Raw genomic sequence first — 55,812 nt, 5'->3', positions numbered from 1 at the left:
GAACGCCTGCGCGAGCCGCATCGCCTCGCTGATGATGTCGCTCGACGGCCTCGAACGTGCCGAGCAGGGCGACGGCCTCGGCCGCATCAAGCGCGGCGAGACGCGCAACGAGGCGATGCTGGAGCTGCACGATCTCTCCGTCACGCTCGATGACGGCACCGCGGTGGTGGGCGAGACCGAGGTGGTGATCGAGCCCGGCGAGCGGCTGCTGGTCGCCGGCGAATCCGGCACCGGCAAGAGCACGCTGGTGCGCGCTATTGCGGGGCTATGGCCGTGGGGCGGCGGCAGCGTCAATTTCCATCCCGACCGGCGGCTGTTCATGCTGCCGCAGCGGCCTTATGTGCCCTCCGGATCGCTGCGCCGCGCCGTCGCCTATCCCGGCGCCGAAGAGGATTGGACCGTCGGGGAGATCGGGGAAGCCCTGCACAAGGTCGGCCTCGATCATCTCAAGGAGAAGATCGAGGAGGAGGGACCGTGGGACCAGACGCTGTCGGGCGGCGAGAAGCAGCGCCTCGCCTTCGCGCGGCTGCTGCTGCACATGCCCGACATTGTCGTGCTCGATGAAGCGACCTCGGCGCTCGACGAGAAAAGCCAGGACAAGATGATGAAGATGGTCACCGACGAGCTGCCGAAGGCGACCATCGTCAGCGTCGCGCATCGCGTCGAGCTGGAAGCCTTTCACAGCCGCAAGATCGTGCTGGAGCGCCGCAAGGGCGGCGCCAAGCTCGTCAGCGACGTCGACCTGATCCCGCGCAAGGGCCGGCGCAGGCTGCTCGGGCGATTCCTGAGGCAGCGGAAGGCGCCGAAGAAGGCGGCGTGAGGCACGCGGCCTGTAGCCCGGATGGAGCGCAGCGCAATCCGGGAAGGTTTATCCGTGCGGCGAGAATCCCGGATTTCGCTGCGCTCCTTCCGGGCTACGGACCTTTCGTGAAGATTGGAGTCCTCGCCAAAACCGGCTATGCATGCGCCGCTTGCAACGAGGATCTGCTGCTTGACGCCCGACAATGCCTCTTCGTCTGCGCCGTTTGGCGCGTTTGCGCCGAATGCGGCGCAGGCCGCGATCATCAGCCTCGCGACGCGATCGGGGCTGAAGCGCGGCGCGTTCCGTCCGTGGCTGTCGCGGCTGGTCAATCTGCTGCGCGACGGCCCGATCGATGTGCAGTATCAGGGCGCCTCGTTCCGCTTCTATCACCAGGGCAGCGCGACCGAGCGCGGCGCGCTGTTCAATCCCGACTACAATCTCGACGAGCTCGACTTCCTGCGCCAGCACACGCCTGCTGGCGGCGTGTTCGTCGACGTCGGCGCCAATGTCGGCACGTTTGCGCTGGTGATGGCGCGGCAGGTCGGCCCCACCGGCAAGGTGGTCGCGATCGAGCCGCATCCGCTGACCTTCGGACGGCTCTCCTTCAACCATGCCGCATCGAAGGCGACGCAGGTGCGCCTGGTGCAGGCCGCGGCAGGCGAGCGCGATGGCGAGCTGATGATCGAGAGCGGCGGCGGCAATCTCGGCGCCACGCATGTCGTGACCGGCGCGGCCAGCGCGGATGCCATCAAGGTGCCGTCTCTGCGCTTGATGCGCATTCTCGGTGAGGCCGGCGTCGGCCAAGTCGATTCGCTCAAGATCGACGTCGAGGGCTTTGAGGACCGCGTGCTGATCGGCTTCTTCCGCGACGCCCCGCAATCGCTGTGGCCGCGCGCGGTGGTGATCGAGCATCTGTCACAAAACGAGTGGCAGCAGGATTGTATTGCCGACATGGTCGCGCGCGGCTTTACGATCGCGCGCAAGACACGCAGCAATACGTTCCTGTCGCGCTGACGGGAACGAACAACGGAGGTTGTGATGATCGACCATCTGGGTTTCTCTGTCTCCGACTATGAGCGCGCGAAAGCGTTCTATGCGAAGGCGCTGGCCCCGCTCGGCTACGGCCTGATCATGGAGGTCACGGCGGAGCAGACCGGTCACGCTGCGGCGGCCGGATTCGGCGCCGACGGCAAGCCGGATTTATGGTTCGGCGGCGAAGGTGCCATGAACAAGCCGGTGCACATCGCGATCGCCGCCAAGGACCGCGCCACCGTGGATGCCTTCTACAAGGCGGCGATGGCAGCCGGAGGACGCGACAACGGGCCGCCCGGGCTCCGTCCGCATTATCACGCGAACTATTATGGCGCGTTCGTGCTCGATCCCGATGGCCACAACATCGAGGCCGTCTGCCATCTGCCCGAATAGGGGCGCACTTCGAAACGATGCGAGGCGGAACATCGGCACGGCATCGTCGTTATCATTCTCTGGACAACGATCTCGGTGATGCCGATGCCGATCGAACCGCCCGAGATTCCACCGTCGACACCGGGCACTCCGACCGAGCCGCCGCCGGGAATTCCGCCGGGCAATCCGCAACCCGATATCACGCCGCCGGTGCGCGAGCCCGGCGAATCACCGCGGCCCGACGAACTGCCGGGCCACGTGCCTGAGGAGATTCCATCGCGCGGGCCGAATGGTCCGCTCACGCCCAATCCTGCGACGGACGCAATGCCGCCGCGCAATCGCATATGAGGCGAAGCATCACATGTGAGGCGATTGCAAGGAGCGTCTGAATGCGCAATGAACGTCGCCATAGTGAGATGATTTGCGTGCAGAAATAAATCGGGCCGCGACCGCTTCGCCCGCCACAATGCGGCCTAACGCGTAGCTGTTCATCCCAACCACTTCGTCAAAGAACCTTCCGGGGAAGTTCACCACCATGACCAACCTTCGTTTCGTGCTGCTTGCGACGACGGCTCTCACCGCGATGCAATTGGCCAACACTGCATCGCATGCGCAAAGCGCTTCGCCGCTCGTGGTCGCGCAGGCGCAGCCGGCTCCGTCGCAAGAGACCGGCCCTGACGGAAAACCGAAGCAGCCGCCGAAGGGCCCGCCTGCGGCCACGCCGCCTGCCGCGCCCGCGCGCCCGGCCGCACCGCCGCCCGCCGCGGCTCCGCCCCACCCGCCCGCTGCGCCTCCGCCGGCTGCCGCGCCGCCGCGACCGGCAGCACCGCCTCCACCGCCGCCGCCTCCTGCGGCCCGTCCGGCTCCGCCGCCGCCACCCCCGCCGCCTGCCGCTCCGAAGCAGCCGTCGCCGCCTCCGGCCGCGGCGCCGCAACAGCACGCACCGACACCGCCGCCGCCAGCGCCGCCCGCGGCACGTCCGGCGCCAACACCGCCGGCACCGCCTCCGGCCCCACCTGCAGCACGACCGACGCCGCCGGCACCGCCTCCGGCTGCCGCGCACCCGACTCCAACTCCTCCGCCGCCTCCTGCAGCGGCACCCTCGGTGCGGCCCGCGCCTACGGCGACGCCCGCGGCCCCTTCAACCGGTGCACCTGCGGCCCGCCCGGGTTCGCCTGCGCCGGCAGCCACTCCTGCTCCGACTGCAACACCCGCACCGACCGCGACACCTGCGCCGACCGCAACGCCGGCTCCGGGCAGCACGCCCGGCGCACCGCCGGCTGGCCGCCCCGGCGCACCGCCGCCCGGCGCCCGTCCCGGCGCGCCTCCGGCGGCGGGAACGCCAGCCCCCGGTGCTACGCCCGCTCCAACGGCAACGCCGGCCCCCGGTGGCGCCGCTGCGCCACCGGCCGGACGTCCGGGATCGGCGACTCCGGCTCCCGGCGCGACCCCAGCTCCCGGCGCGACTCCAGCCCCGACGGCGACGCCAACTCCTGGCCAACAGGGTGCAACGCCTCCTGCCGGCGCACCCGCTGCCGGAACTCCAGCTGCGCCGCCCCAGGCCGGCGCCCTGCCGCCCCGGCCCGCGGCGCCTGCCGGCGCTGCAGCTCCGACGGTCGTCCCCGGCTCCGCCGCTGCTACGCCACCGCCCAACCGGGCCCAATACCGTCCGCCCACGGTTGCGCCGGCCTTCCAGGCCGCGCCAACGGTCGCAGCACCCTTGCCGCCGCCGCCGCGCCCGCCGCAGCGTGACCTGACGCCGCTCGCGATCGGTGCGGGCGTGGTGGCCGGTGCGGTGATCGGCGCGACCATCGCCGACCTCCACAACCAGCGGCGCGAGGTCGTCGAAGGCGGCCGCACCATCTACAACGAGCCGGACCGCATCATCATCCGCGATCCCGGCGGGCAGGCCTATGTCCGCGGCAACGATCTCTATCGCTTCCGCTACGGCGCCCGCGATATCCGCACCGACACTGTCGGCGGCGAAACCCGCACCGTCGTGATCCGTCCCGATGGCAGCGAGGTGATCACCGTGGTCGGCCCGGACGGTTCGCTGCTGCGACGAATCCGCAGGGATCCCGGCGGGCGCGAGATCGTCATCATCGACAACAGCTACCGCGATCCGCGGTCGGTCGGCGGCTTCTATGTCGACGTGCCGCCGCCGGTCGTGAACATCCCCTACGATCGCTACATCGTCGACGCGCAGGAGGCGTCGCCGGACGTGATCTACGCGACCATGCAGGCACCGCCTGTGCAGCGGATCGATCGCCGTTATTCGCTCGACGAGATCCGCTACAGCCCGAATGTTCGCATGCAGATGCCGAGCATCGACGTCAACACGATCAACTTCGAGACGGGATCGTGGACCATCCCGCCGGACCAGGCGGCCCGGCTGCAGGTGATCGCCGACGGCCTCAACCAGGCGATTCAGCGCAACCCGCGCGAGGTGTTCCTGATCGAGGGCCACACCGATGCGGTCGGCAACGAGGTCGACAATCTGTCGCTGTCGGATCGCCGGGCGCAATCCGCGGCCGAACTGCTGACGCAGCAGTTCAATGTGCCCGCGGAGAACCTGACGTCGCAGGGCTATGGCGAGCAGTACCTGAAGGAGCAGACGCAGGGACCGAGCCTGATCAACCGGCGCGTCACGGTCCGCCGCATCACGCCGCTGCTCAACGGCGGCCAGGCCTCGCTGCCGCCGCCCCCGCCCGGCACCGCGCCGCCGCGGTAACCGCACATACAAATGCAAATGGCCGGGAGCGATCCCGGCCATTTTTGTTTTCGCTGTTACACGCGACGTTGCGGCATATCGCGCAATCGTAGGGTGGGCAAAGGCGCGTGAGCGCCATGCCCACCAATCATCTCGGTCGTGGAAGGATGGTGGGCACGCTTCGCTTTGCCCACCCTACGGCACTAGCCCTTGTCGCTCTCTATCGCTCGTAGCCCGGATGAGCGAAGCGACATCCGGGGTCTGTCGGCTTGGCGAGAAAGTCCCGGATATCGCTTCGCTCATCCGGGCTACGAGAGCCTCAGCCCTTGTCGCTTTCGAGCTTGAAGATCTGCGAGCCTTCGCTGCCCGAGAGCAAACCGGTCTTCGAATAGAGACCGAGCTTCGTCCGCGTATCCGCGATGTCGAGATTGCGCATGGTGAGCTGGCCGATGCGGTCGGCCGGCGTGAAGGCGGCGTCCTCCACCTTCTCCATGCTGAGCCGTTCCGGCGCATAAGTGAGGTTCGGGCTCTCGGTGTTGAGGATCGAATAGTCGTTGCCGCGGCGCAGCTCGAGCGTGACCTCTCCGGTGACGGCGCGCGCGACCCAGCGCTGCGCGGTCTCGCGCAACATCAAGGCCTGCGAATCGAACCAGCGGCCCTGATAGAGCAGCCGGCCGAGACGCATGCCGCTGATGCGGTACTGCTCGATGGTGTCCTCGTTGTGAATGCCGGTGACAAGCCGCTCATAGGCGATGTGCAACAGCGCCATGCCCGGCGCCTCGTAGATGCCGCGGCTCTTGGCCTCGATGATACGGTTCTCGATCTGGTCGCTCATGCCGAGACCGTGACGGCCGCCGATCGCGTTGGCTTCGAGGAACAGCGCGACGGGATCGGAGAAGGTCTGGCCGTTCAGCGCGACCGGCTGGCCTTCCTCGAAACGCACCACGACCTTCTCGGCCTTGACGGCGCAATCGTCGCGCCAGAACGGCACGCCCATGATCGGGTTGACGATCTTGATGCCGCTGTCGAGGCTCTCGAGATCCTTCGCTTCGTGCGTGGCACCGAGCAGGTTGCTGTCGGTCGAGTACGCCTTCTCGGCGCTCATCTTGTAGGCGAAGCCCTGGGCGGTCATGAACGCCGACATCTCGGCGCGGCCGCCGAGCTCGTCGATGAACTGCTGGTCGAGCCAGGGCTTGTAGATCTTCAGGCCCGGATTGGTGAGCAGGCCGTAGCGGTAGAAGCGCTCGATGTCGTTGCCCTTGAAGGTCGAGCCGTCGCCCCAGATGTTGACGCCGTCCTCCTTCATCGCCGCGACCAGCATCGTGCCGGTGACGGCGCGCCCGAGCGGCGTGGTGTTGAAATAGGTGATGCCGCCGGTCGAGATGTGGAAGGCGCCGGACTGGATCGCGGCGATGCCTTCGTGGACCAGCTGCGTGCGGCAATCGACGAGACGTGCCTTCTCGGCGCCGAACTCCATCGCCTTGCGCGGGATCTCGTTGTAGTCGGCCTCGTCCGGCTGGCCGAGATTGGCGGTGTAGGCGTAGCAGCGCGCGCCCTTCTGCTTCATCCAGAGCAGCGCCGCGCTGGTGTCGAGACCGCCCGAAAAAGCGATGCCGACTTTCTCACCCTTGGGCAGGCTTTTCAGGATCGTGGTCATGGGGCTTCCAATCGGGTCTCAAGGGGCTGATGTCAGGGGCGAACCTGACCGCGCGAATATCAAATTTCGCGGGGCTGGGCACGCATTTAATGGCTCAAATCGGCCGGCGCGGGGCCGGACTTGCGGCCGAACAGGCGCTGGCGGAGCCGGTAGGCGGGCATGTTCAGCCGGGTCAGGGCGGCATCCACCGCGTCGTCCGAAAACCGGGTCCGCGGCCAGCGGTAGATCATCGCGTAGGCGAACCAGATCACGACGAAGGTGACGAGGCCGGCGATCGAGACATCGGTAAAGAAATGCCCGCCGAAGGCCATGCGCAGCCCTGACGTCACGGCGCCGAAGATGACGGCGCCGGCATAAGCGAGCGGCCGCCATGCCGGCGGGGCCAGCGCGGCAGGAGCCAGCGTCCAGAACGCGGTCGCGCCCTCGCCCGAGAAGAACGAGCAATTGCGCGCGCAGCCGCCGCGTGGATCCCACCACGGCACGAATTGCTGGTCGCCGGCGAACTCGGTCACCACCACCGGGCGCGGCCGGCCCCAATGGGTCTTGAAGGCGAGGTTGGAGAGAATGACGGCCGACAGGATGATCGTCGCCAGCAGGAACACGATCGCGCGCCCCGACACCAGCAAGGGACGGTCGGGCCGGATCATCTTGACCACGAGCGCCACCAGCGAGGGCAGCACGAACGCCCAGGCGATCCACATCGCAGCGTCGCGCGCGAAGCCGGCCCAGTCGTTCAGCTTGAGCGGAAACGTCTTCGTCTCGGGGTCGAAGAACAGCGAGGCCAGCTTGAGATCGAGCTCGGGATAAAGGCCGAAAACGACGCCGATCACGAGCCACAGTGCCAGGGCGATGAAGAGTCCAGTCCGGTTCATGGCGCGCGGTTTAGCGGAGTGGGGCGGGGATGGAAACCCTTGCCATGGTCATTCCGGGATGGTCCGAAGGACCAGACCCGGAATCTCGAGATTCCGGGTTTGATGCTTCGCATCGCCCCGGAATGACGGAGCCTACCTCGCATCCGGCCTTGAATTCGCCGGCAGCGGCGGAGGCGGCTTGCGCGGGGGCGGCGGGTTGCGCCAGGCGCCGGCGTTGCGGCCGGCGATCAGCCAGTAGACGACGCCGGCGACGATGCCCGCGCCGGTCATGATTTCCAGGTGACGCCGCACGATACCTTCGAACTGCAGCGTGTCGGAATGGAAGGGAACGAGGCCGAGATAGCAGGCGAGCCCGACAAGGCCGCCGCCGACGGCATAGGCGAGCGCGCTGCGGATGTAGAGCGCCTCGGTGATGGCGACGATCACCGCCGCCGGCACCAGCGCGAAGCCCGAGACGAAGATGAAGCCAAAGCCGAGCAGGATATCGATCGCGCCTTGATCGACGGGACCGGCGCCGAGATCGGCGAACTCCGGAAACAGCAGCGCCATGACCACGATCATGCCGCCGACGAAGCAGGCGGCGAGAAAGCCGATGAAGATGACGATGAGGCGGCCGATCAGGGACATGCCAAAAATGCCAACTCAGTCGTCATTGCGAGGAGCCACCCGGTCCCGCCTCCGGCGGGCCGGATGACAGGCTCCGCGACGAAGCAATCCAAACTACCGCCGCGGAGATATTCTGGATTGCTTCGCTGCGCTCGCAATGACGAGGATGCGAGAGCGCGGGCATAACAAGCTAATCCGTCATCGCCATGGCGCGGAGCGCCTGGCGCTCCCGAGCGCTGAGCTTTTCGGTCTCCGACTTGAGCTGACCGCAGGCGGCGAGGATGTCGCGGCCACGCGGCGTGCGCACCGGCGAGGAATAGCCGGCGTTGAAGATGTATTCGGAGAACTTCTCGATCTGGTCCCAGTCCGAGCATTCATAGGCGGTGCCGGGCCAGGGATTGAACGGGATCAGGTTGATCTTGGCGTGAATGCCCTTGAGCATCTTCACCAGCAGCTTGGCATCGTCGAGCGAATCGTTGACGTCCTTGAGCATCACATATTCGAAGGTGATGCGGCGCGCGTTCGAGGCGCCGGGATAGTCGCGGCAGGCCTGCAGGAGCTCCTTGATCGGATATTTGCGGTTGAGCGGCACCAGCTCGTTGCGCAGCTCGTCCCGCACCGCATGCAGCGAGATCGCGAGCATGACGCCGATCTCCTCGCCCGCGCGCACGATGTTCGGCACCACGCCCGACGTCGACAGCGTGATGCGGCGGCGGGAGATGCCGATGCCTTCATTGTCGCCAACGATGAGAAGCGCATCGCGCACCGCATCGAAATTGTAGAGCGGCTCGCCCATGCCCATCATCACGATGTTGGTGACGCGGCGCGTGCCGTCCTCGCGATCGGCCCAGTCGTTCAGGCGGTCGCGCGCGACCATCACTTGGCCTACGATCTCGCCGGCGGTGAGGTTGCGCACGAGGCGCTGCGTGCCGGTGTGGCAGAACGAGCAATTCAGTGTGCAGCCGACCTGGGACGACACACACAGCGTGCCGCGATCGGTCTCGGGGATATAGACGCACTCGACTTCATGCGCCTTCTCGACATTGTCGCCGCTCGGCAGCCGCAGCAGCCATTTGCGGGTGCCGTCGCTCGAGATCTGCTCGGCCACGACTTCGGGACGGTCGACGGTGAAGTGCTGGGCGAGGTCGGCGCGGATGCCCTTCGAGATCGAGGTCATGTCGTCGAAGCTCTGGGCGCCGCGGAAATACAGCCAGTGCCAGAGCTGCTGCACGCGCATCTTGCGCTGCGCCGGCGCGACCCCGATCTCGCCGAGGCGGTCGGCAAGCTCGCTGCGCGACAGGCCGATCAGCGACGGTTTGGCCGGCGGCACGTAGGTTTCGAGCGGAGTCTTCTCCACCAAGATTGCGTTGTGCGGCTCGGTCGTCGGTTGCATCTATCGGCCTAATTGCTGTGGTCGTTCCGGGGCAGCTCGAAGAGCTGAACCCGGAACCTCGAGATTCCCGGTTCGATGCTGTGCATCGCCCCCCGGAATGACGGAAGAAATCTGGAACCGCCCCTATATAGCAACCGGAACCGCCGATTGCGACCTTATCGCCCTCAGCCTTAACGACTAGGCGTTACCGCCTACAATCCTGGGCGATCTTGTCGAGCGCCTGGGCGAGGCCCTTCAGCGAGAAGGTGTCGGTCGTCTCCGTGCCCTTGGCCGAGACGCCCTTGACCACGAGATCGGCGGATTTGCGCATGGCCTCGACCATCCGCTCCTCCTCGGCCGCGTTCTTGATCCAGAGGCCATCGCCCTGCGTATACATCGCAAAGGCGGCGCCGCCGACCTCGACCGAGGATTCCGAGCCCGGCTTCAGCGCGTAGCCGATCATGACCGAGACTTCGTTGTTCACCTTCTCCGCCGGCCGGGTCGAGACGAAGGCATAGGCGGGATCGCGCGGCCGATTCGGCGGGTTGGTCTTCGACGACGAGGGCTTTGCCAGCGCGAAGCAGACCTTCTTGCCGTTGGGTGTCGCCGAATAGGCGCCCCAGGTGCCGAACTGGCCGATCAGGGTCGGCTCCGCGCCGCCGGCAACAGCCGCAGCCGGGCCCGCCGGTTTGCTCTCGGGCTTTGCAGCGGTCTTTGCGGCCGTATTGGCCGCCGGCGCAGCCGCCTTCGGTGCAGCCTCTTTCGGTGCAGCTTTGGGCGCCGGTTGCGCCGTCTGCGCCCGCGCGGAATCAGGGATTCCGCACGCCACCACGCCAGTCGTCAAAGCCAATAATAGCACCCGCCACATGCTGGAGTGGTTCCCTCAATATTGTGACTGGAAGATGGCCCGGCCGCGCTTTGTCCCCGGGTAGGGATAGCCGGGAAAGTTCAATTTGGGAAGGCAGTTAGCGGCAGCGGCGCGATCAGGCTTTGGATCGCGCGGCGCGCTGGGCGGCCCATTGCGCGTCGGTCCAGCCGAGCAGATCCTCGGCGCCGGAACTGCGCAAATGCGCGCCGCCGTCGATCACCACCATCTCGCCATTGATGTAGCCGGCACGGTCGGAGACGAGGAAGCTGGCGAGATCGGCGAGCTCGCCGTGTTCCCCGGTGCGGCCCAGCGGATTGCGCGCGGTCCAGCCCTCGTCGCGGCCCTCCGGGCGAAGCTGCCCCGATGCGCCGGCGGTCGGGAACGGCCCCGGCGCGATCGCGACGGTGCGGATGCCCTTCGGCCCCCATTCGACCGCGAGGCTTTTGGTCATCGCCAGCACCGCCGACTTCGCCATCGCCGACGGCACGGTGAAGGCGCGGCCGGTGATGGTCGAGGTCGAGAGGATCGAGAGCACGACACCCCCGTGGCTGCCCTCGATCCAGCGCCTGCCGGCGGCGAGCGTGCCATACATCGCGCCATGCAGCGTCGGCGCGAGGATTGCGTCCGCGGCACGGAAGGAGAGATGCTCGCTCTGCGCGATGAACGTGGCAGCGGCGTTGTTGACGAGGATGTCGAGCGGCGCCTCGCGCCAGATTTGATCCATCATACTGTCGACGGCGGCACCGTCGCGGATATCGCAGGCAATGGTGGTGACCTTGCCGCCGGTCTCTTCGCGCATCTCGGCTGCAGTCGCTTCAAGCCGATTGAGCTTGCGGCCGCAGATCACGAGCTCGGCGCCGAGCGCGAGGAAGCGACGTCCCATCGCAGCACCGAGGCCCGAACCGCCGCCGGTGACGAGGATGCGCTTGTCCTTGAGCAGACCTGTTTCAAACATCGTTTGAATCCTTTCTCCGCGGATTTCGTCATTGCGAGCGCAGCGAAGCAATCCAGAGTCCGTGCCGCGGAAATAGTCTGGATTGCTTCGCTGCGCTCGCAATGACGAGGATAGGCCGGAGCATCGCTTTGACAAAGAATCCGGATTGTCGCCCGTGCCTAAATCCGGCAAAACCGACCCAACCATAATTCCACTCGAAACGCCCCAAGGTGCTGCCATGAAAGCCATCCTCTGCTCGCAATATTGCCAGCCCGACGATCTCGTTCTGGCCGAGGTGCCGGATCCGGTGGCGGGTCCCGGCGAAGCCGTGATCGCGATCAAGGCGGCGGCGCTGAACTTCTTCGACATCCTGATGATTCAGGGCAAGTACCAGATCAAGCCGCCGTTCCCGTTCTCGCCGGCCGCGGAAGTCGCCGGCGTGATCGAGAGCATCGGCCCCGGCGTCACCGATCTGAAAGTCGGCGATCGCGTCGTTGCCTCCTGCGGCCACAACGGCGCGCGCGAGAAGATCGCGCTGCCGGCGGCCTCGATCGTCAAGATCCCCGACAATCTCGACTATGACCGCGCGGCCGGCATCATCATCATCTACGGCACCGCGCTGCATGCACTGGAAGATCGCGCCAGCCCGAAGCCGGGCGAGACGCTCGCGGTGCTCGGCGCCGCCGGCGGCACCGGCCTTGCTGCCTGCGAGCTCGGCAAGCTGATGGGCCTGAAGGTGATCGCATGCGCCTCCTCGGACGAGAAACTCGAATTCGCGAAAGCGCACGGCGCCGAGCTGACGCTGAACTACGGCAAGGAGGATCTGAAGGAAGGCCTGCGCAAGCTGACGGGCGGCAAGGGCGTCGACATCATCTTCGATCCCGTGGGTGGTGCTTACGCCGAGCAGGCGCTGCGCTCGATCGCCTGGGAAGGCCGCTTCCTCGTGATCGGTTTTGCCGCCGGCGACATTCCGAAAATGCCGCTGAACCTCGCGCTCCTGAAGGGCTGCGACATCCGCGGCGTATTCTGGGGCGCCTGGACCCGGCTCAATCCGGCGAAGAACCGCGCCAATCTCGAGAAGCTCGTGAAGTGGACTGCAGAAGGAAAGATTTCATCGCATGTCGACCGCACCTTCCCGCTGGCCCAGACCGCCGATGCGCTGAAGGTGCTCGCGGGCCGTCAGGCCATGGGCAAGGTGATCCTGCATCCGTGATCGCGATGTCATCGCGACGCTGTTTCAGCATACTCACTGTCATCGCCCGGCCTCGACCGGGCGATCCAGTATTCCAGAGACGCCAGTGATTTAGCTGAGAAGCCGGCGTACTGGATGCCCCGGTCGAGCCGGGGCATGACAGCGGCGGGCGTGGCTGACAGCGTCGATAGCCGTGACACCGCAAGGTTGTGCACACCGGCCGGCCGGAAAAAAATCCCTCAACCAACGCGGGCAAAATTGCGGTGCATTTCGCCGCTCCGCCGCAATCAAACCTAAATATCTCCAGATTCGCGCAAACCGCCGTCGTTTTTTGGGCTGAATCGGACGGCGATTTACCGGTTCCAGTTTGCGGGGCGCTTCTGGACAAAAACAAGAAGACTGAAGCCGGGACGGCCCCTGCGTTGCGTCAGTAATGGGGAGCATCACACCATGGAGACGACGGCCTACCGTCCGTCGAAGGAGTCGCACGCGCTCGACTCCGATCGATCTGCATCACATTCGTCCACCGCGGACTACATCCGCGCGCGGGCCAAACGTGCCGAACTTCCACAGGACGATCCAATTCCGCTGTTTCTGTCCGATCCGCGCGGAGCACCGGACCCACAGGAGTATACGCCGCTGGCGCTGCGGCCCAGAACCAGGATCGCGCCGCTTGTCGCTGCCGGGCTTGCGATATCCGCCGCGGCGATCGCGGCCGTGCTGTTTCAGTCCGAGCTGCGTAGTCTCCTCGCCGACTATGCCGGCAGCGTAACAGGTGCAGCTCAAGCCAGTCTGCCGGCCGTACGCCAGGTCCCGCTCAAGGACCCGGGCCGCGTGACCAACACGACGCTGGCGAGCGCCGACAAGCAAGAGCTTCCGGTGCCCTCGACGCCAAGCCGTGAAGCGATTGCGACCGCTTACCAGACCGCGCTGCAAGCGCAAAGCCAAGTCCAAGGTCAAGTCCAAGGTCAAGTCCAAAACCAAGTCGAAGCGCCAGCTCCGGCGCCCGTCGCGGCGCAGCCTGCACCGCCCGAGCCTGCCAAAACGCTCGATGCCGACACGCTGGCAGGACTGATGACACGCGCCAGACGCCTGATCAGTGTCGGCGACATCGCCGCCGCGCGCCTGCTGCTCGAACGCGCCGCCAACGCAAAGGACGCAACGGCCGCGCTGCTGCTGGCACAGACCTACGACCCCGCGGTGCTCGGCACCAGCGACGCGCGGAGCATCGTTCCCGACGCAGCCGCCGCGCGCGACTGGTACCAGCGCGCCGCCAGCCTTGGATCGACGGAGGCGCGCAAGCGGCTCGCCCAGCTCTCGAACTAGACCATTTCAGGGGACATCATGCGCAACGTTTTGAAAATGGCGCTTGCCGCCATCACGACCATCTGTGCCTTCGCGGCCCATGCCGAGCAGGGCGAATACGATCCGGCCAAGGTCTCCGACAGCCTGAAGGCCATCTTCCAGTTCGGCTCGAGTTCGACCAAGCAGTCGCTGAACGCCAACACCGTCACGCTGATCACGGGCACGATCGGCGGCACCTATGTGCAGTTCGGCGCCGATCTCGCCTCGGTGCTCGACGACGGCAACAAGATCCGCGTGCTGCCGATCGTCGGCCGCGGCTCGGTGCAGAGCGTGGCCGACATCCTGTTCCTGCAAGGCGTCGATCTCGGCATCGTGCGCGCCGACACGCTCGACTATCTCGAGCGCAAGGGCTTTGCCAAGGACATCAAGAAACAGTTCACTTACGTGACCAAGCTCTACAATGAAGAGATGCAGGTCATCGCGCCGAAGTCGATCGCGACGCTGAAGGACCTCGAGGGCAAGAAGGTCAGCGTCGATCTGCCCAATGGCGGGACCTTCGTCACCGCACTGACGGTGTTCGAGCGTCTCGGGATCAAGGCGAACTTCGTCTATGTCGAGCAGCGTATCGCGATGGAGAAGCTGAAGGCCGGCGAGATCGACGCCGTCATCGTGGTCGGGGGCAAGCCGTACAAGTCGGTCTCGACCTTCGGCAATGACGGCCGCTTCCACCTCGCCAAGGTCGACTACGCCAAGCCGCTGCAGAGCGACTATCTGCCGGCGACGCTGACGGCGAAGGACTATCCGAACCTGATCAAGGAGGGCGAGAGCGTCGACACGATCGCGGTGCCTGCGGTGCTCGCGGCCTATAATTGGGCGCCCAACACCGAGCGCTATCGCAAGCTCGCGCTGTTCGTGGACGCGTTCTTCACGAAATTCCCGGCGCTGCAGAACCCGCCCTTCCATCCCAAGTGGAAGGAGGTCTCGCTCGCGGCGCCGCTGTCCGGCTGGAACAGATTGCCGGTGGCGCAGCAATGGCTCGACAAGCACGGCGTCGAGCCGGTGACGCGCCAGCGCTTCGAGGCGTTTTTGAAGCAGACCCCCGCGGCTGCAAACGTGTCCGACGCGGAGAGGGAGACGCTGTTCAAGCAATTCCAGGTATGGGACGCGGAAAAAGCGCGGGCGGAGGCGGGGAAGAAGTAGCTCTCCGGATGTCGTCCTGGCGAAAGCCAGGACCCATTACCATCGAGAGGCGTTTGGCAAAGACACGGAATGAGCACCGCCCGCAACCATTACCACGCGGGGTAATGGGTCCTGGCTTTCGCCAGGACGACACGGAGGGTGTGGCTACGACGTGCCGTCCAAACGGCTACTGCGCCGCCTCCCCCTCCGCCACGCCGCGCTTCAGCGCGGCGCGGGCGGCTTCGCGGTGCTCGGTCGTAATGTGGGTGGCGACCATGCGGATGGCGGTGGCGAGCACGGCGGCGTCATCGGTGAAGCCGAGGATCGGCATCACGTCGGGGACGAAGTCGAACGGCAGGATGAAATACGCGATCGCCCCCAGCAGCGAGGCCTGGACGTGGCGCGGCGTCTGCCGGTCGAAGGCGCAGTAATAGGCCGCGAGGAGATCCTCGGCGAACGGCAGCTGCGCGGCGACGCGCTTCAGCTTGCGCCAAAAGCGGCGGCGGACGCTCTCACGATCTTCCGCAAGCCGATCGGCCGGCTCGAAGCCGACGCTGTGCTCGGCAGCCATGCTCCAACTCCCCGTTCAGCGAGGGGCGGCGGATCGCCGCATGCCCTGCTGATCACAAGATGGGGATGCGGCCGGCCGCTGCAAGATGTCAGCCTGGTGTCAGCTAAACCGTCAGCTTGGCGATCGCATTCATCGCCTTGGCGAGCTCGATGTCGAGCGCCGTGACGCCGCCGGCATCATGGGTCGACAGCACCACCTCCACGGTCTTGTAGACGTTCCGCCATTCGGGGTGATGGTCCATCTTCTCGGCGACCAGCGCCGCGCGGGTCATGAAGCCGAAGGCCTCGTTGAAATCCTTGAAGACAAAGGTTTTCGCGATTGCATCGCGCCCCCCGACCTCGCTCCAGCCGGGGATACCACCCAGTGCCTGCTTGCGTGCTTCCGCCGCCAGCCGTTCTGCCATGATCGTCTCCATGCTTCAGGGGAACTTTACCCTAACACCGTGCTTACGGTCAGGGTTCACAAGGGGATTTCCTCCATCCGCTAACCATGACGGAGAAGTAACCCCGCCGGACAAGAAATTTGCTACAATTGCGGGCCTAAATCGCCGGCCGAGATGAAGCTGAGCCTGAAACGCCTGTTTGGGAGATCGATGACCGGGGGTCTGGACCTGGCCGAAGCGCCCACTCCGCCTTCGCCGCGATCAGCGGCGCGGAAGACGGCGCTCGTGTCGCTCGCGCTGGTGCTTGCGATCATCGGCGCGCTCGTTGGCGGCTATTATTTCGCGATGCGTCCGGTGACGCTGAAGATTGCGGTCGGCCCCGCCAACAGCGACGACGTCAAGGTGGTGCAGGCTCTGACGCAGGCTTTCTCGCAGAACAAGAGCTACGTGCGGCTGCGCCCGGTCCAGACCGACGGCGCCACCGCCAGCGCCGAGGCGCTCGCGGAGGGCAAGGTGGATCTCGCCATCGTGCGCGGCGACGTCGACGTGCCGAAGACCGCACAGGCGGTTGCGACCTTGCGCAAGAACGTCGTGGTGCTGTGGTCGGTCCAGGGCAAGGGCAAGAAGAAGGGCGCCAAGATCACCAAGATCGCCCAGCTCGCCGGCCATCGCGTCGGCGTGGTCGGCCGCACCCAGGCCAACGTCAATCTGCTCAAGGTGATCCTGCAGCAATACGGCGTCGATCCCGCCAAGGTCGAGATCATCCAGTTCCCGGCCAACGAAGCCGCCGAGGCGATCAAGTCCCAGAAGGCCGATGCCTATCTCGCCGCCGGCCCCGTCAACAGCAAGATCACGGCGGAGGCCATCGCCGCCTCCACCAAGGATTTCGGCACGCCGACCTTCCTTGCGATCGATTCTGCGGATGCGATTGCGCAGAACCACCCGGTCTATGAGGCCTCCGAGATTCCCGCCGGCACCTATGGCGGTTCGCCCGATCGCCCCGAGGACGAGGTCAAGACCATCAGCTTCTCGCACCACATCGTGGCGCGCAAAGCCGTGTCCGAAACCACCATCGCGGCGTTCACGCGCCAGCTGTTCGCCGTGCGGCAGCAGCTGGTGACGGAATTCCCGCTGGCGGCCAAGATCGAGACGCCCGACACCGACAAGGATGCGGTGATCCCCGTGCATCCCGGCGCCGCCGCCTTCGTCGATGGCGAGGAGAAGACCTTCCTCGATAAATACAGCGATTACATCTGGTGGGGCCTGATGGCGCTCTCCGCGATGGGCTCGATCGGCGCCTGGTTCGCCGGCTACCTGAAGAAGGACGAGCGCGACAACAACAGCCATCTGCGCGAGCGCCTGCTCGACATGATTGCGGCCGCTCGCAAGAGCGAGACGACGGAAGAGCTCGACCAGATGCAGACCGAGGCCGACGCGATCCTGCGCGACACGCTGCACTGCTTCGATCACGGCGCGATCGAGGAAGGCGGGCTCACTGCCTTCAACATCGCGCTCGATCAGTTCCACGCCGCCGTCGCCGACCGCAAGGCGGTGCTGATGAGCCTGCCGCAGAACCTGCAGCGCGCGGGTGCGCAATTCAGGGCCGCCGGCAACGCGTAGAAGCTTGCCCGCGTTATTGCTGCGTCACATTGTCTCAATATAGCTTACGCCGTTATTCCGGGATGGTCCGAGGGACCAGACCACAGGTGCGCAATTGCGCACCGGGGAATCTCTCCGGATTCGCGCTTCGCGCGCTCCGGAATGACATTGCAAGATGCGCCAGCCCGCGAGCCAGCCCATGAACATCAAATTCTGCCGCCGCCGTTTCCTCACGACCGGCGCCGGCGCGCTCGGCGCCATCGCAATGCCCTATCTGTCACGTGCAGCCGACCGGCCGGCGATCACCCATGGCGTGCAATCGGGCGACGTCACCGTCGACGGCGGCGTGGTCTGGGCGCGCGCCGACCGTCCAGCGCAGATGCTGGTCGAGGTGGCGACGACCGAGTCCTTCAAGGACGCCCGCGCGCTGCCGCCGATCGCGGCGCTGCCCGAGAGCGACTTCACGGCGAAGATGCTGATCGAGAACCTGCCGGGCGGACAGGACGTCTTCTATCGGGTGCGCTTCCGCGATCTCTCGCACAGCGCGGTCGAGGGCGAGGCCGTCGTCGGCCGATTCCGCACCGCGCCGGCCGACCGCCGCGACGTCAGCTTCGTCTGGGGCGGCGATGTCGCAGGCCAGGGCTGGGGCATCAACCCCGATGACGGCGGCATGTTCACCTTCGCGGCGATGCGCAAGCACCGTCCGGACTTCTTCCTGCACTCGGGCGACACGATCTATGCCGACGGTCCCATTGCATCCGAGGTGAAGCTCGCCGACGGCAAGATCTGGAAGAACGTCACGATCCCGGAGAAGGCCAAGGTTGCCGAGACGCTGGACGAGTACCGCGCCGCGCACAAATACAATCTCACCGACGAGAATCTGCGCGCCTTCAATGCCGAGGTGCCCATCTTCGTGCAGTGGGACGACCACGAGGTGACCAACAACTGGTCGCTGTCGAAGGAGCTGCCGGCCGCCTACAAGGTGCGCGACATCGAGCTGCTCGCAGCCCGCGCGGGCCGCGCCTTCCATGAGATGTACCCGATGCGGGAAAGCATCAATGAGCCCGGCCGCGTCTACCGCCAGATCTCTTACGGACCGCATCTCGACGTGTTCGTGCTCGACGAACGCAGCTATCGCGGCCCGAACGGCGCCAATCTCGAAACTGCCTACGGCCCCGCCGCCTACTTCCTCGGTCCGGATCAGATGGCATGGCTGAAGCGCGGCCTTCTCAACTCACGTGCGACATGGAAGGTGATTGCTTCCGACATGCCGCTCAGCATCCTGGTCTATGACGACGCCGCCAACAAAAAGGGGTCGGAGGCGTTTGCGCAAGGCGATGGCCCGGTGCGCGGCCGCGAATTCGAGATCGCCGACCTCCTGCGCTTCATCAAGATGGCGCCGATCAAGAACACGGTGTGGCTAACGGCCGACGTGCATTATGCCGCCGCGCACTATTACAACCCCGACAAGGCACAGTTCCAGGAATTCGATCCGTTCTGGGAATTCGTGTCGGGCCCTCTGCACGCCGGAACGTTCGGACCGGGCGAGATGGACAACACCTTTGGACCTGAGGTGCGCTTCGTCAAGGCGCCCGGTCCCGACAAGCAGAACCTGCCGCCGTCAGCGGGCATGCAGTTCTTCGGTCACGTCAAGATCGACGGTGGGTCCGGCCAGATGACGGTGACCTTGCGCGACCGCGCCGACGTCGCGCTGTGGTCGACCACGCTCGATCCAAAGCTTGCCTGACGGCCAATTTGAAAGCCGGATGGCCGTGAACCATCCGGCCGGCCCGGACGACAATTGCAGGCGCCCGTGCATTTCGAGGGCCTGATGCCGTCCGAGCCATTTTCGAGTTGAAGCCGTGCCGTTCAGCCGCCGAACGTTCGTGATCGCGCTCCTGCTGGGCGCAGCGTCCCCCACATGGGCGCAGAGCCAGGACAAGGCAACACAGGTGCGCGAAGCCTTCGCCTCGCCCTATGGCAAGGCGCTGACCGCCGAACTTGGCAAGTCACTGCGCGCGAGCGCCGATCCGGCATGCCTGACGGACAAGGGGTTAGCTGCCGACCAGCTCGAACCGCGCGGCCGCGACATCGTCATCACATGGGGCACGCGAATGCTGGAAGGCGCATCGGCGTTCATCGACCGGCAGAACTCCGACAATCCATTTGCCGGCGCAGCCGAATTGGAAAGCCTGAAGAGCAATCCGGACGTGAAGCGCTATCTCGCGATGGAAGAGCCGATACGTCAGGCGAAGATCCTGGATTTGATCTTCGAGCATTTCGACCGCCACAACGTGATCGCCCGCGTGAAGCTTGGAGCGGTCTATCCATTGGGGACCGGCAACGAAGCCCTGCTCCGTCTCAATCCGACCGATGCAACTGAAGAACGGTTGGAGACGTTCGCCGGTAAGAGTCGTTCGAAGGCGCTGAAACGTTTCCTGCAATTGTCCGATCAAGGGGCGATTGCGCAGAGTGCGGCGATCAAGAGGGCCTCATCGCCGCCGCCGCTTCCGCACACATTCTTCAAGGACGTCGAGAGCGACCTCGCCGAGCTCTGCATTCGCTCCGGCAAATAGGCCGTCAGGTGCCCCGCGCCCGCAGCGCCGCCTCCAGCGCGTCGCTCGAGCACGGTTTCTGCAAGCGCGGCCGGCCGGCGAATTCGGGCGGAATCCGCGCGTCGGCACCGTAGCCGGTGACGAAGACGAACGGGATTTTCAGCGCGACCAGCCGCTCGGCGATTGCAAAACTCGTCTCGCGGATCAGCTCGACATCGAGCAGAGCGAAGTCGGGAGCCCGCTCCGCGATCGCCTCCAGCGCCTGTGTCACCGCGCCGACGCTCCGCACGCGCGTCACACCAAACCCGACGAGACGGTCCTCGAAATCGATCGCGATGATTGGATCGTCCTCGACGATCAGAACGTCGGCAGGCCGGCCTGAGCCGTTGGAGAATGCGGGTGCCATGATCACATCTTCTGCGTGAGGTTTTTCGGATCAGGACTGCCGCGACACGATGCCTGCGCCCAGCGCATCGGAGGGTTCCCGGAACGAAACCCACCACATTGCCGTTCTCCAGTCTGTCCACTTGTGCACACAGGAAATGGACGGAACTCGCTAATGTGGAAAGGAGGACAGGGGTTCACGATGGATGCGCGCATCGACAAGACGAGCGAGGTCGAAAGCCGACCGGCCAACAATCTGCTGCGGCGCTTGAGTGCGGCGGACTACGCGCTGCTCGCGCCGTACGTGACCGTCGAAGACTCCGCTGCGAACCAGTTGCTCTACAATCCCGGCGATGACGTCCAGGTCGTCCACTTCCCCTGCGGACCGGCGCTCGCGACCTTTCTGGTGCCCAATGAGGACGGCCGCGACGTCGAGACCATCCTGGTCGGCCGCGAAGGCGCGGTGGGCGGCATCGTCAGCGAAGGATTCCTGCCGGCCTACACCCGCATCTGCGTCAAATTCGGCGGTCCGTTTGCACGCATTCATGTCGCCAAGCTCGAAGCCGCCAAGCTGCGCTCGGCGTCGCTGCGCAACGTTTTCGTCCGCTACGCCGACTGCATGCTAGCGCAGATCTTCCAGTCCACCGCCTGCAACGCCATCCACTCGATCGAGCAGCGCACGGCGAAATGGATTCTGGCGGCGATGGAGCGGACCGGCGACGAGAGCAGCGTGCCGCTGACCCATGAGCAGCTCGCGACGCTGCTCGGGGTCGGGCGCAGCTATGCGAGCCGCGTGCTGCAGTCGTTCAGGGCCGAAGGCGTGCTCGACACAAGGCGCGGATCGATCCTGGTCCGCAACCGCGACGGCCTGAAGCTGCGCGCCTGCCTGTGCAATGACGCCGTGAAGATGCATTTCGAGGAGGTGCTGCGCGGAGTGTATCCGACGGAGGAGCGGGAGGCGGGGTAGAGGCACAATCTGCTTCTTCCTTCTCCCCTTGTGAGAAGGTGGCATAGGCGGCCTACGGCCGCCGTTCTTCAGAACGCCGAAGCAAAGCTTCGGCTATGGCGCCGGATGAGGGGTTCTCTCCACGAGTTCGTCTGCCGAGAGAGACCCCTCACCCGAATGAGCTCATGGCTGATGGCGGAGCTGCCCTCTCCCACAACAAGGGGAGAGGGCGCAGTAATGCGCATCACGCCGTTTTCGACGTAACTCGTGCTATACTCACCCCCGCATGAGCGGGGCATTCCTTCACACTCTCTTCGACATCGCGGCGTGGCTGGCGGCGGCAGCGGCGCTCTCCTGGCTGTCGCGACGCGGCTTGCGGTTTCCGGCGCAATCATTCGAGCTGCCCTATATCGCCGCGCTGGTGTTCGGCGCCGGGCTTGGCGCCTATCTGTTCGGGTCCGCCAATCTGTGGCTGTCGGGACAGAGCGGCATTGCGCGCTCGGTGGAGGGTGCGCTGGCCGGCGGCATCGTGGCGATCGAGCTCTACAAATGGTCCGCGGGGATCACGGTGCGAACCGGCGCGCGTTTCGCGCTGCCGCTGGCCGTCGGCATCGCGATCGGGCGGCTCGGCTGCTACTTCGCGGGCCTCGACGATTTCACCTATGGCACGCCGACGGCGCTGCCCTGGGCCCATGATTTCGGCGACGGCGTTCTCCGCCATCCCGCGCAGCTCTACGAGAGCGCGGCAATGGGCTTGTTCGCGTTTGCCTATGTGCTGGCGGTCTTGAACCGGAATACGTTCGCGATCACCAATGGATTCTATCTGGTTCTCGCCTGTTACGGAGCGCAACGCTTCCTGTGGGAATTCCTCAAGCCCTATGGCACGCTGATCGGCCCCTTCACCCTGTTTCACCTGCTGTCGCTGTCCATCCTGCTCTACGCCGCAATCATGCTGGCGACGGCGCCCAAAGCGAGACCCGTGCATGAACGCGCCGTTGCGTAAGTCGCGTCCCTACATCTTCTGGGGCCAGACCCAATCCCTCTGCGAGACCTGCCTGAAGCTGGTGCCGACCAAGATCCAGATTCTCGACAACGAGGTCTGGTACGAGAAGCGCTGCAAGGAGCACGGCGTGCAGTCGACGCTGGTGTCGACGGATGCCGCCTATTGGCGCCTGTGCAAGGACTTCATCAAGCCCGGCGACCGGCCGCTGCAATTCCAGCACCGCACCGAATTCGGCTGCCCCTATGATTGCGGCCTCTGTCCCGACCACGAGCAGCATTCCTGCCTGGCGCTGATCGAGATCACCGAGCATTGCAACCTCACCTGCCCGGTCTGCTTCGCCGAATCCTCGCCGGCACGAACGAAATTCACCCCGCTCGCGACGGTGGAGAAGATGCTCGACGCGCTGGTCGCCAGTGAGGGCGAGCCCGATCTCGTGCAGATTTCCGGCGGCGAGCCGACGCTGCATCCGGATTTCTTCGAGATCCTGGACGCCGTGCGCGCCCGCCCGATCCGCCATGTCATGATCAACACCAACGGCCTGCGCATCGCCCGCGAAAAGGATTTCGTGGCGCGGCTCGCCGAGAACAGGCGCGGGCTGGAGGTCTATCTCCAGTTCGATTCGCTTCAGCGCGATGCGCTGATCAATCTGCGCGGCGCGGATTTGCGAAAGATCCGCCAGCAGGCGCTGGAGAATCTCGAACATTACGGCGTCTCGACCACGCTGGTCGCGACCATCAAGCGCGGTGTCAACGATGGCGAGATCGGCGACATCGTGCGCCACGCCCTCACCTGGAAATGCGTGCGCGGCGTCACCTTGCAGCCGGTGCAGGATGCCGGCCGCAACGAGAGTTTCGACAAGACCACCGACCGCATCATGCTGTCGGAGATCCGCAAGCGCGTCGTCGAGACCGGCGTGTTCGGCGACAAGGACATGATCCCGCTGCCCTGCAACCCCGAAAGCATCTCGATCGGCTATGGCCTGCGCAACGGCGAGAAGGTGCTGCCGCTGACCTCGCTGATCCCGCAGGAGCAGCTCGTCGCGGTGATGCCCAACACCATCACCCCGGAAAAATATCCGATGCTGCGAGAAAAATTCATCGATCTGTTCTCGCTGTCGTCAGGGCCATTGAACACGAGCGAGCGGGTCTGCGAATTGCTATGCTGCCTGCCGAGCTTCCAGGTGCCGGAAGGGCTCTCCTACGAGAACGTCTTCCGAGTCACCATCGTGCAGTTTCTCGACCGCTTCAATTTCTGCGTCGGCAACGTCAAGCGCAGCTGCATCCATTTCGTGACGGAGCAGGGCGCGATCATTCCGTTCGACACCTACAATCTGTTCTACCGCAACGGTGCGATCGGCCGGATTCGCGCCGAGCTCGAAGGGCAGACTTATCGCGAGGCAAGGCAAAGCGAGGAGGCACCACGATGAGCGACACGCCACCGCCGGTTCTGCCGCCCGTCCCGACGCCCGCCGAGGCCCGCAGCGGCTGCCTCACCGCGCTCATGGTGATCTCGGGGATGATCCTGCTGCTTCCGGGGCTCTGCGCCCTGCTGTTCGGCGGGGCCTCGGTGGTCGAGGGGGGCAAGATCGATTCCGACATCGCGCCGCTGGTCTTCCTGGGGCTGGTCGTCGGCATCGGGGGCGTCGTCCTGATCTGGGCGGCGATCAAGGGGCGAAAGTCCCCTACCCATCCCGGAACCCGGCCCTAAGCCCCGGGAATTCCCGGACAAAATTCAGTCAACCAAGGGCCAAAGAACACATTGTTTTTTGGCGGTTTTTGCATATATTGCGCCGCAAACGCGTAGGGTGCCCGGTCGAGCTGACCGGGCTTCCTTTTTGGGCGAAGCAGGCCCCGTTTTCCACGTTTCCAGCGTTGTCCGTGAAGAGGTCCCGGTCTGACCGGCGAGATCGCGCTTAACCCATTGTTCGACCGCAAAGAAGCTCACACATGAACCTTCGCAACGTCGCCATCATCGCCCACGTCGACCACGGCAAGACGACCCTCGTCGACAAGCTCCTCCAGCAGTCCGGCACGTTCCGCGAGAACCAGAAGGTGACGGATCGCGCCATGGACTCCAACGACCTGGAGCGTGAGCGCGGCATCACCATCCTGGCCAAGGCGGCCTCGGTGCAGTGGAAGGACACCCGCGTCAACATCGTCGACACCCCCGGCCACGCCGATTTCGGCGGTGAGGTCGAGCGTATCCTGAACATGGTGGACGGCGCCCTGGTGCTGGTCGATGCCGCCGAGGGCCCGCTGCCGCAGACCAAATTCGTGGTCTCCAAGGCGCTCAAGGTCGGCCTCAAGCCGATCGTGGTCATCAACAAGGTCGACCGCCCCGACGCGCGCCCGACCGAGGTCATCAACGAGGTGTTCGACCTGTTCGCGGCGCTGGACGCGAGCGAGGAGCAGCTCGACTTCCCCATTCTTTATGGATCAGCCAAGCAGGGCTGGATGGCCGAGAGCCCCGAGGGTCCGAAGGACAAGGGCATGGAGCCGCTGTTCGACCTGATCCTGCGCCACGTCGCGCCGCCCAAGGTCGAGGAAGGCCCGTTCAAGATGATCGGCACCATCCTGGAGGCCAATCCCTATCTCGGCCGCATCATCACCGGCCGCATCTCGTCCGGCGTGCTCAAGCCGAACCAGCAGGTCAAGGTGCTGAACGCCGAGGGCAAGCTGGTCGAGTCCGGGCGCATCACAAAAATCCTGGCGTTCCGCGGCCTCGAGCGCACCCCGCTCGATGAAGCCGAAGCCGGCGACATCGTTGCGATCGCGGGCCTCACCAAGGGCACCGTCGCCGACACCTTCTGCGATCCGACCGTCGAGGTGCCGCTGCCGGCCCAGCCGATCGATCCGCCGACCGTGTCGATGTCGTTCATCGTCAACAACTCCCCGCTCGCAGGCACCGAAGGCGACAAGGTGACGAGCCGCATGATCCGCGACCGTCTCTTGCGCGAAGCCGAAGGCAATGTCGCGCTGCGCGTCGTCGAAGCCGCCGACAAGGACGCGATGGAAGTGTCGGGCCGCGGCGAACTGCAGCTCGCGATCCTGATCGAGACCATGCGCCGCGAAGGTTTCGAGCTCTCGGTGTCGCGTCCGCGCGTCGTCTACCAGAAGGACGAGGCGACCGGCGCCACCATGGAGCCGATCGAGGAGGTCGTGATCGACGTCGACGAGGAGCATTCCGGCGTCGTCGTGCAGAAGATGAGCGAGCGCAAGTCCGAGCTGATCGAGATGAAGCCGTCCGGCGGCAACCGTCAGCGCCTGGTGTTCTACGCGCCGACCCGTGGCCTGATCGGCTATCAGGGCGAGCTGCTCACCGACACCCGCGGCACCGCGATCATGAACCGCCTGTTCCACGGTTACGCCCCGTACAAGGGCGAGATCCAGGGCCGCCGCAACGGCGTCCTGATCTCCAACGACCAGGGCGAAGCGGTGGCCTACGCCATGTTCAAGCTGGAAGACCGCGGCCCGATGATGATCGAGCCGGGCTGGAAGGTCTACAAGGGCATGATCGTCGGCGAGCACACCCGCGACAACGATCTCGAGATCAACGTGCTCAAGGGCAAGCAGCTCACCAACATCCGCACGACCTCGAAGGACGAAGCGGTGCGCCTGACCCCGCCGATCCGCATGACGCTGGAGAAGGCGCTCGCCTATATCGAGGACGACGAGCTCGTCGAGGTCACGCCGAAGTCGATCCGCCTGCGCAAGAAGCACCTCGACCCGAACGAGCGCAAGCGCGCGGAAAAGGCCAAGGAAGCGGTGGCGTAAGGCCACCGCTCTCTCGTGCCCCGGACGCGGCGCAGTGCCGTAGGGTGGGCAAAGCGCAAGCGTGCCCACCACTTGAGAATGGTGGGCACGGCGCAAGAGCGCCTTTGCCCACCCTACGAAACCGTCTCACCCGCCCACAGCTCGTTTTGTGGTGGCGCTCCAGCGAACGTGCTAGAGCCCGCCCATGACCTCCCTGCCCTCCTCCGTTGACGTCGCGATCATCGGTGCCGGTGCAGCCGGCCTCGGCGCCGCGCATGCGCTTGATGGCTCCGGCCTCTCCGCGATCGTGCTGGAGGCGCGCGACCGGCTCGGCGGGCGGGCCTGGACTGTACAGGCCTCGCCCGAGGTCACCTTCGACGTCGGCTGCGGCTGGCTGCACTCGGCCGACAAGAATTCCTTCGTCGCAATCGCCAAACAGCTCGGTTTCGAGCTCAACAAGGACCTGCCGCCCTGGCGCGAGCGCGCCTACGGCAATGCCTTTCCGCAAAGTGAGCGCGAGGACTTCATGCGCGCAATGGACGCGTTCTACGAGCGCATGTGGAAAGCCGCACAAAAGGGCAAGGATGAGCCCGCGAGCCTGAGTCTGGAGCCCGGCAATCGCTGGAATCCGATGATCGACGCGATCTCGACCTATATCAACGGCTGCGAACTGAAGGACATGTCGACGCTCGACTGGGACGCCTATGAGGACACCAACCTCAACTGGCGTGTCCGCCGCGGCTACGGCGCGCTTGTTGCAGCCTATGGCGCGCCCTGCCCGGTGGCGCTGAGCTGCAACGTCACGCTGATCGATCATTCGGGAAAGCGCCTCCGCATCGAGACGTCGCGGGGCACGCTGGATGCCGGCAAGGTGATCGTCACAGTGCCGACCAATCTCATCGCCGATGAGGCCATCCGTTTCTCGCCGCCGCTCCCGTCCAAGGTCGATGCCGCCGCCGGCCTGCCGCTCGGCGTCGACGACAAGGTGACGCTGGCGCTCGAGGATGCCGAAGCCTTGCCGAAAGAGGGCAATCTGCGCGGCGCCACCATGCGCACGGAGATGGGCACCTATCACATCCGCCCGTTCGGCCAGCCCTGCATCGAAGGATTCTTCGGCGGCAGCTTTGCCCGCGCGCTGGAAGATTCCGGCGAAGGCGCCATCGCCGCGCACAGCATCGACGAGATCGCGGGCTTTCTGGGTAACGATATCAGGCGCAAGCTGAAGCCGCTGTACGAATCGCGCTGGGCGCGTGATCCCTTCGCACGCGGATCGTACTCGCATGCGCTGCCGGGGCATGCGGGAGATCGCGCGGTGCTGGCCGCGCCGGTGGATGGACGGCTGTTCTTCGCGGGAGAGGCGACGTCGCCGGAATTCTTCACAACGGCACATGGCGCGCGGGATAGTGGTGAGCGGGCGGCGCGGGATGTGCTGGCGGCTTTGAGCAGGCTCTAAGACGATGTCGTCCCGGCGAAGGCCGGGACCCATACCGCGTGATTTCTCGATGAACCACGGTGCTCGTACCGCGGCCTCCTTCACTTCCAGTCCTGCCAAACTGCGCCCTGTGGTTATGGGTCCCGGCCTGCGCCGGGACGACGCTGAATTTGCGGGTGCCGCTGCGCTCGCAATGACGACTTACTCGATCACCCGCGCCCGCAAATCGGCATCCGGCACGAAGCAGGCATCGTACTTCCCGAAGATGCGATAACGGTTGCGCGCGATGAGGCTGTAGATCGGGTCCCGCAGCGGCTTCGGCACGGCGAACAACGCGCGTACCCAGCTCCAGCCGGGGAGCTGTGAGAGCACCGTCAGTGCTGCATCCGATTTCATGAAGACCTCGCCGCCATGGATCACGGCGTTGGTGTCGGGATCGCCGGGGTCGATGCCGAACGTCCGCGCCAATCGCGCCCCGTAATCCGACTGGATCGGCGTGAACCGAAACCGCTTTGCCGTATCGCGCTTGGCAACGAAACGCACCCAGCGCGAGCAGAAGATGCAGACACCGTCGAACAGGATCACGTCGTCGTCGGGCCACTTGCTCATCAGCGATTGTCCAGTATCAGGAGCGCGACCAGCATCAGCACGATCGCCGGCCCGGTCTTCACCAGCGCGCCAAGCGGCTCGATCCAGAGGTCGGGTGTGAGAATCGCCGCGCCGAACATGTAGCCGAGCGAAGCGGCGATGCCAGCGACGAGCCCGACCGCCGCCGTGCGGCGGAAGGCGATCAGCACGCCGATGCTCATGTCCATCAGGCTGGTGCCGATGGTGATGGGATCGACCAGCGCGGGCGGGAAGTTGTGCGCGCTCAAAATGCCGGCGGCGGCGCGGTAGGACACGAACAGCGCGATGAAGCCGGAGACGATCCAGAACGCGACCAGGCTCGCGACAATCAGCGCCTTGACCAGAAACAGCCGCGCGAACCATTTGTCCTGGATGGTCGCGGGATGGCGCCCGATCGTCTCGGCCAGCGTCTTCGGCGCGATGCTTGTAGCGGCGATCCAGGCCGAGGGATCGCCCGTCACGCCGCGGCGGAGCTCGGCAATGGCCGTGGAGCGCATCGGCGGCATCCAACCGAGATAACTGGCGAGATCGCCGATCTTTGCCCCGAGATCGAGCATGAAGGCCGGCATCGCGATGCTTGGCCAACCGCCTGTGCCGAATGCGAGACGAAATTTCTTGATGACGCCGGCCATGGTGACCGGCTCGACCTGCATCAAATCCCAGCTCACCGCTTTGACGGAGGCATCGTCGATGTCGCGCGCGGCGAGCCAGGCGATGGTGGCCGAAATATCCTCGACCGCAACGGGCTGAAATGGCGTCATCATCTCCTTTCCCGGCAGGTCGAGCGGAAAGGCCGCGAGCGCCCGCAGCATCGCGCTGCCGCCATAGGCAGATGGGGCGATCACGAAGCCGGGCCGCAGGATGGCGTGGGGCGCGCCGGACGCAGCGATCAATCGCTCCGCCTCGCGCTTGGTCGTGGCGAAGGCGGTGCGGTCCGCCGCAGCGGTGCCGGGAATCGAGATATGCACCAGCCGGACGGCACGGCCGCTGCCAGTGATCGCCTGAAGCAGGCGCGCGACGAAATCGCGATGCACGGCGTTGGTGTCACTGCCGGGACCATCCTGAAGGACGCCGAGGCAATTGACGACGATATCAACGGAATGCTCGCTCATCAGGCGCGTCAGCGCGGTCGCATCGAGCGACAGGATCGGCAGCTCGATGTCCAGCGCGCTCATTGTCTGCGCCGGCGACAGGCTGCGCGCCACACCGACCACACGAAAACCCCGCGCGCGCAAATCGTCGGTGACGAAACGGCCGATCAGGCCGGAGGCGCCGAGCACCAAGATGGTTTTTGGGTTCATCGCGCCTCTCAAAACGGTTTGGCGATCATCAGCCACAGGATCGCCATCGTTGCGCCGAAGCCCGGGAAGCCGAACGCGAACCAGCGGCGGAACAGGATGAAGTAGCGCTCTGGCAACGCGGCGCGCTGACCGGCAGCTTTGCGCGCGAGGTCGCGCATCTCGATCTGCATGAACACCACGGGAATCCAGAACAGGCCAGCAATGGCATAGAGCGCGAGTGAGGCCAACAGCCAGCGCTCCGTGATCGACGTTGCCGAGAGCATCATCAGCAAGCCGCCGCTGACCGGCTGCAGGATCACCGCCGACAGCGTGAAGATCGCATCCGCGATCACCACGACCGATGCGGTGCGCGCGATGAAGTCGGCATCGTGCGTGCGATGCGCCATCAGCATGAAGAAGGCGATGCCGGTCCCGGTGCCGAGGATGACGATGGCGCCGAGCACATGGAAAAATTTGACCAGGAAATACAGCGTCATGGCTTCTTGGTCGCCATTGGTTTGGACTGGTTCAGCGCGCGCTCGAGCGCGGCGGCTGCAGCTTTCACGCCGGCGTCAGTCTCGATCATCCCATGCCCCTCGCTGCCGACCACGGGCAATACGCGGAAATCGACTTTTCCGCCGGCGCTGCGAAAGGCATCTGCCAACGACTTCGAGAATTCCGGCGCAAAATAGCTGTCATTGTTGGCGACGAACCATGTGACGGGAATGCGCGCCACTTTGCCGAATTCGGTCGCCGCAGCCCGAAGCGCATGCGGCGCACAGATCCGGTTCGGCTCGTCATTGGCGTGGCCGCCGCGCCCCGGCGCGAATGTGATGATGGCGGAAATCGCTTTTGGATCGGCATTCGCCAGCGCCAGCGCGCCCCATCCACCGGCGGAATGCCCGATCACGATCGCGGCATCCTTTCGGATAAAATCCTGCGTGCGCAGATAGTCCAGCGCTAGCGCGATTTCTTCGGCGGTCGCGCGACCGGAGCGCGCATAGTCAGGCTCGTCGCAATCGCCCTGGTCCTCGACATAGCGGCCGCCGGTCGCACCATGGCCGAGCCGCTCCGGCACCAGAACGGCAAACCCGCGCGCGACGAGAAACGCTGCGAGCGCGCGGTATTCCGGTTGCGGCATTTGCGCACGACGCAACGCGTTCTGCGTCGAAGCATGCGCGATGACCGCAAGCCGGAACGGACCGGCACCAGCGGGGCGAAACAGCAGCGCATGCGCGGCGATAGCAGCATCCGGCGAGGGCACTCGCCACTCCTGCCGGCGAAACGGCTCGCCTTCCGCGCCCGCTGCACCGAACGTGACCTGAGCGCACAGAGGCGACGCGGTCAGCAGGGCCAGCAAAGGCAGGAGCGCTAGGTTATTGAAGAGCCGCATGAATGGCCAAAGGCGAGCACGGACAAGCGACCGCCAGACTAGTAGGAACGAATCATTCTGGGCGGACTTTCTGCGTTGCCATTGCCGTTCATTGGTTGCCGCGACGCAGTTTTGCACCGACGCATGGCAGGCGGTTGCCCGTCAAGGCGGCGCCTTGTCCTCTTTCGGTACAACGCGGCCATAAAACTGATGCAGAAAGTCCACAGGTTAACCGATAATTAACGATAGGTCTTGCCGCCGGCGCGGCGACTTGGTTTGATCGCGTCCATGAGCACAACCCTGATCGAGGTCCGGCCGGCCAAATCCGCAGATGCAACTGCGGTGGCATCGACTCATGACGAAGCCTGGCGTTCGGCCTATCAGGGCATCATCCCCGGCGCCGAGCTGGAGAAGCTGATCAACCGCCGCGGTCCGCAGTGGTGGGACAGTGCGATCCGCAAGGGCAGCCGCGTCAGCGTGCTGGTATTCGGCGACAAGATCGCGGGTTATGCGAACTATGGTCGCAACCGCGCGCGCAGCCTGCACTTCGACGGCGAGATCTACGAGCTCTATCTGCGTCCGGAATTCCAGGGCCTCGGCTTCGGCCGCCGCCTGTTCGCCGCCGCCCGTCGCGACCTGATGCAGAGCGGCCTGAAGAGCATGGTGGTGTGGGCGCTCTCGGACAACGATCCGGCGACCGAGTTCTACCGCGCCCTGGGCGGCCGCATGGTGGCGCGCTCCTCCGAGCGTTTCGGGCCGAAGTCGCTCGACAAGGTTGCCTTCGCCTGGACCAATTGAGCTGCTGAAGTCCAGCCGGCAGCGCTTTCCTTCCTTCGATACCGCCCGCCGCTTGCGCCGGTGATCGCTGGATTCATTATTTCGCAAAAACACGATGGATTGGCGGGCCAAGCCCGCGTATGACAGCGCCAAAATCGCTGCCGGGCGCGATTTAACCTCGGCAACAACGGAGCCTTGAATGCGTATCGATGCTATCTCGATCGGAAAAAACGTCCCCCAAGACGTCAACGTCGTCATTGAAGTCCCCGTGGGCGGCGAACCGATCAAGTACGAGATGGACAAGGAGGCCGGCACGCTGGTGGTCGACCGCTTCCTGTACACGCCGATGCGTTACCCCGGTAACTATGGTTTCATCCCGCACACGCTGTCCGACGACGGCGACCCCTGCGACGTGCTGATCATCAACACCCGCGCCATCATCCCCGGCGCCGTCATGAGCGTGCGCCCGGTCGGCGTGCTGTTCATGGAGGACGAGGCCGGTGGCGACGAGAAGATCCTCGCGGTGCCGTCGTCGAAGCTGACGCAGCGCTACGACAAGGTGAAGTCGTACTCCGACCTGCCCGACATCACGCTGCAGCAGATCCAGCACTTCTTCGAGCACTACAAGGATCTCGAGAAGGGCAAGTGGGTGAAGATCCTGCGCTGGGGCGGCCCGGAGGAGGCGCACAAGCTGATCCTCGAGGGCATCGAGCGCGAGAAGAAGAAGAAGGGCTAGTCGTCGTTCCGGGGCGCCTCGAAGAGGCGAACCCGGAACCTCGAGATTCCGGGTCCGGCTCTGCGAGCCGCCCCGGAATGACACTCAACTACACCGCCGGCTTCGGCAGCCCGGCGATCGCGCAGGCCGCGCGGAGCGTATTCACCAAGAGGCACGCCACCGTCATCTGGCCGACGCCGCCCGGCACCGGCGTGATGGCACCGGCAACGCCAAGCGCTTCCTGATAGGCGACGTCGCCGACGAGGCGCGTCTTGCCGTCCTCCTTCGGGATTCGCGTGATGCCGATGTCGATCACGGTCGCGCCGGGCTTCAGCCAGTCGCCGCGCACCATCTCGGCCCTGCCGACGGCGGCATAGACGAGGTCGGCGCGCTTCACGAGATCAGGCAGATCGCGCGAGCGCGAATGCGCAATCGTCACGGTGGCGTTCTCGTTCAGCAGCAATTGCACCAGCGGCCGGCCGACCAGGTTGGAGCGACCGATGACGATGGCGTTCATGCCTTCGAGCGAGGCATGGACGCTCTTGGTCAAAATGATGGAGCCGAGCGGCGTGCAGGGCGACAGCGCTTCGAAACCGCCGGCGAGACGGCCGGCATTGTTCGGATGCAGGCCGTCGACGTCCTTGGCGGGATCGATGGCGTTGATCACGGCCTCGGTGTTCAGCCCCTTCGGCAGCGGCAGTTGCACCAAAATGCCGTGCACGGCGGGATCGCGGTTGAGCTTTGCGACGACGGCCAGCAAGTCCGCTTGCGAGACGTCAGCCGGCAGCTTGTGCTCGAACGAGGCCATGCCGGCCGCCTGGGTCTGGGTGCCCTTGGAGCGAACATAGACCTCGCTGGCGGGGTCGTTGCCGACCAGGACCACCGCAAGGCCCGGCACCAGATTGTGCTCGCGCTTGACCCGGGCGACCTCGTCGGCAACGCGGGCGCGGAGTTCCGCGGCGATGACTTTTCCATCGATGATCTTGGCGGTCATGTCAGTTCCTCAGTCTGTCGATTTGGCGTCTGCCGCTTTGGCTTGGACGAGCTGGCGCAGGGCTTCGCCCAGCCGCGCCGGATCGCCGTCGACCGCGATCTGCTTCAGCCGCGACGTCGCCCCCGACAGGAGCTTGACGCTGGCCTTGGGCACGCCAAGCGATTTCGCCAGCAGCATCAGAACGGCCTTGTTGGCCTCGCCGCCATCGGCAATGGCGCGCACCCGCACCTTGAGCACGCTGCGGCCGTCGGCCAATTGCTCGATCCCGTCGATGTCGTCGCGACCGCCGCGCGGCGTCACCCGCAGCGCGATGCTGATTCCTGCGGCGGAATAGCGCCAGGGTTCCCTAGAAGCTTCTTTCGCAACCAAGGCGCTCCAGCCTGCTCAGATCACGTTCGGGTAGATGTAGTACAGGATCACCCGCTCGATGAACATGATGATCAGGATCAGGATGATCGGCGAGATGTCGAGACCGCCGAGGCTGGGCAGGAAATTGCGAATCGGCGCCAGCAGCGGCTCGGTGATCCGGTACAGGAACTCCGCCACCGCCGACACGAACTGGTTACGCGTGTTCACGACGTTGAAGGCGATCAGCCAGGACAGGATCGCGGAGGCGATCAGCAGCCAGACGTAGAGGTCGAGCACGATGATGACGATGTCGAGAACGGCACGCATGGCTTTTGAGGCCTCTGGCTTATGAAAACTCTGGCTTCGGTCGGGAGTGACGCCTTTTGCTAGATATCGGTTCCCCCCGGACCAAACAAGGGAAGTTCGGGCACCGAAATGGCTAAAACCGGGTTACACCCGTCCTTGACTTGACCTTGGCAGGGACTTAAATGGCGCCCGGTTGTCGGCCGCGTTTACCAGAGCGGCCAGCAAAGGGGCCATAGCTCAGCTGGGAGAGCGCGTCGTTCGCAATGACGAGGTCGGCGGTTCGATCCCGCCTGGCTCCACCACGCTTCGCCCTTCGGGCTACGCGTGGCGCAGCCACGCAAGAGCCCGAAGGGCGAAGCGTGGTGTCCGGCGAAGCCCAAAGGGCGAAGACGGACTGGTTGAGGAATACTTCCCCCTACCTCCCCGTAAACCTTGGCGGCCGCTTCTCCATAAAACTCGCCACCCCTTCCCGGAAATCACTCCCGTTCAGCGCCACCATCATTTCCCTGTTGGCCTCGATCGTCGCCTCCGCCAGTGTCTGGAACGGCACCTCGTAGAGCTGGCGCTTGATCACGGCCATCGCGCTCGGCGAGACGAAATCGGCGAGGTCGCGCGCATAGGCGTAGGTCTCCTCGCGCAGCTGCTCGGGCGAGCAGAGCCGGTTGACCAGTCCGATCCGCAGCGCCTCATCGCTCGCAACGCGGCGCGCCGAGAGCAGCAGATCCATCGCATTGGCGTGGCCGACGATGCGCGGCAGCATCCAGCTGATGCCGTGCTCGGCGATCAGGCCGCGCCGCGCGAACGCCGTTGTGAACACGGTGTTGTCGGCGGCAAAGCGCAGGTCGCAATAGAGCGCGTGGACGAGACCAATGCCGGCCGTCGCGCCGTTGAGCATGGCGATGACGGGCTTTTTGATCGACGGATAGAAGCCGTAGCGCGTCTGCCAATCGGGCCGGCGGTTCATGTCGAACGGCGGCAGGTTGGACGCGCGCCTGACGTCATCGGGATCGAGCCCCTTCAGTGCATCCATGTCGGCGCCGGCACAGAAGGCGCGGCCCGCGCCTGTCAGCACGATGACACGGACATTGTCGTCGGCGTTTGACGCTTCCATCGCGTGACGCACGTCGCGCTCCATGATCGGCGTCCAGGCATTCATGCGATCGGGACGATTGAGCGTGATGGTCGCGATCCTGTCGCTCACCTCGTAGAGAATGTGTTCATAGGCCACGGCGCTCTCCCTTTGTCTGCCGGCGCAACTTCTCGCGCGCTCGTTAGGAAAGAGCCTAGCATATCAAGGGATGAGGCAAGGACTTGCGCCAAGGATCTGCGCCAAGGACCTGCGCTAAGGCGCGGGTTACTCGGCGGCTTGCGCCAGCACCGGCCGCCGCGCCAGCCAGCCGTCGATGAAATGATCGAGCCAGGCACGCTCCGCCGCGTCATACACGGCACGGTCCGCAAAGTGATGATGCCGCTCGCGCGCGCCGGGTGCGCTGAGGCCATCGTAGCCGCGCGTGGTCCAACAATGCATCATCGCGTAGGTCACGTCGGGATGAAACTGCACCCCGAAGGCATTGCCGGCGCGATAGGCCTGGATCGGAAAGTCGTCGCCTTCCGCAAGCAGTTCGGCACCGACGGGCAACGTGAACCCCTCGCGGTGCCAGTGATAGACCTGCGCCGGCCAGTCCGGGCAGAGCGCGTGTCCTGCCGCAGTCGGGCGGATCGGGTAGTAGCCGATCTGGGTCAGCGCCTCCGCATGCGGCGCGACGCGGGCCCCGAGCTGCATCGCCAGCATCTGCGCGCCCAGGCAGATGCCGAGGAACGGCCGCTGTTGGCGGAGCGGAATTTCGATCCAGTCGATCTCGCGTCGAATGTAGTCGTCGGGATCGTTGGCGCTCATCGGGCCGCCGAAGAACACGGCGCCGGCATGCCGGTCGAGGGTTTCGGGCAGGGGATCGCCGAAGCGGGGACGGCGGATGTCGAGACGGTGGCCGAGCGCGCGCAGCGCATTGCCGACGCGGCCGGGTGTCGAGGATTCCTGGTGCAGGACGATCAGAACCGGCAGCCGGTTTTCGGAGGCGGCGGCGCTCGGCGCCCTCTTTCGGAAGGGCACCACTTCTGCGCTACCAAACCTGTCCGTCCGGAACGACATGGTCTCTGCGAGTGCTATCGGTTCAGACCGCCAGCATAGCTAAGCGATGGTTAACATCGTGTGAGTTTGCGCACACACGCTCCTAGACTGAAGCAAGCTCCGGGCCACTACGGACGTTCAGAACTGCCTTCAGCGGCGCTGCCTCTGGAACCGGCTGGTGGCGGACAGGATAAAGCCGCGCGGAAAGAACCGCAGCGCGAACGGCACAATCTTGATGCCGAGACCCGGCAGCACTGCCCGTTTGTTGGCCATCAAGCCGTGATAGGCCTGTCGTGCGACATCGGAAGCCGAAACGTTGAGAAGCGCCGTATTGTGCCCGGACCCGACACCGGCGCGCGCCTGGAATTCGGTGGGCACCGGCCCCGGGCAAAGCACCGTGACGCGAACGCCACGCGGCGCGAGCTCTGCCCGCAGCGCCTCGGTGAGGGAAATCACATAGGCCTTGGAGGCGTAGTAGACGGCCATGCCGGGGCCGGGCAGAAAGCCGGCGACCGATCCGACATTCAGAAGTCCGCCCTTGTTCCTGATCAGCTGATCGGCAAAGCGCAGCGACAGATCCGTCAGCGCCCGCACGTTGACATCGACGATGCCGACCTGCTCGGCGCGGTCGCACTCGATGGCATCGCCGAACACACCGAAGCCGGCATTGTTGACGAGATGATCGAGCTCGACGCCTTCGGCCTTGAGCGCCGCGGCGATCTTGTCGCCGGCGCCGGCGTCCTGAAGATCGCAGGCGATCACGATCGGCTTCTTGCCGCCCTTGGCGGCGAGCTCGATCGCAAGCGCCTCAAGCCGTTCCGCCCGTCGCGCCGTCAGTGCGAGACGGTGTCCATTGGCGGCAAATACACGCGCCAGCTCCGTGCCTATGCCCGCCGAGGCACCGGTGATCAACGTTACCCGCTCAGTCACGATCGATGTCTCTTGAATTGAAGTTTTTGGTCCCGCAATGGCGGAACGAGAGCATAGGCCGTGCGCGACAGGCAAGCGGCGCCGCCCGCATGGCCGCTTGAGCGGACATCAGGGAAAGCGGAAAACCCGGGAATTTACGGGCGAATCCGGGCGGCGATCGCCCACATTAAAGTTTCGTCATGTGATCGGCACAACCGGCCGTCGGCCGGCTTGCGCGGATCAACCGCCCACGGCGCTGTCCTGCACCTGACCGCCGGCACGCTCGGCAACGGCGTGCTTGAGGTCGATCCGGTCGCGCTGCGAGATCCCGAGCAGGTCGGAGGCGCGCCAGACGACGTTGTCCTCGAACTCGGAGACCTGGCCGTCGGCATAGACCAGCTCCCACATCATCTGCACGATGCGCTTGCGGCCCGCTTCGTCGAGCGAGCGCATGATGACGCTGGTGAAATGGTAGAGATCGACCGCGTCGCCCTCGACCTGGGTGGCATCGGCGATCAATCGATCAGCCGTGCCGCGATCGAGCCCGAAATGGCTTTCGATCAGGCTGTGCAGCTTGCTCTGCTCGGCCGCGCTCGGCTGGCCGTCCAGCGAGACCACGTGGACCAGCAACGCGGTCGCCGCGAGCCGATAATCGCTATCACCGAAAGCGCGATCCCCGGCCTGGGGAGCAACAATGTCGGCGATGAATTGGCGCAGGCCGTCGAGCATAAGGTCCTACCGAAATCGATGCCGCCGCGGGGTGCGGCGGCTACCAGCATTATATGAGCGGGAAACTCAACCGGCGCAACGTGCGTCAGTTTCGCGCGCGCATTACGTTTCGGCAATATGGGCGGGCCTTCGGCCGTCATGGCCGGGCCTGACCGGGCAATGAAGATGGAGGAGATATAACACCCATCTGCCTCCACATCGTCATTGCGAGCGCAGCGAAGCAATCCAGATTCTTTTCGCGGAGGCAGCCTGGATTGCTTCGTCGCAAGGGCTCCTCGCAATGACGGAGAGTGTGGCGATCTCCTCCCGTCCCTCACGGTATCTCGTACACCACCATCTTGTCGGCGATGCCGCGCAGCGCGGCTTGTTTCTGGATCGGCTTGATCTCGCGCTGCTGGAGAAGTTCGGCGACCGCCGGCGCATCTGCCACCGGCCCGGTGATGTGGATCTCCTGCGCGGTCGACAGGCTCTGCACGCGCGCGGCGATGTTGACGGTCTGGCCGAAATAATCCTGCCGCTCGTTGAGCATCACCGCGAGGCACGGCCCCTCGTGGATGCCGATCTTGACGATGAGGTCGGTGGTGCCGCGCTGCTTGTTGAGCGCGTCCATCGCTGCGCGCATTCGCAGGCCCGCGACGATCGCGTGCTCGGGACGGACGAAGGTCGCCATCACGGCATCGCCGATGGTCTTCACCACCGCGCCCTTCTCGGAAGAGATGATCTCGAGCAGCGCATGGAAATGCGCGCGCACGAGATCGAAGGCGGCGAGGTCGCCGACGCGTTCGTAGAGCGCGGTCGAGCCCTTCAGATCGGTGAACAGGAAGGTGAGCGAGGTGATCTGGAGCCGCTGGTCGAGGCTGAGATTGTCCGCCTTGAACACATCGCGAAAGGTCTGGTTCGACAGCATCCGCTTGGCGGTGAGGAACGGCTTGCGCTTGCCGATGAGATGATGGAGCGCCTCGGCCGCGATGAACACCGACGGCAGCACGCGCACGCCGGCCTGGTTCTCCATCGACAGCCGCAGCGGGCCCGGCCGCATGACCGTGGTCCCGGTCGGCGCCTGCACCTTGTTGTACATGATGGCGAGCTGCTGGCGGTCCTTGGTCGGCTCGCCCTGGACGTCGATGAAATGGGCGGCGTGCGTCACCGGCTCGAAGATGATGACGAAGTCGCTCGGCAGTTGCAGCGACATGGTCGCCTTCTCCCCGGCCGGCAGCTCCATCGTGTCCAGCGTGACCTCGTTGGCGAGTGTCGCAAACGATTCCTTGTTGAAGTCGACGCCGGAGCTCCAGAACACCTGCTTGAAATATTCCCACACCGGGAGCGTGTCGGGATCGTGTGCCGCGATGCGCCGCACGCGCGGATTCACGGTGAAGGAGACCTCGACCTGGTCGTCGACGGAGGCCTTGTAGCCGCAGGCGCAGAGCGCGCAGTGATAATCGTCGGGCTTGAGCGCCTTCAGGGTCGAGTGCGCCCCGAGCACGCCGCCGCAGCCCGGGCACAGCACGTTCCAGCCGAGATCGAACAGCCCGAGCCGCGCCGAATGCAGGAAGGCCGAGATCACGTGCTCCTCGTCGAGACTGTGCTGCGTGGAGAAATCGAGCACGTTGACGCGGTTGAGCTCGTGATCCTCGCCATGCTCGATGAGATCCGCAATCGCATCGACCACCTTCGCATCGGCAGTCTGCTTCAGAACGGAAAACTGGGCCTGAATGTCGCTCATGGCGTAACTCTATCTTTGGTGATCACGCCATCGACCAGGCGATCGCCTGTCATCGACGCGTGATGCGGAACATGGGTGAGTGACCCGGCTGGGTCGTGACGAAGCCATGCGGAATCACGGGAGTCTGGTCGGCCAGCTCGACGCGGAACGCGCCGATCAGCCGGGCCAGCGCCAGCACGGATTCGGCCTGCGCGAACGGCGCGCCGATGCAGACGCGCGGGCCCGCGCCGAACGGCAGATAGGCGAAACGGTCGGGCGCCTCGGTCGACATGAAGCGCTTTGGAATGAACGCGTTCGGCTGATCCCACAGCTTCTCGTGCCGGTGCAGCAGCCACGGCGCGATCATGATGATGTCGCCCTTGCCAATCTCGACGCCGGCCGCATTGTCCTTCTCGCGCGCGGCCCGCGCGACCAGGAACGCGGGCGGATAGAGCCGCATCGTCTCCTCGATCACGGCGCGGGTGAATTTCTGGCGATCGATGTCGGCCATGCTGTCGAGATGCTCGCCCCGCGTCTCGGAGGCGACTTCCTCCTGCGTCTCCGGATCGAGCGCGAGCAGATAGAGCGCCCAGAACAGCGCCGTCGCCGTGGTCTCGTGACCGGCGAGAATCATGGTCGCAACCTCGTCGATGAGCTGCGCGTCGGAAAAGCCCTTGCCGGTTTCAGGATCGCGCGCCTCGTCCATGAGATCGAACAAATCGCGCGGTGGCGCGCCGTCCTTCTTGCCCATCTTGCGCCGCTCGGCGATCAGCATCGACACGAATTCGGTCCAGCGCTTGCGGAAGCGGGCGCGGGCACGATCCATCGGGGTCGGCCAGGACACCGGCAGCAGCATGTCGAGGAAATAGGGACGCCCGAGCCGCTCGCCGTACTCCATCACGAAGTTGAGCAAGGTGGCGCCGTGCTGGTCCATGCCGAACGAGAACATCGTGCGGCCGGCGATCTCGAGCGTCATGCGCTGCATGATCTCGCGCAGATCGACCAGCTCGCTCGTGCGCGCATCGAGCTTGGCGATGGTCTCGTCGAGCACCGCGGTCATGTGCGGGACGAGGTTCGCGGTCGCGCGCGGCGTGAACGCCGGCGCGAGCGTGCGGCGCTGGAACGTCCAGGAGTGCCCTTCCGCGATCAGGAGGCCCTCGCCGAGCACCGGACGCAGCATGCGGATGCCGGCCGGCGTGCGCGTGTAATTCTCGTAATTGGTGAGCAGGACATGCCGGATCGCGTCCGGACGATTCAGGATGAAACTGTTGCGGAAGACGAAGCGGCCCGGGATGACCTCTTCCTCGTAGGCACGCTGCCCCCAGGTCGCGATCATGTTGCGCCGGATCACGGCGAGCTTGCCGAGAAACGACATGTTGTCGGGCGCACGCGGCGGGGCCGGGGGGATGATGGGCCGACGCACACTGGCGATATTCATGGCTCGCTCCCGCAGATGTGACGCACCTGAATAGCTAGTAAGTCATTTCGGCAATCGCAATCCTGTTCTCGGCGGCCGGCCAGAGGCGTGCCACAATCCGTTCTTCGCCGAACTGGGCGACGATGTTACGCCCGATCTCTGCGGCCGGAAGCCGCAATGTTGCTGCCGCATCGGTGGGCACGCCGGACTTGACGTCGGCGGGCTCCTTGCCGTCGAACAGCACCACGTCCCGCGGCAGGCCGAAATAGCCGCGCGGACGCGACATGATCACGATCGCACCGGCGTCCTTGTCCGCCGGCCCGAGCGGGCGCGCGGGCCGGAGGTGCACGACGTCGGACGAGCGCGGGAAGGGCGAACGATAGATGTGCGTGGTCGGCGCATCCGGCGCCGCCAGGACGAATTCGAGTGACCAGGACGGCTCGACCTGCGCCGGTCCCCAATGACCGTCGGCGCCGGTCTTCGCGCTGTGCACGGCACTGCCCTTGCGCTCACCGGTATCAGGGTCGACGCGAAATATCTCGACGGTTGCGCCCACGACCGGGCGATTGGTCTGCACACCGCCGGGCGTGCCGGTGACGAGGCCGCTCAGGCGGACACTCTGCTCCGGCGCGATCGCAATTCGCTGGGGCTCTCGGCCGGCGATGAACTTGTAGATCTCGCGGAAGGCGCGCGGATGGAACGCCACCTCGCGATGGTCGAGCGCTCCGAGCACCAGATTGGTGGCACCCTTCAGCTCCGGCCCCTCATTGGTGACGCCGGTCGGCGTGCCGGCTTTGCCGATGAAGCGGCCGTCGCTCTGCGCGTATTTGTCCATGCCGTCGCTGCGCAAGGTGAGGAAGGCGACCCCTGGCGTCACCTCGCTCTCCCCCTCGTTCAAACCGCGCAGGAACGGCCCGCGGCCATTGAACTCGTTTCCAAGCTGGTCGTCGGTCGCGAACACGCCGTGATTGGGCGTGCCGCACAACACGGCGTGGCTGACATCGCCGGCACCGCCATTCCTGATGACGTTGCGGATCGCATTGCCGCCGCGCGAGCTGCCGACCAGCGCCACGCGCGGAGCTCCAGTCCGGCGCTTCAGTTCAGTGATGGCAGCAGCGAGCTCGCGGCGCTGGTCCTCGGTCGAGGAGCGGTTCGCCTGCTCGACCTTGTCGTCGCTGCGCGCCAGCGGGTCGGTGAAATTGATCGCCATCATGCGATCGCGCGCGATGCCGTTGGATTCCATCCGCCACAAGGTCGTCATCCAGAGCGCGTCGTAGTCGCCATTGCCGTGGACGAACAGGATCGGCGGCACTTCCGCGTTTTGCGCTGCGGGCGTCGTCTGGGCCAGCGCGCCCGTTCGCAAGCTCGCAAGCGCGAAAGGCAAGCTGCCCGCCCCCAGCAGGATCGTCCGTCGCGACAGCCTCATCTGTTCCTCCCCGGCAATACCATCTTTGCACCGCTTATACCGGCCTAACCACTGGACAGCGAAGGACTTTCGCGGGCATCACTGACTTTGCCGGAATCACCCAAAGACCACTTCTGCCAGCCCATATGGAAGGGGATATGACCGAGCAGCCGAACCGTCAGAAATTCGCCGGCGAGGGCATCGCCGCCCCGCTGCGGTTCACCGTATTCCGGCGCATCTGGCTTGCCAGCCTGCTCTCCAATCTCGGCCTCCTGATCCAGGGCGTGGGCGCGGCCTGGGCGATGACGCAGATGGCGGCCTCGGCGGACAAGGTGGCGCTGGTGCAGACCGCCCTGATGCTGCCGATCATGCTGATCTCGATGCCGGCCGGCGCCATCGCCGACATGTATGACCGCCGCGTCGTCACCCTGGTCTCGCTCGCGATCGCGCTGGCCGGCGCGAGCGCGCTGACGATCCTCGCCGGCCTCAAGCTCATCACGCCGGAAGCGCTGCTCGCCTTCTGCTTCGTCGTCGGCAGCGGCAACGCGCTGTTCGGACCGGCCTGGCAATCCTCGGTCAGCGAGCAGGTGCCGCCGGAAGCCCTGCCGTCGGCGGTTGCGCTGAACGGCATCAGCTACAACATCGCGCGCAGCTTCGGTCCCGCGGTCGGCGGCGTCATCGTCGCTGCGCTCGGCGCAGTCGCTGCCTTCGCCTGCAATGCGATCCTCTATTTGCCGCTGCTGGTGGTGCTGCTGCTCTGGCGCCGCTCGGTGGAGCCCTCGCGCCTGCCGCGGGAAAAGCTCAACCGCGCCATGGTCTCGGGCTTCCGCTACATCGCCAATTCGCCGCCGATCAAGATCGTGCTGCTGCGCACGCTGGTGATGGGCCTGACCGGCGGTGCCATCATGGCGCTGATGCCGCTGGTCGCGCGTGACCTCTTGCATGGCGGCGCGCAGACCTACGGCATCATGCTCGGCGCATTCGGCATGGGCGCGGTGGTCGGCGCACTCAACATCCACGAACTCCGCAAGCGCATGAGCGGCGAGGCCGCGATTCGCGCCTGCACCATCTCGATGGCGTTCGCGATGGCTGCCCTCGCCGTGAGCACCGAGCCGGTGCTGACGGCCACCGCGCTGGTGCTCGCCGGCGCTGTCTGGATGGCGGCGGTCGCGCTGTTCAATATCGGCGTGCAGCTCTCGGCGCCGCGCTGGGTCGCCGGCCGCTCGCTCGCGGCATTCCAGGCCTCGATCTCCGGCGGCATCGCGATCGGCGCCTGGGGCTGGGGCCATCTCACCGACTATGCCGGCGTCGAGGTCGCGCTTCTGGTCGCAGCCGGTCTGATGCTGCTCTCGCCGCTGCTCGGAATCTGGCTCGCGATGCCGCGCGTCGGCGCCCGCAACGAGGATGCCGAGGTGCTGGCCGATCCCGAGGTGCGGCTGTCGCTCACCGGCCGCAGCGGACCGCTGGTGGTCGAGATCGAATACCGCGTCGCCCAGGAGAACGCGCGCGCCTTCCACAACGTGATGCAGGACGTGCAGCTCTCCCGGCAGCGCAACGGCGCCTATGGCTGGTCGATCGCGCGCGACATCGCCGACCCCGAATTGTGGACCGAGCGCTATCACTGCCCGACCTGGTTCGATTACTTACGCCAGCGCAACCGCTCGACCCTGTCCGAACGCGCGCTGCATCAACAGGCGATCGATTACCACATCGGCCCCGAGCCGGTACGCGTCCGCCGCATGCTGGAGCGCCCGTTTGGCTCGGTGCGCTGGAAGGACGAGACGCCGGACCGCGCGGGCGGCGAGGTGCTGCCGGTGGTCGCAACCGCGGCGGGGAGCAGCACGTAGGTTATCTCAGTCCGTAGCCCGCATGAGCGAAGCGATATGCGGGGTCAGGAGTCCCGGATATCGCTACGCTCATCCGGGCTACGGGAATCACTACTGCCCGTGCTCCGTCAGCACCTTGTCACAGGCCTTGCTGAGGCGGGTGCGGTTCTGCTTGAGGCACGCCAGCACGGCGCCATCACCATTGTTCATCACGGCGCGGCAGAAGCGGCTGACATCACGCGCACAGGCGTCGTGTCCGGGCTGCTGTTGCGCGGACGCGGCGGTCGCGCACAAGAGCAAGGAAATAACGAAAAGAAATCTGGTCATCGCGTAATGCCTCTTACCCGGAAGAATGTGCGGGCGAAGCTAGTGCGACGATCCCTGAGCCGCAACGGCTTTATTGGCAGGCTGCATCACACCGCCGCGTGGCCCCGGCTTGACGCCGGGGCGCATCGCGAGGGGAGCTAACCGACGCAACGATCGCAGTGCTGCTCTTACTGTTTGTCCTGCGCGTCAGCGACCTTGCGTGAGGCGCCCTTGGCGAGGTCCTTGTCCATCACCGCACGGCAGCCGGCGCTCAGATCCGAGCGATGCTTGATCATGCACGCGGTGATCCTCGGGATGTTGGGGATCTCCGACGAGCACAGGCGGAAGGCATCGCCGGTGCACATCTGCTGCGCTTCGGCCGTGAAAGCGAAGCTCGAGGTGGTCGAGACGATCGAGACAAAGGCGGCAAAGCCCAGAGCCAGGCCGGTATCGCGGATCTTGCTACTCAGGGACTTGGTAGAGAACGACGTGGTCATTTGAAGCTCCCATTGGCGCCGCCATAGCGGGCCCGTTGTTAATGGGAACTACGATGCTCCGGTAAAACCGTTTCCACTGTGATGACGGTCACGAGCGGCCCGCGTTCTGTGACCTCGGTCACTTTGGCGCACCTTGCTGAAATTCCTCCGCATCCGCAGTCGTGTTGGTGTCACGTTAACTGTTCCTTCGCATTAATGGCTCGTCGCGCGGGAAATTCCGCCGGTTTGGTTGCGTAATTGGAAAGAGTAGCGATGCGTAATGCGTTGGGCCTGATGCTGGCCAGTGTAGTTGCGGCGGTCGTGATCGCCGCCGGCGGTTGGTTTTATTATTCCGCAAGCGCCGATCAGGGCGCCCCCAAGACAGTTGCCGCCCGTGCCGCCGACCCGTTGCCGGCACAGGCGAAAATCGCCGCCAAGGACGACGTCGCGACCACTGCGACGATCGCGGCGAAACCGACGGCCGTTGCCCAGGCACCCGCGCCTGCGCCCGCACCGGCCGCGCCAGTTCAGCCGAAGCAGGCCTGCGCCAATCCGAACGCGCTGGGCGTATCCCGCGTGGTCGAGATCGACACGACAGGCGGTCCGGGTTTCGGCTTCGAGCACTTCAAGCAGTTCGACTTCCTGACCGAAAAGGAGGTCGTGCTGACCTTCGACGACGGTCCGTGGCCGGTCAACACGCCCGCGGTGCTGAAGGCGCTCGCGGATGAATGCACCAAGGGCCTGTTCTTCTCGGTCGGCAAGCACGCGACCTACCATCCGGAAATCCTGCGCCAGGTGCTGGCCCAGGGCCACACGGTCGGCACGCACACCTGGTCGCATGTCAACCTGAACAGCAAGAAGATGACGGAGCAGCAGGTCAAGGACGAGGTCGAGAAGGGCTTTAGCGCGGTGCGGTTCGCGCTCGGCACCAATCCGGCACCGTTCTTCCGCTTCCCGCAGCTTCAGCACAATCCGGCAATGGTGACCTATTTCGGCACCCGCAACGTCGCGATGTTCTCGACCGACATCGACTCCTTCGACTTCAGGAAGGGCGCGACGCCGGAGAAGATCGTCGAGACCGTGATGACCAGGCTCGACAAGCTCGGCAAGGGCATCATCCTGATGCACGACTTCCAGAAGCACACCGGTGAGGCCATGCCGGCGCTGCTGGCACGGCTCAAGGCCGGTGGTTACAAGGTCGTGCAGATGAAGGCCAAGACCACCTTCCAGACGCTGCCGGAATATGACGAGGCGCTGATGAAGGACATGAAGGTGCCGACCGCGGGCACGAACACGCGTCCGATCGGAAGCGTGGTGCAGACGGTCTCGCAATAAGCGGTCGAAGCACGTCCTCAAGACATCATGGCCGGGCTCTGCCCGGCCATTTGCTTTTGGAAGGGAGGAGGTGACTACCAATAGATGCCGTGGCTGCGGTCGCCAGCCTGGGCGGATGCAGAAGCCAGGACCATGGCGGCGACCAGAATGATTTTGCGCATGTCAATCTCCCCGTGTTCGGCGTGACCGGGACATTCCGGGGCGGGCACGAGGTTGTCACCCATGTCTTAGGTACGACCTGTTACCTATGTCTCGGGCTGGACAACAAGGCGCTGGTGCCGCAAGAGGGATTCGAACCCCCGACCCCGTCATTACGAATGACGTGCTCTACCGACTGAGCTATTGCGGCAGCTCTGCCGGGACCAAAGCGATGCCGGTCCCGATACGCGCGCTCCTGATATCGGGCATGGCCCGAATTGGCAAGGACAAGCGGGGGCCGAAATGCGCCTCACGCGCCCCAGCGGGACCAGAATCCGCGCCAGCCGCCGGCCTGGGCCTTTGCATCGGGCTTGGGCGTGCCGATTTGTTCCGTAAATTCATCGCTCGGGCCCTCGTCATCGATCCCGGGATCGTCGGGCGCGCGGACGATCGGGATGACGGCGGGGATCGGGGCGGGCTTGCCGAGATCGGCGCGGGTCCGGAACACCGGCGTTGCCGCCGGCGGCGATGATTCGGCCGGGTCGGGGGCCGGTTTGACCGGCTCGGCAGGTGCCACCGCCGGTTCGTCCGTGGCGGTTTCCGTGACGGCTTCCTTGACCGTTTCCTCGGCCGTTTCCTTGGCGGTTTCCTTGGTCTCGGGGGGAGAATTGTCCTGAGCGGCGGGTGCCGGGGCCGGACCTGTCACGACCGGTTCCACCGGGCTCTCGCTCTGAGCCGCCGTCACCCGCTTTGGCGGCGGGGCGGCCAGCATGGCCTCCTCGAAGGCCGAGGATTCGATCGTGGTCGCCTTGTCCGAGGGCAGGCTGGCGACCGGCGTCTGCCACTGGAAGGCGTCGAGCCGGCCGGTGACCGGGGAGACCGGGCGCCAGCGGTCGCTGACATAGCCGTCCGCGGTCCAGGCCGGATCGTGCCGGGCGCGCACCGCGCGCAGGGTCCAGGCGCGGGCACGGCCGCTATCGCCATGCTCGGCGCGCTCGATCTCGGCCATCAACAGCGCCACGCGCTGGGTCGGATCGTTGATATAGGGCGCGAGCACCTGGCGTGCGCGGGCGAACTCCGTGGCATCGATCGCCGCGCGCGCGATCGCGAGCTGGCCCTCGACATGGCCGGGCTTGTCGGCAGCCGTCTTGGCCGCGAGCGTCTCGACCCGCTGCAGGCGCTGCCGCGCGGAATCGCCGAGCTTCACATGCGCATAAGCATCCGCGAGATCGGGATGCGGATTGGCGAGCCAGGCGGTCTCGACCAGCTTCATGGCGCGGCGGACCTGATGCGCCTCGCTCTCGAATTTTGCGGCGAGCACTGCGGCCGGCACCAGGGTCGGCGCGAGCTTGATCGCCTCCATCACGCTCTCGCGCGCGACGTCGCGGTCCATCTTTTCCAATTCAAGCGCGCGCGCCGTGAGCAGCACGCCGCGCTGGCGGCGATAGGCCGGCTTGTCGATCAGGCCGGCAGACAGATTCGAATCGAGGATCGCGAGCGCACCGCTCCAGTCGCCGCGCGCGCAGCGGAAGCCGAGCACCGCATGCGAGGCCCAGGTCGAGGACGGCGACAGCTTGATCGCTTCCTCCGCGATCATCACGGCACCGACCGCATCGTCGGCGCGCTGCGCCTCGATGAACAGGCCGCGCAGGCCGAGCAGGCGCGTATCCTCGCGCTCGGCCATGGCGCGGAAGACGCGCTGGGCCTCGTCGCGCTTGCCTTCGAGCTGGGCGGATTGCGCATGCAGCAGCAGCGCGAGCGGATCGTTCGGCGCGTGGCGCCGCGCCGCCTCGGCGTGACGCCGAGCGAGCGCGGTATCGCCATGACCGATCGCGAGCAGGCCGTGGGTGATGGCGTGGCGGCCGCGCGCGTGACGCTTCTCGTGACGACGGCGGCGCATGCGGCCCGGCGTGCGCCAGATCGTGGTCAGGATGCTCCAGACCAGCACGACGGCCGCGGCAAAGAGGCCGAGCAAGAACACGAACCTGGGCAACGTCGTAGACGCGCGGAAACCACCCGCGGTCAGGACGAGATCGCCAGGCTGGTCGGCAACCCAGGCCGCGCCGCCCGCCGCCAGTGCAATCAGGACAAGGAAAAGGACGATGCGAAGCATGGCGATCCCTATTACGCGCTGATTGTTGCGCGAATCTTATTGAGCAGATTTGGCGAGATCCGCCATGGCATCGTCGGCGAATTTGCGGGACGCGGCGAGCGCGGCGTCGCGGGCATCGGCCTTCTCGAGCCAGGCCTGCGCCGGCGCCCGATCGGCCTCGGGTAGCGTCTTCAGCTCCCGCCGCGCCTCCACGAAATCGTTGCGCAGCGCCGCGGCCGTCACCCGGGCGACGATGGCGCCGCGATCGTTGCCGACGCCGTCGGTGCGCTCGATGCGTACGAGTTTCGACGCGCCTGCCTGCAGGCGCTCGACGATGCCGGCATTCGCGGCCGGGGCTTCCGCCGGCGGCGACAATTTCGGCACGATGGCGAGCAGCTCGCGGCTCAGCGCGACCGGGGTCGGGATGCCCGACGATGCAAACGCATCGAGCGGCTTCAGCATGTCAGGCTTGGCGGCGAGCGACCGCGCCGCGGACAGCTGCGACTGGTAGGGATCGCCATGGCGAACGGCGACATCGAGCAGGGTCGCAGCCACCACAAAGCGCAGCGGCTTGTCATCCATCACTTTTGCGTCGGCGATCTTCTCGCCTTGCTGCGCGAGCTCGGCGCGTTCGGTCTTGCTGGCGCGCTCGAGCTGCGTGATGCGGTCGGCGAGCGCGGCAACATCGGGCGCAGCGGTGCGCGGCGCGGATTTGCTATCGTTCAGCGCGCTCGCGGTCTTGTCGGACTGCGCGCGCAGATTGGCGATGTCGCTGCGCAGCGCGCTCGCCGATTTCTCCAGCGCGTCGATCCGCGCGGCCATGGCCGGATCGGCGACGGGCTTGCCGGCCTTGCCCTCGACCGCGGCGACGCGACCGCTCAACGCATCGACCGTCGCGCTCGTGACTTGCGGCGCGGCCGGCGGCGCCTGCACTGCGGGCCAGCCCAGCATCCAGCCGACCCCGATCACGAGCGCTGCCGCCGCCGCACCGGAGAACGGTGCAATGACCCAGGGGGACATCGACCGCGAAGCGGACGCGGGCGCAATGGAAGGCTGCTCCTCGGCTGACTCGGGTTGAGGCTCGGGCTTGGTCTCCTCGACCTTTTCCTGCTCAGGCGCGGCCTGCTCGGCCGCCGGCTGAGCCTCGGGCTCGCCCGCCACCTCCCGCGGCTGGGTCGAGACTTCGGTTGCCTCGAGGTCGATGGTGGGCGGGGTGCGCTTGGCACGACCGGTGTCGGGAGCCAATCCTGCGTCTTCAGGCTTGTCGTCGGCCATCGTGACGGTTCCTCACACTTCCATACCTTGCACAGATCCTGGCATTAGATCCTTAAACGGACCCGATCGCGCCGGATTCGGCCCGACCTCTTACGCCAAACGGGTACGCAAAGCACGCTCCAAGGTGTCAAATAAGGCATTTTCGTCCGGCGTCGCGGCTACCAGAACCTGCGACGCACCGGCATCGCGCAGCACGCCGGCGACCGTCTCGGACAGGCAGCACTGCGGGATTGCCAGCGCCGAAATTTCGACGCCTTCGTCCCGCGCTGCGTCCAGGAACGCCCGCGCGCTGCGCCGGGAGTAGTGCAGCACCGCCTCGACCCCGTGGGCGGCAAAGCCCTCGCAGACCTCGTGTGGCAGATGCTTGACCGGCGCCATGCGATAGGTGGTCTGCGTCACCACGTTGAATCCTTCCGCACCAAGCTCGCCGCCGAGATCGCGCGACAGATCTGCGCCGGCGAGATAAAGCAGCGTGCTTTTCTTCTTCAGCACCTTGTCGCGCGCGCTTTGCACGACCTTGTCGCGTAGGGCCGCAGCATCGCCGCCGGCGACGATGACCTCGCCAAAGCCGGCGTCAAGCGCAGCAGACGCTGTGTGCTCGCCGACCGCAAACAGCGGCAGCTCCAAAAGGCCGAGGTCCCGCAATTGCGGCGCGACGGCGCGGATCGCATTGGCCGACGTGACGATGACGGCGCCATAGCCCGCTTCACCCTCGTCATGGAAGGCGACGGGCTCGAACTTGAGCACCGGCGCGAGCAGCACCACATGCCCCCGCGCGCGCAGATTGTCCGCTGTCGCCTCATTGTCCGGATGCGGCCGTGTGACAAGAATGGACATCGCGTGTGTTCCCGAACCGCGTGACGGTGACGCATTCGCCGGGATCGCTGCGCGTGACGATTGCGCAATCTGGCCCCGGAATGCTACCGGACTTACCAGAACTCTGCTTTATGGATCAGTGCAAGGGCGCAAATTGGATAACGATTCGCCAATGCTGGTATTGGGCATCGAAACCACCTGCGACGAGACCGCCGCGGCGGTGATCGAGCGCGCGCCTGACGGTAATGGCAAGATCCTGTCCAACATCGTGCGCTCGCAGGTCGAGGAGCATGCCCGCTTCGGCGGCGTGGTGCCGGAGATCGCCGCGCGCGCGCATGTCGACGTGCTCGACGGCATCATCGACCGCGCCATGCACGAGGCCGGCATCGACTATGCCCAGCTCGACGGCGTCGCCGCGGCCGCAGGGCCCGGGCTGATCGGCGGCGTGATCGTCGGACTCACCACCGCGAAAGCGATCGCGATGGTGCACGACACGCCGCTGGTCGCGGTGAACCATCTGGAGGCGCATGCGCTGACGCCGCGCCTCACCGACGGAATCGATTTTCCCTACTGCCTCTTCCTCGCCTCGGGCGGCCATACCCAGATCGTGGCAGTTACCGGCGTCGGCCAGTATGTGCGACTCGGCACCACCGTTGACGACGCCATCGGCGAAGCCTTCGACAAGGTCGCGAAGATGCTGGGGCTGCCATACCCCGGCGGCCCGCAGGTCGAACGCGCAGCGGAAAACGGCGATGCCACGCGGTTTGCGTTCCCGCGGCCGATGCAGGGACGTCCCGATGCCAATTTCTCGCTGTCCGGGTTGAAGACGGCGGTCCGCACCGAAGCGAGCCGGCTCGCCGAGATCACGCCGCAGGACATCAGCGATCTCTGCGCGGGCTTCCAGGCCGCGGTGCTGGATTCGACCGCCGACCGCCTGAATGTCGGCCTGAAGCTTTTCCGCGAACAGTTCGGCGCACCGCGCGCGCTCGTGGCCGCCGGCGGCGTCGCCGCCAATCAGGCGATCCGCGGCGCGCTGCATGACGTCGCGCGGCAGGCCGGGACGGAGCTGATCCTGCCGCCGCCCGCGCTCTGCACCGACAATGGCGCGATGATTGCGTGGGCCGGCGCCGAGCGCCTCGCGCTGGGAATGACCGACACGATGGAGGCGCAGCCGCGCGCACGCTGGCTGCTCGACGCCAATGCGACGGCGCCGGCGGGCTACGGCAAGACGCGGGCGGGATACTGACGATGACCGCGTTCCAATCCGTTGCGGTGATCGGGGCAGGTGCCTGGGGCACGGCGCTGGCGACGGTGGCGACGCGGGCAGGCCGGAGCGTGACGCTCTGGGCGCGCAACGCCGAGCATGCGACGCGGATCGCCTCGACGCGCGACAATCCGCGGCTGCCCGGCGTGTGGCTGGCGCCGGAGATCGTGGTGACGAGCGATCTCGCGGCGGCGTCGCGCGCGGAGATGCTGCTGATCGCAACGCCTGCGCAGCACCTGCGCGGCGCGGTCAACATGCTGGCCTCGCACATCACGAAGCCGGTACCGATCATCGCCTGCGCCAAGGGCATCGAGCACGGCACCCACAAATTCATGACCGACGTGATCGCTGAAGCCGCACCGCACGCGCAGCCGGCGATCCTGTCGGGTCCGAGCTTTGCCGACGACGTCGCCCGCGGCCTGCCCACCGCGGTAACGCTGGCCGCAAAGGACGAGACCTTGGCGAGCGCGCTGGTGCAGGCACTGGGTTCACCGACTTTCCGCCCCTATCACTCCACCGACATCCGCGGCGTCGAGATCGGCGGCGCGGCCAAGAACGTTTTGGCGATCGCCGCCGGCATCGTGGTCGGCCGCAATCTCGGTGCCTCCGCGCTCGCAGCGTTGACCACGCGCGGCTTCAGCGAGCTGGCGCGGCTCGGCCGCGCCTGCGGCGCGCGCGCGGAAACGCTCTCGGGTCTCTCCGGCCTCGGCGACCTCTTGCTGAGCTGCTCCACCGCGCAATCGCGCAATTTCGCGCTCGGTATCGCACTCGGGCGCGGCGAGGCCGCGCCGGCGGGGAAGCTTGCGGAAGGCGCATTCACGGCGCCGGTGCTGGTCGAGCTCGCGGCCGCGCGGAATGTCGACATGCCGGTCTCGCAAGCCGTCGCCGCCATTCTCGATAACAGATTGACGATCGACGCCGCGATCGAAGGGCTGCTGACGCGGCCGTTCAAGGCCGAAGAATAACGCGCCCTCTCCCCGCAGGTAGCACTTCACGGCCTTTGCACGCTGGTCTAGCCTGACGGCACACCGCAGGATCCCGGTCCAACAACAACGAAACGGATCCAGGGGAAGAACGCATGCGCAAACCGCATCGTGCGATCGTTTCGATCGGCATCATCACACTTGCCGCCATTGCGCCACCCACCGCAGCCTACACTCAGGCCGCGCTCTCCTATGACGAGCTTGCCAGGAACGAGGCGGCGGCCAATGCCGAAAACGGCAAGCGGGTCGCGCCCGTCAAATCGATCGGCAATCCCGCCAACGATGTCAGCTCCGACATGCAGGCCATGATCGGCGCGCCGTTTCCGCCGCATTTCAATGCGGACCCGAGGACGTCAACGGAATGGAAAGAGCTGATCGATCGCCGCGCAAAACTCTCGATCGCCAACATTGCGGCCATGAAGGAGAAGCTCGGCGTCAAGGTCGAGGAGACCAAGATTGCGGGTGTACATTGCTTCATCGTCACGCCGAGCAGGATTCCGCCCGAGAACCGGCGTCGCCTTCTCGTCCACGTCCACGGCGGCGGCTATGTGTTCGGGCCCGGCGAAGCCGCGCTGCCGGAAGCGATCATGATGGCCGGCTTCGGCGGCTTCAAGGTGATCTCGGTCGATTACCGCATGCCGCCCGATTTCCCCTATCCCGCCGCGATGGACGACGCGATGGCGGTCTGGAAGGAAGTCGCCAAGGAGCACGATGCCCGCCGGATGGCGATCTTCGGCACGTCGACGGGCGGGGCGATGACGCTTGCGATGGTGCTGCGAGCCAAGGACGAGAAGCTGCCGAGGCCGGCGGCGATCGCGCCGGGCACGCCGTGGTCCGATATCGACAAGGTCGGCGACACCTATGCCAGCAATGAGTGGGTCGACAATGTGCTGGTGACCTGGGACGGCTGGCTCGGCCGTGCCGCAAAGCTCTATGCCAACGGGACGGACCTTAAAAATCCCTACATCTCGCCGATCTATGGCGACTTCAAAGGCTTCCCGCCGACCATCCTGACGTCGGGCACGCGCGACCTGTTCCTCAGCAACACGGTTCGCACGCATCGCAAATTGCGCCGCGCCGGCGTGATCGCCGATCTCAACGTCTATGAGGGTCAGTCTCACGCGCAGTACCAATTCAACATCAACGCGCCGGAGACCAGGGAAGCTTTCACCGATATCGCAAAGTTCTTCGATCGATATCTGAAGGAGTGAGCGCTGCGATCGGATGCCCGCGCTTGTCCCGGGCATCCGCGTGCCCTAAACATCGCAGCGGCGCATCCGGGAACGAGGCAGATTGCGATGAACTACTGGCTGGTGAAATCCGAACCGTCGGTGTGGTCCTGGGACCAGCAGGTGGCGAAGGGCGCCAAGGGCGAGGCCTGGACCGGCGTGCGCAACTACACCGCGCGCCAGAACCTCGTGAACATGAAGAAGGGCGACAAGGCGTTCTTCTATCATTCCAACGAGGGCAAGGAGATCGTCGGCATCGTCGAGATCATCAAGGAGGCCTACCTTGATCCGACCGACAAGACCGAAAAATTCGTCTGCGTCGACATCAAGGCCGACAAGCCCTTGAAGACGCCGGTGACGATGGTCGCGGTCAAGGCCGAGAAGAAGCTCAAAGACATGGCGCTGGTGAAATATTCGCGCCTGTCGGTGCAGCCGGTGACGGCGGATGAATGGAAGCTCGTCTGCAAGATGGGCGGGATGTAGGCAGTGCCGTAGCCCGGATGAGCGTAGCGACATCCGGGATCATCTGGTCCCGCATATCGCTACGCTCATGCGGGCTACGATAGCCGAGCTTGCGTCTCCGCCAGCGCAAACACCTCGCAAGGCGCGGCAATGCCGCGCAACGAATGCGATCCGAGCGCGATCAGCGGCATCTCCGTCTCGGCGGCGAGTGCGCCCGACACCAGCACCGTCCTGCCGAGCGGCTTGCACAATCCCTCGAGCCTGCTGGCGAGATTGACGGCGGGACCGATCGCGGTGAAGTCGAGCCGGTTGGCGGCGCCGATATTGCCCCACAGCATCTCGCCGAGATGGAGCGCGGCACCGAACGCGAGCGGCGGCAAGCCTTGCGCGCCGCGCTCGGCGTTGAGATAGGCCATCCCGGCTTCGGCCGCACCTGCCGCGCGGAGAGCGGCATCGCAGGCGCGGCGCGGCGATGCCTCGAGCACCGGAAAGATCGCGAGCACACCGTCGCCGATGAATTTCAGCACCTCGCCGCCGAAGGCATGAACCGCGCCGGCGATGCGGTCGAACCACGCGTCGAGCGCCGCGATGACCTGGGCCGGCGGTGTGGTTTCCGACAAGCTCGTGAAATTGCGCAAATCCGCATAGAGCAGCGCGGCCTGAATGGTCTCGCCGAGATCGCGCCGCAGAGGTGCCGCCAGCACCCGCTCCGCGCTGCGCTTGCCGAGATAGGCATCCAGCGTCGCCCGCAACGTGGCACGCGCGGCGAGCACGGCAAGGGGCGTCGCCGCGAAGCGGGCGGCCTGACGCAATCGTTCGGTCTCCTCCGCGGTGAACGGGCGCGACCCGATCCAGCCGAGCAACGGCCCGTCGGACCGTCCGACGACATCCTCGTGCGCCTCGCCGCCCGCGACGTCGCGCAGCCAGCGGCGGCCGCCATCGTTGGGCGGGTCGGGCGCAAGGCCGCCCGGCGCGAAGCCGAGCGCTTCGATGACGCTGCCAGTCTCGGCACGCCACAGCCAGGTCCGCTTCGCGATCAGCGGATGCGGCACCTCCAGCGTCAGGCTGCCTGCCGCAAGCGGCACGCCGTCGGCGATCAGATGCGCGCCGAGTTCCGCCAGCAGGCGGTCGGCCCCGGCACAATCCGAGGCGGCATCGACGAGCCAGGCGAGGGTCGGGGACAGGTGCATGGCCCGATGATGGCGAAGCAGGGCCGTCTTTGTCACGGGCAATCCTTGACGGAGCGCAGGGCCGCCGCCATGTCCCATCGTCAGACCAGGGATGATCGCCGATGACCGAACCGTTCATAGTGCGACGCGAGACCCAGATCGCCGCCCCGCGCGCCACCGTCTTCGCCTATCTCACCGACCCCGAGA

At 65.7% G+C, this 55,812-nt stretch carries 56 protein-coding genes and 2 tRNA genes (2 of these 58 only partly in view); 27 read left to right on the top strand and 31 right to left on the bottom strand.

Annotated features, from left to right (window positions below; all coding sequences use genetic code 11):
• The 5 genes from N2603_RS01595 to N2603_RS01575 all read left to right on the top strand — a co-directional run.
• Positions 1-820 carry the end of an ABC transporter ATP-binding protein/permease gene (locus tag N2603_RS01595; RefSeq protein ID WP_260387439.1) on the top strand. 1,136 nt of this gene lie to the left of the window's left edge, so the window shows 820 of its 1,956 coding nt (coding positions 1,137-1,956); the start codon falls outside the window, past its left edge; it ends in the stop codon at positions 818-820.
• A gap of 171 nt (positions 821-991) precedes the next feature.
• Entirely contained in the window at positions 992-1,816 is an 825-nt protein-coding gene (locus tag N2603_RS01590) for an FkbM family methyltransferase (protein WP_260387438.1), read from the top strand.
• Positions 1,817-1,840: 24 nt separating this feature from the next.
• Positions 1,841-2,227, top strand: coding sequence for a VOC family protein (locus tag N2603_RS01585; protein ID WP_260387437.1), 387 nt, complete (start codon positions 1,841-1,843; stop codon positions 2,225-2,227).
• 84 nt (positions 2,228-2,311) lie between these two features.
• Positions 2,312-2,554 (top strand): hypothetical protein, encoded by a 243-nt coding sequence (locus N2603_RS01580; RefSeq protein ID WP_026312326.1) that lies wholly within the window; start codon positions 2,312-2,314, stop codon positions 2,552-2,554.
• A gap of 187 nt (positions 2,555-2,741) precedes the next feature.
• Positions 2,742-4,937: an OmpA family protein gene (locus N2603_RS01575; RefSeq protein WP_260387436.1), complete on the top strand. Its 2,196-nt coding sequence runs from the start codon at positions 2,742-2,744 to the stop codon at positions 4,935-4,937.
• A gap of 298 nt (positions 4,938-5,235) precedes the next feature.
• Here the strand turns inward: N2603_RS01575 and argG are convergent, their stop codons facing one another.
• The 6 genes from argG to N2603_RS01545 all read right to left on the bottom strand — a co-directional run bounded on the left by argG (position 5,236) and on the right by N2603_RS01545 (position 11,246).
• The gene (gene argG, locus N2603_RS01570) at positions 5,236-6,573 is read right to left on the bottom strand and encodes an argininosuccinate synthase (RefSeq protein ID WP_212346312.1); all 1,338 of its coding nucleotides are present in this window, start codon (positions 6,571-6,573) and stop codon (positions 5,236-5,238) included.
• Between the two features lie 86 nt (positions 6,574-6,659).
• Positions 6,660-7,445, bottom strand: coding sequence for a phosphatase PAP2 family protein (locus tag N2603_RS01565; RefSeq protein WP_260387435.1), 786 nt, complete (start codon positions 7,443-7,445; stop codon positions 6,660-6,662).
• Between the two features lie 132 nt (positions 7,446-7,577).
• Positions 7,578-8,072, bottom strand: coding sequence for a hypothetical protein (locus N2603_RS01560; protein ID WP_018645138.1), 495 nt, complete (start codon positions 8,070-8,072; stop codon positions 7,578-7,580).
• 169 nt (positions 8,073-8,241) lie between these two features.
• On the bottom strand, positions 8,242-9,444 hold the full coding sequence (rlmN, locus tag N2603_RS01555; RefSeq protein ID WP_260387434.1) for a dual-specificity RNA methyltransferase RlmN: 1,203 nt from the start codon (positions 9,442-9,444) through the stop codon (positions 8,242-8,244).
• 184 nt (positions 9,445-9,628) lie between these two features.
• Positions 9,629-10,291: an invasion associated locus B family protein gene (locus tag N2603_RS01550; protein ID WP_260387433.1), complete on the bottom strand. Its 663-nt coding sequence runs from the start codon at positions 10,289-10,291 to the stop codon at positions 9,629-9,631.
• Positions 10,292-10,406: 115 nt separating this feature from the next.
• A complete protein-coding gene (locus N2603_RS01545) occupies positions 10,407-11,246 on the bottom strand; it encodes an SDR family oxidoreductase (protein WP_260387432.1) in 840 nt (279 codons plus the stop codon).
• Positions 11,247-11,463: 217 nt separating this feature from the next.
• Here N2603_RS01545 and N2603_RS01540 point away from each other — a divergent pair, with 217 nt between their 5' ends.
• The 3 genes from N2603_RS01540 to N2603_RS01530 all read left to right on the top strand — a co-directional run bounded on the left by N2603_RS01540 (position 11,464) and on the right by N2603_RS01530 (position 14,922).
• Positions 11,464-12,438, top strand: a complete 975-nt coding sequence (locus N2603_RS01540; RefSeq protein WP_061880125.1) for an NADPH:quinone oxidoreductase family protein — start codon at positions 11,464-11,466, stop codon at positions 12,436-12,438.
• A gap of 429 nt (positions 12,439-12,867) precedes the next feature.
• On the top strand, positions 12,868-13,743 hold the full coding sequence (locus tag N2603_RS01535) for a hypothetical protein (protein ID WP_260387431.1): 876 nt from the start codon (positions 12,868-12,870) through the stop codon (positions 13,741-13,743).
• Positions 13,744-13,761: 18 nt separating this feature from the next.
• The gene (locus N2603_RS01530; protein ID WP_260387430.1) at positions 13,762-14,922 is read left to right on the top strand and encodes a TAXI family TRAP transporter solute-binding subunit; all 1,161 of its coding nucleotides are present in this window, start codon (positions 13,762-13,764) and stop codon (positions 14,920-14,922) included.
• Positions 14,923-15,088: 166 nt separating this feature from the next.
• Here N2603_RS01530 and N2603_RS01525 read toward each other — a convergent pair whose 3' ends face one another.
• Both N2603_RS01525 and N2603_RS01520 read right to left on the bottom strand, forming a co-directional pair.
• Positions 15,089-15,472, bottom strand: coding sequence for a YkvA family protein (locus tag N2603_RS01525; protein WP_026312323.1), 384 nt, complete (start codon positions 15,470-15,472; stop codon positions 15,089-15,091).
• 103 nt (positions 15,473-15,575) lie between these two features.
• Positions 15,576-15,875: a 4a-hydroxytetrahydrobiopterin dehydratase gene (locus tag N2603_RS01520; RefSeq protein WP_260387429.1), complete on the bottom strand. Its 300-nt coding sequence runs from the start codon at positions 15,873-15,875 to the stop codon at positions 15,576-15,578.
• Between the two features lie 153 nt (positions 15,876-16,028).
• Between N2603_RS01520 and N2603_RS01515 the strand changes: the two genes are divergently transcribed.
• From N2603_RS01515 to N2603_RS01505, 3 genes are all read left to right on the top strand, one after another.
• Positions 16,029-17,474: a TAXI family TRAP transporter solute-binding subunit gene (locus N2603_RS01515; protein ID WP_260387428.1), complete on the top strand. Its 1,446-nt coding sequence runs from the start codon at positions 16,029-16,031 to the stop codon at positions 17,472-17,474.
• Positions 17,475-17,652: 178 nt separating this feature from the next.
• Positions 17,653-19,200 carry an alkaline phosphatase D family protein gene (locus tag N2603_RS01510; protein WP_260387427.1) on the top strand — a complete coding sequence of 516 codons (1,548 nt, stop codon included), beginning with the start codon at positions 17,653-17,655 and terminating at the stop codon, positions 19,198-19,200.
• A 115-nt stretch (positions 19,201-19,315) separates the two neighbouring features.
• Positions 19,316-20,029: a hypothetical protein gene (locus tag N2603_RS01505; protein ID WP_260387426.1), complete on the top strand. Its 714-nt coding sequence runs from the start codon at positions 19,316-19,318 to the stop codon at positions 20,027-20,029.
• A gap of 4 nt (positions 20,030-20,033) precedes the next feature.
• On the opposite strand, the gene N2603_RS01500 is transcribed toward N2603_RS01505, so the two are convergent.
• Positions 20,034-20,414, bottom strand: coding sequence for a response regulator (locus N2603_RS01500; protein ID WP_018645127.1), 381 nt, complete (start codon positions 20,412-20,414; stop codon positions 20,034-20,036).
• A gap of 180 nt (positions 20,415-20,594) precedes the next feature.
• On the opposite strand from N2603_RS01500, the gene N2603_RS01495 reads away from it, so the two are divergent.
• The 6 genes from N2603_RS01495 to N2603_RS01470 all read left to right on the top strand — a co-directional run bounded on the left by N2603_RS01495 (position 20,595) and on the right by N2603_RS01470 (position 27,546).
• A complete protein-coding gene (locus tag N2603_RS01495) occupies positions 20,595-21,359 on the top strand; it encodes a Crp/Fnr family transcriptional regulator (RefSeq protein ID WP_018645126.1) in 765 nt (254 codons plus the stop codon).
• Positions 21,360-21,624: 265 nt separating this feature from the next.
• The gene (locus tag N2603_RS01490; protein ID WP_260387425.1) at positions 21,625-22,341 is read left to right on the top strand and encodes a prolipoprotein diacylglyceryl transferase; all 717 of its coding nucleotides are present in this window, start codon (positions 21,625-21,627) and stop codon (positions 22,339-22,341) included.
• Positions 22,322-23,767: a radical SAM protein gene (locus N2603_RS01485; RefSeq protein ID WP_260387424.1), complete on the top strand. Its 1,446-nt coding sequence runs from the start codon at positions 22,322-22,324 to the stop codon at positions 23,765-23,767. Before N2603_RS01490 ends, N2603_RS01485 begins: the two co-directional genes overlap by 20 nt.
• Positions 23,764-24,048 carry a hypothetical protein gene (locus N2603_RS01480; RefSeq protein WP_260387423.1) on the top strand — a complete coding sequence of 95 codons (285 nt, stop codon included), beginning with the start codon at positions 23,764-23,766 and terminating at the stop codon, positions 24,046-24,048. Before N2603_RS01485 ends, N2603_RS01480 begins: the two co-directional genes overlap by 4 nt.
• Before the next feature lie 239 nt (positions 24,049-24,287).
• Positions 24,288-26,114, top strand: a complete 1,827-nt coding sequence (typA, locus tag N2603_RS01475) for a translational GTPase TypA (protein WP_018645122.1) — start codon at positions 24,288-24,290, stop codon at positions 26,112-26,114.
• Positions 26,115-26,298: 184 nt separating this feature from the next.
• Positions 26,299-27,546, top strand: a complete 1,248-nt coding sequence (locus tag N2603_RS01470; protein ID WP_260387422.1) for a flavin monoamine oxidase family protein — start codon at positions 26,299-26,301, stop codon at positions 27,544-27,546.
• A 180-nt stretch (positions 27,547-27,726) separates the two neighbouring features.
• Here the strand turns inward: N2603_RS01470 and N2603_RS01465 are convergent, their stop codons facing one another.
• The 4 genes from N2603_RS01465 to N2603_RS01450 are packed head-to-tail and all read right to left on the bottom strand — an operon-like array spanning position 27,727 to position 30,825.
• Positions 27,727-28,134, bottom strand: coding sequence for a thiol-disulfide oxidoreductase DCC family protein (locus tag N2603_RS01465; protein WP_260387421.1), 408 nt, complete (start codon positions 28,132-28,134; stop codon positions 27,727-27,729).
• Positions 28,134-29,453: an SDR family oxidoreductase gene (locus tag N2603_RS01460; RefSeq protein WP_260387420.1), complete on the bottom strand. Its 1,320-nt coding sequence runs from the start codon at positions 29,451-29,453 to the stop codon at positions 28,134-28,136. Before N2603_RS01460 ends, N2603_RS01465 begins: the two co-directional genes overlap by 1 nt.
• Positions 29,454-29,461: 8 nt before the next feature.
• Positions 29,462-29,929, bottom strand: a complete 468-nt coding sequence (locus N2603_RS01455) for a DUF2269 family protein (RefSeq protein ID WP_260387419.1) — start codon at positions 29,927-29,929, stop codon at positions 29,462-29,464.
• Positions 29,926-30,825, bottom strand: coding sequence for an alpha/beta hydrolase family protein (locus N2603_RS01450; RefSeq protein ID WP_260387418.1), 900 nt, complete (start codon positions 30,823-30,825; stop codon positions 29,926-29,928). The genes N2603_RS01455 and N2603_RS01450 overlap by 4 nt, the downstream gene beginning before the upstream one ends.
• Positions 30,826-31,092: 267 nt before the next feature.
• On the opposite strand from N2603_RS01450, the gene N2603_RS01445 reads away from it, so the two are divergent.
• Together N2603_RS01445 and ppa are read left to right on the top strand one after the other, a co-directional pair.
• Complete coding sequence (locus N2603_RS01445) at positions 31,093-31,602, top strand: GNAT family N-acetyltransferase (protein WP_260387417.1); 510 nt, start codon at positions 31,093-31,095, stop codon at positions 31,600-31,602.
• Positions 31,603-31,780: 178 nt separating this feature from the next.
• On the top strand, positions 31,781-32,317 hold the full coding sequence (gene ppa, locus N2603_RS01440) for an inorganic diphosphatase (protein WP_018645116.1): 537 nt from the start codon (positions 31,781-31,783) through the stop codon (positions 32,315-32,317).
• An 88-nt stretch (positions 32,318-32,405) separates the two neighbouring features.
• Here the strand turns inward: ppa and N2603_RS01435 are convergent, their stop codons facing one another.
• From N2603_RS01435 to N2603_RS01425, 3 genes are read right to left on the bottom strand one after another with little or no spacing between them, the layout of a single operon-like run.
• Entirely contained in the window at positions 32,406-33,290 is an 885-nt protein-coding gene (locus N2603_RS01435) for a bifunctional methylenetetrahydrofolate dehydrogenase/methenyltetrahydrofolate cyclohydrolase (protein ID WP_260387416.1), read from the bottom strand.
• A gap of 9 nt (positions 33,291-33,299) precedes the next feature.
• Positions 33,300-33,659 (bottom strand): DUF167 domain-containing protein, encoded by a 360-nt coding sequence (locus tag N2603_RS01430; RefSeq protein WP_018645114.1) that lies wholly within the window; start codon positions 33,657-33,659, stop codon positions 33,300-33,302.
• A 15-nt stretch (positions 33,660-33,674) separates the two neighbouring features.
• Positions 33,675-33,965 (bottom strand): YggT family protein, encoded by a 291-nt coding sequence (locus N2603_RS01425; RefSeq protein ID WP_018645113.1) that lies wholly within the window; start codon positions 33,963-33,965, stop codon positions 33,675-33,677.
• A 205-nt stretch (positions 33,966-34,170) separates the two neighbouring features.
• Here N2603_RS01425 and N2603_RS01420 point away from each other — a divergent pair.
• Positions 34,171-34,246, top strand: a tRNA-Ala gene (locus N2603_RS01420).
• A 113-nt stretch (positions 34,247-34,359) separates the two neighbouring features.
• On the opposite strand, the gene N2603_RS01415 is transcribed toward N2603_RS01420, so the two are convergent.
• The 7 genes from N2603_RS01415 to N2603_RS01385 form a co-directional block, all read right to left on the bottom strand.
• A complete protein-coding gene (locus N2603_RS01415; RefSeq protein WP_260387415.1) occupies positions 34,360-35,172 on the bottom strand; it encodes an enoyl-CoA hydratase in 813 nt (270 codons plus the stop codon).
• Between the two features lie 126 nt (positions 35,173-35,298).
• Positions 35,299-36,093 (bottom strand): glutamine amidotransferase, encoded by a 795-nt coding sequence (locus N2603_RS01410; RefSeq protein ID WP_260387414.1) that lies wholly within the window; start codon positions 36,091-36,093, stop codon positions 35,299-35,301.
• Between the two features lie 129 nt (positions 36,094-36,222).
• On the bottom strand, positions 36,223-37,002 hold the full coding sequence (locus N2603_RS01405) for an SDR family NAD(P)-dependent oxidoreductase (protein WP_260387413.1): 780 nt from the start codon (positions 37,000-37,002) through the stop codon (positions 36,223-36,225).
• 219 nt (positions 37,003-37,221) lie between these two features.
• A complete protein-coding gene (locus tag N2603_RS01400; RefSeq protein WP_260387412.1) occupies positions 37,222-37,710 on the bottom strand; it encodes a tellurite resistance TerB family protein in 489 nt (162 codons plus the stop codon).
• Between the two features lie 313 nt (positions 37,711-38,023).
• Entirely contained in the window at positions 38,024-39,433 is a 1,410-nt protein-coding gene (locus tag N2603_RS01395; RefSeq protein WP_260387411.1) for an adenylate/guanylate cyclase domain-containing protein, read from the bottom strand.
• A gap of 49 nt (positions 39,434-39,482) precedes the next feature.
• A complete protein-coding gene (locus N2603_RS01390) occupies positions 39,483-40,850 on the bottom strand; it encodes a cytochrome P450 (protein ID WP_260387410.1) in 1,368 nt (455 codons plus the stop codon).
• Between the two features lie 34 nt (positions 40,851-40,884).
• Positions 40,885-42,255: a hydrolase gene (locus tag N2603_RS01385; protein ID WP_260387409.1), complete on the bottom strand. Its 1,371-nt coding sequence runs from the start codon at positions 42,253-42,255 to the stop codon at positions 40,885-40,887.
• Between the two features lie 137 nt (positions 42,256-42,392).
• On the opposite strand from N2603_RS01385, the gene N2603_RS01380 reads away from it, so the two are divergent.
• Positions 42,393-44,081, top strand: a complete 1,689-nt coding sequence (locus tag N2603_RS01380) for an MFS transporter (RefSeq protein ID WP_260387408.1) — start codon at positions 42,393-42,395, stop codon at positions 44,079-44,081.
• A gap of 90 nt (positions 44,082-44,171) precedes the next feature.
• On the opposite strand, the gene N2603_RS01375 is transcribed toward N2603_RS01380, so the two are convergent.
• Positions 44,172-44,387, bottom strand: coding sequence for a cysteine rich repeat-containing protein (locus N2603_RS01375; protein WP_018645104.1), 216 nt, complete (start codon positions 44,385-44,387; stop codon positions 44,172-44,174).
• A 167-nt stretch (positions 44,388-44,554) separates the two neighbouring features.
• A complete protein-coding gene (locus N2603_RS01370; RefSeq protein ID WP_260387407.1) occupies positions 44,555-44,863 on the bottom strand; it encodes a hypothetical protein in 309 nt (102 codons plus the stop codon).
• 252 nt (positions 44,864-45,115) lie between these two features.
• Between N2603_RS01370 and N2603_RS01365 the strand changes: the two genes are divergently transcribed.
• The gene (locus N2603_RS01365) at positions 45,116-46,177 is read left to right on the top strand and encodes a polysaccharide deacetylase family protein (RefSeq protein ID WP_260387406.1); all 1,062 of its coding nucleotides are present in this window, start codon (positions 45,116-45,118) and stop codon (positions 46,175-46,177) included.
• A gap of 74 nt (positions 46,178-46,251) precedes the next feature.
• Here the strand turns inward: N2603_RS01365 and N2603_RS01360 are convergent, their stop codons facing one another.
• The 5 genes from N2603_RS01360 to N2603_RS01340 all read right to left on the bottom strand — a co-directional run bounded on the left by N2603_RS01360 (position 46,252) and on the right by N2603_RS01340 (position 50,519).
• Entirely contained in the window at positions 46,252-46,401 is a 150-nt protein-coding gene (locus tag N2603_RS01360) for a hypothetical protein (protein WP_260387405.1), read from the bottom strand.
• Between the two features lie 49 nt (positions 46,402-46,450).
• A tRNA-Thr gene (locus N2603_RS01355) sits at positions 46,451-46,526 on the bottom strand.
• A gap of 99 nt (positions 46,527-46,625) precedes the next feature.
• On the bottom strand, positions 46,626-48,428 hold the full coding sequence (locus N2603_RS01350; protein WP_260387404.1) for a heme biosynthesis protein HemY: 1,803 nt from the start codon (positions 48,426-48,428) through the stop codon (positions 46,626-46,628).
• Between the two features lie 36 nt (positions 48,429-48,464).
• Positions 48,465-49,682: a COG4223 family protein gene (locus N2603_RS01345; RefSeq protein ID WP_260387403.1), complete on the bottom strand. Its 1,218-nt coding sequence runs from the start codon at positions 49,680-49,682 to the stop codon at positions 48,465-48,467.
• A 90-nt stretch (positions 49,683-49,772) separates the two neighbouring features.
• Positions 49,773-50,519, bottom strand: coding sequence for a uroporphyrinogen-III synthase (locus tag N2603_RS01340; protein ID WP_260387402.1), 747 nt, complete (start codon positions 50,517-50,519; stop codon positions 49,773-49,775).
• Positions 50,520-50,670: 151 nt separating this feature from the next.
• On the opposite strand from N2603_RS01340, the gene tsaD reads away from it, so the two are divergent.
• The 4 genes from tsaD (at position 50,671) to N2603_RS01320 (ending at position 54,457) form a co-directional block, all read left to right on the top strand.
• A complete protein-coding gene (tsaD, locus tag N2603_RS01335) occupies positions 50,671-51,744 on the top strand; it encodes a tRNA (adenosine(37)-N6)-threonylcarbamoyltransferase complex transferase subunit TsaD (RefSeq protein ID WP_260387401.1) in 1,074 nt (357 codons plus the stop codon).
• A gap of 2 nt (positions 51,745-51,746) precedes the next feature.
• Positions 51,747-52,727 (top strand): NAD(P)H-dependent glycerol-3-phosphate dehydrogenase, encoded by a 981-nt coding sequence (locus N2603_RS01330; protein WP_260387400.1) that lies wholly within the window; start codon positions 51,747-51,749, stop codon positions 52,725-52,727.
• A gap of 113 nt (positions 52,728-52,840) precedes the next feature.
• A complete protein-coding gene (locus N2603_RS01325) occupies positions 52,841-53,956 on the top strand; it encodes an alpha/beta hydrolase (RefSeq protein WP_260387399.1) in 1,116 nt (371 codons plus the stop codon).
• 87 nt (positions 53,957-54,043) lie between these two features.
• Positions 54,044-54,457, top strand: a complete 414-nt coding sequence (locus tag N2603_RS01320) for an EVE domain-containing protein (protein WP_260387398.1) — start codon at positions 54,044-54,046, stop codon at positions 54,455-54,457.
• 74 nt (positions 54,458-54,531) lie between these two features.
• Here the strand turns inward: N2603_RS01320 and N2603_RS01315 are convergent, their stop codons facing one another.
• Positions 54,532-55,626 (bottom strand): adenylate/guanylate cyclase domain-containing protein, encoded by a 1,095-nt coding sequence (locus tag N2603_RS01315; protein ID WP_260424429.1) that lies wholly within the window; start codon positions 55,624-55,626, stop codon positions 54,532-54,534.
• A 101-nt stretch (positions 55,627-55,727) separates the two neighbouring features.
• Here N2603_RS01315 and N2603_RS01310 point away from each other — a divergent pair, with 101 nt between their 5' ends.
• A protein-coding gene (locus N2603_RS01310) for an SRPBCC family protein (RefSeq protein ID WP_018645094.1) crosses the window boundary here: on the top strand, positions 55,728-55,812 show its start. It continues 371 nt past the right edge of the window; the window shows 85 of its 456 coding nt (coding positions 1-85); the start codon lies at positions 55,728-55,730; its stop codon lies beyond the right edge, outside the window.

Source organism: Bradyrhizobium huanghuaihaiense (genome assembly GCF_025200885.1).
Lineage (GTDB): Bacteria > Pseudomonadota > Alphaproteobacteria > Rhizobiales > Xanthobacteraceae > Bradyrhizobium > Bradyrhizobium huanghuaihaiense.
This window is presented reverse-complemented; position numbering and strand designations above follow the sequence as displayed.

Bases quoted from the DNA above. Each gene is read 5' to 3' on its own strand.
- N2603_RS01585 (WP_260387437.1), top strand. From the start codon at position 1,841: ATGATCGACCATCTGGGTTTCTCTGTCTCCGACTATGAGCGCGCGAAA.
- N2603_RS01580 (WP_026312326.1), top strand. From the start codon at position 2,312: ATGCCGATCGAACCGCCCGAGATTCCACCGTCGACACCGGGCACTCCG.
- N2603_RS01575 (WP_260387436.1), top strand. From the start codon at position 2,742: ATGACCAACCTTCGTTTCGTGCTGCTTGCGACGACGGCTCTCACCGCG.
- argG (WP_212346312.1), bottom strand. From the start codon at position 6,573: ATGACCACGATCCTGAAAAGCCTGCCCAAGGGTGAGAAAGTCGGCATC.
- N2603_RS01565 (WP_260387435.1), bottom strand. From the start codon at position 7,445: ATGAACCGGACTGGACTCTTCATCGCCCTGGCACTGTGGCTCGTGATC.
- N2603_RS01560 (WP_018645138.1), bottom strand. From the start codon at position 8,072: ATGTCCCTGATCGGCCGCCTCATCGTCATCTTCATCGGCTTTCTCGCC.
- rlmN (WP_260387434.1), bottom strand. From the start codon at position 9,444: ATGCAACCGACGACCGAGCCGCACAACGCAATCTTGGTGGAGAAGACT.
- N2603_RS01550 (WP_260387433.1), bottom strand. From the start codon at position 10,291: ATGTGGCGGGTGCTATTATTGGCTTTGACGACTGGCGTGGTGGCGTGC.
- N2603_RS01545 (WP_260387432.1), bottom strand. From the start codon at position 11,246: ATGTTTGAAACAGGTCTGCTCAAGGACAAGCGCATCCTCGTCACCGGC.
- N2603_RS01540 (WP_061880125.1), top strand. From the start codon at position 11,464: ATGAAAGCCATCCTCTGCTCGCAATATTGCCAGCCCGACGATCTCGTT.
- N2603_RS01535 (WP_260387431.1), top strand. From the start codon at position 12,868: ATGGAGACGACGGCCTACCGTCCGTCGAAGGAGTCGCACGCGCTCGAC.
- N2603_RS01530 (WP_260387430.1), top strand. From the start codon at position 13,762: ATGCGCAACGTTTTGAAAATGGCGCTTGCCGCCATCACGACCATCTGT.
- N2603_RS01525 (WP_026312323.1), bottom strand. From the start codon at position 15,472: ATGGCTGCCGAGCACAGCGTCGGCTTCGAGCCGGCCGATCGGCTTGCG.
- N2603_RS01520 (WP_260387429.1), bottom strand. From the start codon at position 15,875: ATGGCAGAACGGCTGGCGGCGGAAGCACGCAAGCAGGCACTGGGTGGT.
- N2603_RS01515 (WP_260387428.1), top strand. From the start codon at position 16,029: ATGAAGCTGAGCCTGAAACGCCTGTTTGGGAGATCGATGACCGGGGGT.
- N2603_RS01510 (WP_260387427.1), top strand. From the start codon at position 17,653: ATGAACATCAAATTCTGCCGCCGCCGTTTCCTCACGACCGGCGCCGGC.
- N2603_RS01500 (WP_018645127.1), bottom strand. From the start codon at position 20,414: ATGGCACCCGCATTCTCCAACGGCTCAGGCCGGCCTGCCGACGTTCTG.
- N2603_RS01495 (WP_018645126.1), top strand. From the start codon at position 20,595: ATGGATGCGCGCATCGACAAGACGAGCGAGGTCGAAAGCCGACCGGCC.
- N2603_RS01490 (WP_260387425.1), top strand. From the start codon at position 21,625: ATGAGCGGGGCATTCCTTCACACTCTCTTCGACATCGCGGCGTGGCTG.
- N2603_RS01485 (WP_260387424.1), top strand. From the start codon at position 22,322: ATGAACGCGCCGTTGCGTAAGTCGCGTCCCTACATCTTCTGGGGCCAG.
- N2603_RS01480 (WP_260387423.1), top strand. From the start codon at position 23,764: ATGAGCGACACGCCACCGCCGGTTCTGCCGCCCGTCCCGACGCCCGCC.
- typA (WP_018645122.1), top strand. From the start codon at position 24,288: ATGAACCTTCGCAACGTCGCCATCATCGCCCACGTCGACCACGGCAAG.
- N2603_RS01470 (WP_260387422.1), top strand. From the start codon at position 26,299: ATGACCTCCCTGCCCTCCTCCGTTGACGTCGCGATCATCGGTGCCGGT.
- N2603_RS01465 (WP_260387421.1), bottom strand. From the start codon at position 28,134: ATGAGCAAGTGGCCCGACGACGACGTGATCCTGTTCGACGGTGTCTGC.
- N2603_RS01460 (WP_260387420.1), bottom strand. From the start codon at position 29,453: ATGAACCCAAAAACCATCTTGGTGCTCGGCGCCTCCGGCCTGATCGGC.
- N2603_RS01455 (WP_260387419.1), bottom strand. From the start codon at position 29,929: ATGACGCTGTATTTCCTGGTCAAATTTTTCCATGTGCTCGGCGCCATC.
- N2603_RS01450 (WP_260387418.1), bottom strand. From the start codon at position 30,825: ATGCGGCTCTTCAATAACCTAGCGCTCCTGCCTTTGCTGGCCCTGCTG.
- N2603_RS01445 (WP_260387417.1), top strand. From the start codon at position 31,093: ATGAGCACAACCCTGATCGAGGTCCGGCCGGCCAAATCCGCAGATGCA.
- ppa (WP_018645116.1), top strand. From the start codon at position 31,781: ATGCGTATCGATGCTATCTCGATCGGAAAAAACGTCCCCCAAGACGTC.
- N2603_RS01435 (WP_260387416.1), bottom strand. From the start codon at position 33,290: ATGACCGCCAAGATCATCGATGGAAAAGTCATCGCCGCGGAACTCCGC.
- N2603_RS01425 (WP_018645113.1), bottom strand. From the start codon at position 33,965: ATGCGTGCCGTTCTCGACATCGTCATCATCGTGCTCGACCTCTACGTC.
- N2603_RS01410 (WP_260387414.1), bottom strand. From the start codon at position 36,093: ATGTCGTTCCGGACGGACAGGTTTGGTAGCGCAGAAGTGGTGCCCTTC.
- N2603_RS01400 (WP_260387412.1), bottom strand. From the start codon at position 37,710: ATGCTCGACGGCCTGCGCCAATTCATCGCCGACATTGTTGCTCCCCAG.
- N2603_RS01395 (WP_260387411.1), bottom strand. From the start codon at position 39,433: ATGAGCGACATTCAGGCCCAGTTTTCCGTTCTGAAGCAGACTGCCGAT.
- N2603_RS01390 (WP_260387410.1), bottom strand. From the start codon at position 40,850: ATGAATATCGCCAGTGTGCGTCGGCCCATCATCCCCCCGGCCCCGCCG.
- N2603_RS01385 (WP_260387409.1), bottom strand. From the start codon at position 42,255: ATGAGGCTGTCGCGACGGACGATCCTGCTGGGGGCGGGCAGCTTGCCT.
- N2603_RS01380 (WP_260387408.1), top strand. From the start codon at position 42,393: ATGACCGAGCAGCCGAACCGTCAGAAATTCGCCGGCGAGGGCATCGCC.
- N2603_RS01375 (WP_018645104.1), bottom strand. From the start codon at position 44,387: ATGACCAGATTTCTTTTCGTTATTTCCTTGCTCTTGTGCGCGACCGCC.
- N2603_RS01370 (WP_260387407.1), bottom strand. From the start codon at position 44,863: ATGACCACGTCGTTCTCTACCAAGTCCCTGAGTAGCAAGATCCGCGAT.
- N2603_RS01365 (WP_260387406.1), top strand. From the start codon at position 45,116: ATGCGTAATGCGTTGGGCCTGATGCTGGCCAGTGTAGTTGCGGCGGTC.
- N2603_RS01360 (WP_260387405.1), bottom strand. From the start codon at position 46,401: ATGGGTGACAACCTCGTGCCCGCCCCGGAATGTCCCGGTCACGCCGAA.
- N2603_RS01350 (WP_260387404.1), bottom strand. From the start codon at position 48,428: ATGCTTCGCATCGTCCTTTTCCTTGTCCTGATTGCACTGGCGGCGGGC.
- N2603_RS01345 (WP_260387403.1), bottom strand. From the start codon at position 49,682: ATGGCCGACGACAAGCCTGAAGACGCAGGATTGGCTCCCGACACCGGT.
- N2603_RS01340 (WP_260387402.1), bottom strand. From the start codon at position 50,519: ATGTCCATTCTTGTCACACGGCCGCATCCGGACAATGAGGCGACAGCG.
- tsaD (WP_260387401.1), top strand. From the start codon at position 50,671: ATGCTGGTATTGGGCATCGAAACCACCTGCGACGAGACCGCCGCGGCG.
- N2603_RS01330 (WP_260387400.1), top strand. From the start codon at position 51,747: ATGACCGCGTTCCAATCCGTTGCGGTGATCGGGGCAGGTGCCTGGGGC.
- N2603_RS01325 (WP_260387399.1), top strand. From the start codon at position 52,841: ATGCGCAAACCGCATCGTGCGATCGTTTCGATCGGCATCATCACACTT.
- N2603_RS01320 (WP_260387398.1), top strand. From the start codon at position 54,044: ATGAACTACTGGCTGGTGAAATCCGAACCGTCGGTGTGGTCCTGGGAC.
- N2603_RS01315 (WP_260424429.1), bottom strand. From the start codon at position 55,626: ATGCACCTGTCCCCGACCCTCGCCTGGCTCGTCGATGCCGCCTCGGAT.